This window comes from Betaproteobacteria bacterium, assembly GCA_016713305.1.
Lineage (GTDB): Bacteria > Pseudomonadota > Gammaproteobacteria > Burkholderiales.
Map to the genome: position 1 here is coordinate 115,343 of JADJPK010000011.1, position 57,671 is coordinate 173,013.

38 protein-coding genes and 16 pseudogenes (1 of these 54 cut by a window edge) are annotated in these 57,671 nt (G+C 66.7%); 13 read left to right on the forward strand and 41 right to left on the reverse strand.

The features are described 5' to 3' along the window. Positions 1-576 precede the first annotated feature (576 nt). Positions 577-1,344 (forward strand): DUF169 domain-containing protein, encoded by a 768-nt coding sequence (locus tag IPK20_15835; GenBank protein MBK8018050.1) that lies wholly within the window; start codon positions 577-579, stop codon positions 1,342-1,344. A gap of 185 nt (positions 1,345-1,529) precedes the next feature. Here the strand turns inward: IPK20_15835 and IPK20_15840 are convergent, their stop codons facing one another. After that, positions 1,530-2,057: a PEP-CTERM sorting domain-containing protein gene (locus IPK20_15840; protein MBK8018051.1), complete on the reverse strand. Its 528-nt coding sequence runs from the start codon at positions 2,055-2,057 to the stop codon at positions 1,530-1,532. A 370-nt stretch (positions 2,058-2,427) separates the two neighbouring features. Here IPK20_15840 and IPK20_15845 point away from each other — a divergent pair, with 370 nt between their 5' ends. The 3 genes and pseudogenes from IPK20_15845 (at position 2,428) to IPK20_15855 (ending at position 5,618) form a co-directional block, all read left to right on the forward strand. After that, positions 2,428-3,240, forward strand: coding sequence for an alpha/beta hydrolase (locus tag IPK20_15845; protein ID MBK8018052.1), 813 nt, complete (start codon positions 2,428-2,430; stop codon positions 3,238-3,240). A 71-nt stretch (positions 3,241-3,311) separates the two neighbouring features. Further along, positions 3,312-3,748, forward strand: a pseudogene (locus IPK20_15850) (DUF305 domain-containing protein). A 556-nt stretch (positions 3,749-4,304) separates the two neighbouring features. Continuing rightward, a complete protein-coding gene (locus IPK20_15855; GenBank protein ID MBK8018053.1) occupies positions 4,305-5,618 on the forward strand; it encodes a hypothetical protein in 1,314 nt (437 codons plus the stop codon). A gap of 79 nt (positions 5,619-5,697) precedes the next feature. On the opposite strand, the gene IPK20_15860 is transcribed toward IPK20_15855, so the two are convergent. From IPK20_15860 to IPK20_15875, 4 genes are all read right to left on the reverse strand, one after another. Next, positions 5,698-6,786 carry a c-type cytochrome gene (locus IPK20_15860; GenBank protein ID MBK8018054.1) on the reverse strand — a complete coding sequence of 363 codons (1,089 nt, stop codon included), beginning with the start codon at positions 6,784-6,786 and terminating at the stop codon, positions 5,698-5,700. A gap of 131 nt (positions 6,787-6,917) precedes the next feature. Continuing rightward, positions 6,918-8,651, reverse strand: a complete 1,734-nt coding sequence (locus tag IPK20_15865; protein ID MBK8018055.1) for a thiamine pyrophosphate-binding protein — start codon at positions 8,649-8,651, stop codon at positions 6,918-6,920. A gap of 27 nt (positions 8,652-8,678) precedes the next feature. Further along, the gene (locus tag IPK20_15870) at positions 8,679-10,310 is read right to left on the reverse strand and encodes an AMP-binding protein (GenBank protein MBK8018056.1); all 1,632 of its coding nucleotides are present in this window, start codon (positions 10,308-10,310) and stop codon (positions 8,679-8,681) included. Positions 10,311-10,343: 33 nt separating this feature from the next. Next, the gene (locus tag IPK20_15875) at positions 10,344-11,060 is read right to left on the reverse strand and encodes a GntR family transcriptional regulator (GenBank protein MBK8018057.1); all 717 of its coding nucleotides are present in this window, start codon (positions 11,058-11,060) and stop codon (positions 10,344-10,346) included. Positions 11,061-11,361: 301 nt separating this feature from the next. Here IPK20_15875 and IPK20_15880 point away from each other — a divergent pair, with 301 nt between their 5' ends. The 4 genes and pseudogenes from IPK20_15880 (at position 11,362) to IPK20_15895 (ending at position 15,584) form a co-directional block, all read left to right on the forward strand. Further along, complete coding sequence (locus IPK20_15880; protein MBK8018058.1) at positions 11,362-12,039, forward strand: RraA family protein; 678 nt, start codon at positions 11,362-11,364, stop codon at positions 12,037-12,039. 43 nt (positions 12,040-12,082) lie between these two features. Next, the gene (locus IPK20_15885; protein ID MBK8018059.1) at positions 12,083-13,012 is read left to right on the forward strand and encodes a 2-dehydropantoate 2-reductase; all 930 of its coding nucleotides are present in this window, start codon (positions 12,083-12,085) and stop codon (positions 13,010-13,012) included. 28 nt (positions 13,013-13,040) lie between these two features. Beyond that, the gene (locus IPK20_15890) at positions 13,041-14,519 is read left to right on the forward strand and encodes an aldehyde dehydrogenase (GenBank protein MBK8018060.1); all 1,479 of its coding nucleotides are present in this window, start codon (positions 13,041-13,043) and stop codon (positions 14,517-14,519) included. Between the two features lie 14 nt (positions 14,520-14,533). Next, positions 14,534-15,584: pseudogene (locus IPK20_15895) on the forward strand (zinc-binding dehydrogenase). On the opposite strand, the gene IPK20_15900 reads toward IPK20_15895, so the two are convergent. The 8 genes from IPK20_15900 to IPK20_15935 form a co-directional block, all read right to left on the reverse strand. Beyond that, on the reverse strand, positions 15,530-16,003 hold the full coding sequence (locus IPK20_15900) for a hypothetical protein (protein ID MBK8018061.1): 474 nt from the start codon (positions 16,001-16,003) through the stop codon (positions 15,530-15,532). The pseudogene IPK20_15895 and the gene IPK20_15900 sit on opposite strands and share 55 nt — an antisense overlap. After that, positions 15,939-16,295: a hypothetical protein gene (locus IPK20_15905; protein MBK8018062.1), complete on the reverse strand. Its 357-nt coding sequence runs from the start codon at positions 16,293-16,295 to the stop codon at positions 15,939-15,941. The genes IPK20_15900 and IPK20_15905 overlap by 65 nt, the downstream gene beginning before the upstream one ends. Beyond that, a complete protein-coding gene (locus IPK20_15910) occupies positions 16,232-16,666 on the reverse strand; it encodes a hypothetical protein (GenBank protein ID MBK8018063.1) in 435 nt (144 codons plus the stop codon). The genes IPK20_15905 and IPK20_15910 overlap by 64 nt, the downstream gene beginning before the upstream one ends. After that, positions 16,663-17,472, reverse strand: a complete 810-nt coding sequence (locus IPK20_15915; protein MBK8018064.1) for a transketolase — start codon at positions 17,470-17,472, stop codon at positions 16,663-16,665. Before IPK20_15915 ends, IPK20_15910 begins: the two co-directional genes overlap by 4 nt. 33 nt (positions 17,473-17,505) lie before the next feature. Continuing rightward, on the reverse strand, positions 17,506-18,411 hold the full coding sequence (locus IPK20_15920; protein MBK8018065.1) for an NAD-binding protein: 906 nt from the start codon (positions 18,409-18,411) through the stop codon (positions 17,506-17,508). Between the two features lie 159 nt (positions 18,412-18,570). Further along, a complete protein-coding gene (locus IPK20_15925; GenBank protein ID MBK8018066.1) occupies positions 18,571-19,449 on the reverse strand; it encodes an HDOD domain-containing protein in 879 nt (292 codons plus the stop codon). A gap of 173 nt (positions 19,450-19,622) precedes the next feature. Next, on the reverse strand, positions 19,623-21,308 hold the full coding sequence (locus tag IPK20_15930) for an NAD(P)/FAD-dependent oxidoreductase (GenBank protein ID MBK8018067.1): 1,686 nt from the start codon (positions 21,306-21,308) through the stop codon (positions 19,623-19,625). A 72-nt stretch (positions 21,309-21,380) separates the two neighbouring features. Continuing rightward, positions 21,381-22,169, reverse strand: coding sequence for an alpha/beta hydrolase (locus IPK20_15935; GenBank protein MBK8018068.1), 789 nt, complete (start codon positions 22,167-22,169; stop codon positions 21,381-21,383). Positions 22,170-22,307: 138 nt separating this feature from the next. Between IPK20_15935 and IPK20_15940 the strand changes: the two are divergent. From IPK20_15940 to IPK20_15950, 3 genes and pseudogenes are all read left to right on the forward strand, one after another. Then, positions 22,308-23,329 (forward strand): annotated as a pseudogene (locus tag IPK20_15940) (MBL fold metallo-hydrolase). Positions 23,330-23,556: 227 nt separating this feature from the next. After that, a complete protein-coding gene (locus IPK20_15945) occupies positions 23,557-24,702 on the forward strand; it encodes an acyl-CoA dehydrogenase family protein (protein ID MBK8018069.1) in 1,146 nt (381 codons plus the stop codon). A 445-nt stretch (positions 24,703-25,147) separates the two neighbouring features. Next, entirely contained in the window at positions 25,148-26,260 is a 1,113-nt protein-coding gene (locus IPK20_15950; GenBank protein ID MBK8018070.1) for an MFS transporter, read from the forward strand. Between the two features lie 32 nt (positions 26,261-26,292). On the opposite strand, the gene IPK20_15955 is transcribed toward IPK20_15950, so the two are convergent. Then, the gene (locus tag IPK20_15955; GenBank protein MBK8018071.1) at positions 26,293-26,556 is read right to left on the reverse strand and encodes a type II toxin-antitoxin system RelE/ParE family toxin; all 264 of its coding nucleotides are present in this window, start codon (positions 26,554-26,556) and stop codon (positions 26,293-26,295) included. A 118-nt stretch (positions 26,557-26,674) separates the two neighbouring features. On the opposite strand from IPK20_15955, the gene IPK20_15960 reads away from it, so the two are divergent. Continuing rightward, positions 26,675-26,824: a hypothetical protein gene (locus IPK20_15960; protein MBK8018072.1), complete on the forward strand. Its 150-nt coding sequence runs from the start codon at positions 26,675-26,677 to the stop codon at positions 26,822-26,824. Positions 26,825-27,097: 273 nt separating this feature from the next. On the opposite strand, the pseudogene IPK20_15965 reads toward IPK20_15960, so the two are convergent. The 21 genes and pseudogenes from IPK20_15965 to IPK20_16065 all read right to left on the reverse strand — a co-directional run bounded on the left by IPK20_15965 (position 27,098) and on the right by IPK20_16065 (position 47,610). Then, positions 27,098-27,935 (reverse strand): annotated as a pseudogene (locus IPK20_15965) (phytanoyl-CoA dioxygenase family protein). Positions 27,936-27,969: 34 nt separating this feature from the next. Next, positions 27,970-28,707: a FadR family transcriptional regulator gene (locus IPK20_15970; GenBank protein ID MBK8018073.1), complete on the reverse strand. Its 738-nt coding sequence runs from the start codon at positions 28,705-28,707 to the stop codon at positions 27,970-27,972. A 90-nt stretch (positions 28,708-28,797) separates the two neighbouring features. Beyond that, the gene (locus IPK20_15975; GenBank protein ID MBK8018074.1) at positions 28,798-29,523 is read right to left on the reverse strand and encodes an ABC transporter ATP-binding protein; all 726 of its coding nucleotides are present in this window, start codon (positions 29,521-29,523) and stop codon (positions 28,798-28,800) included. Next, positions 29,516-31,338, reverse strand: a pseudogene (locus IPK20_15980) (branched-chain amino acid ABC transporter ATP-binding protein/permease). The gene IPK20_15975 and the pseudogene IPK20_15980 overlap by 8 nt, the downstream one beginning before the upstream one ends. Before the next feature lie 2 nt (positions 31,339-31,340). Continuing rightward, positions 31,341-32,258 carry a branched-chain amino acid ABC transporter permease gene (locus tag IPK20_15985; protein MBK8018075.1) on the reverse strand — a complete coding sequence of 306 codons (918 nt, stop codon included), beginning with the start codon at positions 32,256-32,258 and terminating at the stop codon, positions 31,341-31,343. A gap of 61 nt (positions 32,259-32,319) precedes the next feature. After that, a pseudogene (locus tag IPK20_15990) lies at positions 32,320-33,509 on the reverse strand (ABC transporter substrate-binding protein). Positions 33,510-33,594: 85 nt separating this feature from the next. Beyond that, positions 33,595-35,115: pseudogene (locus IPK20_15995) on the reverse strand (GMC family oxidoreductase N-terminal domain-containing protein). 20 nt (positions 35,116-35,135) lie between these two features. Next, positions 35,136-36,196 (reverse strand): annotated as a pseudogene (locus IPK20_16000) (hydroxymethylglutaryl-CoA lyase). After that, positions 36,193-37,421 (reverse strand): annotated as a pseudogene (locus IPK20_16005) (CoA transferase). The pseudogenes IPK20_16000 and IPK20_16005 overlap by 4 nt, the downstream one beginning before the upstream one ends. Positions 37,422-37,703: 282 nt before the next feature. Continuing rightward, on the reverse strand, positions 37,704-37,859 hold the full coding sequence (locus IPK20_16010) for a hypothetical protein (protein ID MBK8018076.1): 156 nt from the start codon (positions 37,857-37,859) through the stop codon (positions 37,704-37,706). After that, on the reverse strand, positions 37,822-38,184 hold the full coding sequence (locus tag IPK20_16015; protein ID MBK8018077.1) for an iron-containing alcohol dehydrogenase: 363 nt from the start codon (positions 38,182-38,184) through the stop codon (positions 37,822-37,824). Before IPK20_16015 ends, IPK20_16010 begins: the two co-directional genes overlap by 38 nt. Then, complete coding sequence (locus IPK20_16020) at positions 38,141-38,368, reverse strand: iron-containing alcohol dehydrogenase (GenBank protein ID MBK8018078.1); 228 nt, start codon at positions 38,366-38,368, stop codon at positions 38,141-38,143. Before IPK20_16020 ends, IPK20_16015 begins: the two co-directional genes overlap by 44 nt. Beyond that, positions 38,368-38,802: an iron-containing alcohol dehydrogenase gene (locus IPK20_16025; GenBank protein ID MBK8018079.1), complete on the reverse strand. Its 435-nt coding sequence runs from the start codon at positions 38,800-38,802 to the stop codon at positions 38,368-38,370. Before IPK20_16025 ends, IPK20_16020 begins: the two co-directional genes overlap by 1 nt. Positions 38,803-38,944: 142 nt before the next feature. After that, a pseudogene (locus IPK20_16030) lies at positions 38,945-40,226 on the reverse strand (ABC transporter substrate-binding protein). 657 nt (positions 40,227-40,883) lie between these two features. Beyond that, a pseudogene (locus tag IPK20_16035) lies at positions 40,884-41,554 on the reverse strand (ATP-binding cassette domain-containing protein). A gap of 1 nt (position 41,555) precedes the next feature. Beyond that, positions 41,556-42,298 (reverse strand): annotated as a pseudogene (locus IPK20_16040) (ATP-binding cassette domain-containing protein). Further along, positions 42,295-43,241, reverse strand: a pseudogene (locus IPK20_16045) (branched-chain amino acid ABC transporter permease). The pseudogenes IPK20_16040 and IPK20_16045 overlap by 4 nt, the downstream one beginning before the upstream one ends. After that, entirely contained in the window at positions 43,241-44,152 is a 912-nt protein-coding gene (locus IPK20_16050) for a branched-chain amino acid ABC transporter permease (protein ID MBK8018080.1), read from the reverse strand. The pseudogene IPK20_16045 and the gene IPK20_16050 overlap by 1 nt, the downstream one beginning before the upstream one ends. 27 nt (positions 44,153-44,179) lie before the next feature. After that, positions 44,180-45,494, reverse strand: a pseudogene (locus IPK20_16055) (ABC transporter substrate-binding protein). Between the two features lie 383 nt (positions 45,495-45,877). Continuing rightward, positions 45,878-46,654 carry an SDR family oxidoreductase gene (locus IPK20_16060; protein ID MBK8018081.1) on the reverse strand — a complete coding sequence of 259 codons (777 nt, stop codon included), beginning with the start codon at positions 46,652-46,654 and terminating at the stop codon, positions 45,878-45,880. A 68-nt stretch (positions 46,655-46,722) separates the two neighbouring features. Beyond that, a complete protein-coding gene (locus tag IPK20_16065; protein ID MBK8018082.1) occupies positions 46,723-47,610 on the reverse strand; it encodes a GntR family transcriptional regulator in 888 nt (295 codons plus the stop codon). A 269-nt stretch (positions 47,611-47,879) separates the two neighbouring features. Between IPK20_16065 and IPK20_16070 the strand changes: the two are divergent. Then, a pseudogene (locus IPK20_16070) lies at positions 47,880-48,251 on the forward strand (carboxymuconolactone decarboxylase family protein). Positions 48,252-48,284: 33 nt separating this feature from the next. Here IPK20_16070 and IPK20_16075 read toward each other — a convergent pair. The 6 genes and pseudogenes from IPK20_16075 to IPK20_16100 all read right to left on the reverse strand — a co-directional run. Next, positions 48,285-49,475: an efflux RND transporter periplasmic adaptor subunit gene (locus tag IPK20_16075; protein ID MBK8018083.1), complete on the reverse strand. Its 1,191-nt coding sequence runs from the start codon at positions 49,473-49,475 to the stop codon at positions 48,285-48,287. 45 nt (positions 49,476-49,520) lie between these two features. Then, positions 49,521-52,685, reverse strand: coding sequence for an efflux RND transporter permease subunit (locus tag IPK20_16080; protein MBK8018084.1), 3,165 nt, complete (start codon positions 52,683-52,685; stop codon positions 49,521-49,523). A 199-nt stretch (positions 52,686-52,884) separates the two neighbouring features. Beyond that, positions 52,885-54,141 (reverse strand): TolC family protein, encoded by a 1,257-nt coding sequence (locus IPK20_16085; GenBank protein MBK8018085.1) that lies wholly within the window; start codon positions 54,139-54,141, stop codon positions 52,885-52,887. Beyond that, positions 54,138-57,234, reverse strand: a pseudogene (locus IPK20_16090) (efflux RND transporter permease subunit). Before IPK20_16090 ends, IPK20_16085 begins: the two are co-directional and overlap by 4 nt. A 10-nt stretch (positions 57,235-57,244) precedes the next feature. Further along, positions 57,245-57,421, reverse strand: a complete 177-nt coding sequence (locus IPK20_16095) for a hypothetical protein (GenBank protein ID MBK8018086.1) — start codon at positions 57,419-57,421, stop codon at positions 57,245-57,247. Continuing rightward, a protein-coding gene (locus IPK20_16100; GenBank protein ID MBK8018087.1) for an efflux RND transporter periplasmic adaptor subunit crosses the window boundary here: on the reverse strand, positions 57,418-57,671 show its 3' end. Its footprint extends 664 nt past the window's final position; 254 of the gene's 918 nt are visible here — the last part of the coding sequence; its start codon lies off the right edge, out of view — the gene reads right to left on this strand; its stop codon occupies positions 57,418-57,420. The genes IPK20_16095 and IPK20_16100 overlap by 4 nt, the downstream gene beginning before the upstream one ends.

The window sequence follows — 57,671 nt, forward strand, 5'->3', positions numbered from 1 at the left end:
CTTCGTTAGATGCGTCGCACTGCATGGAACTGGTTCCCAAAGGTTTCAAGTGTGATGGTTCGTACAAGAGATTCCTGGTGAACAACTGCAACGTGAAGCTGTACGTTTGGTTCAAGTCTGGCGGGCCAAGCGGCAGTGAGGGTTTGGACAGTTGGGCGCCAAAGCAGTGCCGGCCAATCCCGGCGGACTTCTTCGATGGAGCGGACACGAGGGTCGAATGGAAGGCGTGCAGTTGGGACCCTCAGGCCACGTATGGTCCGAGTAAGGATCCTTGCCGCTACTAACAGATCGCCTCCGGGTTCGGGAGAAAGCGCCGGGTTCTAGTCGGACTGGTCTAGCTGATTCCTGGCGTTTCCGATCGTACGACCGCTCCCGGTCCCCCGACGGAATGTCACCGATTGGTTGCAGAGGACGGCGGTCGGTGAAACAGCCTCACCTATACCAGGCTGGCGTACTCGACGTCGTCGACGCTTCGCCATGGGCATCGCGGGTGAGTGTCTTGGGTCCTGAGGGGCTCAAGTATGCAGTCCGGTAAAGTCACAGGTTCTCGTCCAGAACCCACTCGCCCGGTGCCCCATGTCCTCCGATTTCCCCGCCCTGGTCCGCTCCCTCGAATCTCTCCTGCGCCTGCGTTCGCACGTCTTCGGCATGAAGTTGTTCGAAGATCGTGCAGCGATGGAAGCCATTCCCAAGATCCGCAGACCGCAGGCCGTCCACACGCTCGATCAACTCGTGGGGCAATGCGCCCGGCTCGGGTGGACCGTGGGCGTGACGGCCGACGATCTCGTGGGTGCGCAATGCAGGTCGGTCGTGGGTTTGGGCAAGGCAAAGACCGACGAGTGGCGTTCGGGCCAGCACATGACCGGTGTCTGGTTCGCGACGCAGCCCGATGCGCAGGCGCATCAGGAAGCGATGCATTGCATTCCAGACGGACGGTACGAGGCGCTCGTGCTGTCGCCGCTATCCAGCGGTCGGCTCGACCCGCCGGACATCGCGCTCTTCTATGCCACCCCTGGCGCGATGATGTATTTCATCAACGGCCTGCAGTGGTCGGGCTACAAGCGGTTCGACTGGAGCGTGGTAGGCGAGTCAGCCTGTGCCGATTCGTGGGGCCGTGCTCTGGCGACACGCGAACCGAGTCTGTCGATTCCTTGCTTCGCCGAACGCCGCTATGGCGGGGTGCTGGATGACGAGATGCTCATGGCGCTGCCGCCTGAGTTGCTCGCCAAGGCGGTGGCAGGCATGGAGGCGCTCGCGAAGAATGGTCTGCGCTACCCCGTGCCCCAGTATGGACTCCAGCAGGATGTGCGCGCGGGGATGGCGGCGAGTTACCCGTCGAAATGAGTGCCGTCGTTCCGCATGTTCCGGTGAGGCGGGGTCGAACTGACGCGAAACGCGTCGTCAAGGAAACGGGGGGCGCCCGCAAGTGGTGACGCCACGTCCTTGATCGTGATGCGGCGAACGACCGCCGGGACGAACCCGCGGAGCGTGCAGTCCCGCAGGCAAATGTCCCGGGCGTGATCCGTCGGTCAGGCGGCGCGCTTTCTTCCCCGCGCGGCTACACCCAGCAGACCCAGCGCCACGAGGGCCCAGGTTTCGGGTTCCGGCACGGGTGCCGCGGCGATCGACCAGGCGGAGGCCTCGTAGAACTCCTGATGGCTACCGTAGGCCGGTTCGCTGTAAAAAAGCGGAAATCCGACTGCGCCACCTTCGGAATCAATGGCGAAACCTTCATCGCAGTTCGAGTCCGTGCATGCGACGATGTCCATCAGGCTGCCATCGAGCGAGACGACGGGCAGATTGCCAGGCGCGGCGCCGAGAAGGTCGAGAATGGACTGGACGTGGGTCAGAGGAAGCACGGGAATGCCGTCCATGGTCGGCGTACCGACGATGGAATCGACGACGATGGTGTTGTTGTCCGCCTGCAGGGTTCCTGACAGTTGCCCGGCAAGCAACTGTGTCGTGGTCTGATAGGAAAAGTCGTACAGCGTGGCCGCCTGGGTGGCGCCTGCGCAGGACAAGGCGATTCCGACGCAAAGATGGGTGAAGCGATTCATTGTGTGTCTCCCTGATTCATCGAGAGGTGCCAAGCACGTCGTGCGGACTCGTTGGCACCGATGGCCCTCTGCCCCGTGGCCGGTGATTCCTGGTCACGCACGGAAACCCGGCAGGGAAGGCGCAACAAGGCTACCTGCGCAATGTGTCGCCACCGATGACGGTGCGATGGTCGTTTCAGCCTATGCTGCACTTGCACGCCGTGCATCGAGACGTCGCTTCGAGAGGGGGTCTCTTGCCACGAGGTACGCGGGCTTGGCGAGACCGCGTCTCCTGCTGCAACCGGACCGGCACCGCAAACCGGTATGCGATGATTCCTCGAGATGCTTCTTCTGTTGAGTCGCCCTTGCCGACGGTTGGATACCCACTTCGATGACAGATCCCCATCCCTGTTCCTGGCAGATCCACGGCACCGCAGGCGCGGCCGAGTGGCTCACGCTCGTTCACGGCTTCACGCAGAACAGCGACCTCTTCAGCGCGCAGATCCGGCACTTCGGAGATCGCTACAGGATTCTGTCGATCGATCTTCCCGGCCATGGCCAATCGGCCGGCGTGCCGGGCCCCTACGGTCAGGCGGAGTACGCGGAGGCGGTCGGCGCGGCGCTCGATGCGGCCGGTGTCACGCGCACGCACTTCTGGGGTACGCATACCGGTGCCGCAGTTGCCCTGATCCTTGCGCGACGCCGGCCTGATGTGATTGCGTCGATGGTGCTCGACGGCGCCGTGATTCCGGGGGCCCCCACACCTTATGTGGCGGCGTCCATCCGGCAGGCACGCGAAACCGCACGCGCGAGAGGCATCGCCGCCGCTCGCCACGAGTGGTTCCACGAATCCGAATGGTTCCGCGTCATCCGGGAGAATCCGGTCGAGTGCCGGGCGGAAGAGCATTGGCGCATCCTCTGCGATTTCGCGGGCGTGCCGTGGATGGACGAAGCGGCACCGGCTGTGGTCTCAGACATGACGCCCGAGCTGTCGAACATTCATCAGCCCGTGCTGCTCGTCAACGGCGAACACGACGTCGAGGAATTCGTCGGGATGGCGGATGTGCTGGAAAGCCGCCTGCCGCGCGTGGAACGGTGCGTGATCGAACGAGGGGGAGGTTTCCCGCTGTGGGAATTTCCGGCGGCCGTGAATGCTCGCGTGGACAGGTTTCTGGATGGGGTGCTGACAGTCAGTCCGCACTAGAGCCTTGTCTCGATCGGCCTGGGAAGGCCGATTGCCGCGCTGGAGCGCTCGTTCCATCGGAGGCCTGGCCCATGAAACCCTACGCGAAGTTGCTGGCGATGACCGCCGTGTCGACGGTCGTCATGTTCGGTCTCATGTACCTCAACACGTTCCGCGCCGAGCACATCTTCTTCAGCGAGACCCGCAGCTACTGGCCCTGGTGATGGGCGCCACCATGGCCGTTCTAATGTTCGGCTTCATGCGGTCCATGTACCCAAAGCGGGGAGCGAATGCCGCAGTGGTGGCCGGCGCAATCGCGCTGTTCGCCGGCGCGCTGTGGCTCGTGCGTAGCCAGACGACGGTGGACGACGTGTCCTACATGCGCGCCATGATTCCGCACCACTCCATCGCCATCCTCACCAGCGAGCGTGCGCACCTTGCCGATCCTCGAGTCCAGGAACTGGCCGAGCGGATCAGCGCCACGCAGAAGCTGGAGATCGAGGAGATGAAGACGCTGATCGCGGAGTAGGGGCGGCGGTGAACGATCGCAGGTGGAGGCCTCCATACGCGTTGCGCCGCAAACTGCGAGGGGAGATCTCCGGACGATAGGCGCATTCCTTCCCTCAGGCCTCCTCACGTGTGTGGATCACCATGTCCGAAGATACCCAACAAGAGTCCGACTTCCCTCGTCGTGATGACTGAGGGTGAAAGGTGCTTCTCCACGGGCGTTCTTCTGAACAGCATCAGGCCCTGAAACATACTGAATGTCTTTTCGTTCCCCATGGGTGCGGCAGTTGATTTCTTTTGCGTCTTCGCATCCACCGATCAATTCCGTAAGCGATCTGTAGGAAGCCCTGCATTACGCTGACCTATCGACTCGATGCTCCGGACCTGGCGCGTCCAGGTTGCCGGTCGTGCGAGCCACGAAGCCACGGGCCGCGTGAAGCATCAAGGGGGCGGCATTCTGCGTCGAGCTACTGATCCCCCTCTAGAGTGATGAGAGTCGCGGTGGTACAGCGGCATGCAGTTGTCGGAACCCAGGAGCAGACACGCCGTCGTCACCCATCAACGGAAAGGAGGGGGACATGAGAGGCGCATTGTTCCATGTGGCGGCCGCGCTGGCGGCCTTCGTGTTCGGTGTCGGGAATCCCTTCACTGCGGTCGCAGCGTCGAAGTGGAAGGCTGGTGACAGGATCGTCCTGACGAAGGACGTGTCGTTGAAGGACGCTGCGGCAGCGACATTGCAGGCCCCAACGGGGTCCATTCTTTTTGTTCAGCAGGCGCCGGGGACGACGTACACGTTGAAGGCCAAGCGAGTAGGGACCGCAACCGTCGGTGGCCTGAATCCTATCGTCTCCGAGCAGGTCTACACCGGCGACGCCGCCGCTGTGGACGGTGCGTCCGACAAGACTGCCTCGCCCCATCTGCAGAAGGGCGACCTGGTGGAACTGGGGGGAACGCTCGATGGCCTGAAGGCGGGCGGGGCCCCTGCCGCCACGTCCCTCAAGGTACCGCCTCGTGCGCGCCTCGAGATTCTCGAGCGCGATGCGGATGTGATGACCTACACGGTGAGGCTCGATGGATCTCTGCCCAAGGGCCATGGCATCGCGGACGACGACGTTCCCAAGGACAAGGTCGAGTACACCGTGGATGTGACTGCGCTGGAAAGCAAGGCGGTCGTGATCTCGGCAAAGGCGGGAGACGCGCCACCGCCAGTCGTGGAGCAGGGCAGTTTGCGCACCGCCCGGCTGGAAACCATCGCGAACTACCGTCCGCTGCTGGAGATCCGGACAAACCTTGAAAGGACCGCGTGCGCCGGCACGGGCCTGCGCGTGGAAATGGACGACGGGCAGTATCTCTTTCTCACGCCCAGACCTGATCGCGGCTGGCTTGGCCTGGAAAAGGACAAGCCGATTCCGACCTGTCTCGAGAGCAACGACAAGACCGGCGGCGAGGTGAGACTGGGAGAGATGTACCGGGTGGTCAAGTCCGATTTCGACCAGCGCTACTGGCGTCGTGCCGGGTGGGCTTACGGTCCGCTCTTCGTCCCGTTCAAGATGCGCTTCAAGGACAAGAGCATCACGGGGGAATCGTCGCTCGGAGGCTATCTGGGATGGCAGTGGGAGGTGTCGAGAGTCCCTCTCATCCTGGGCGCCCACGCGGGCCTCAGCGTGGTCTCCACCGGCAACGACGTCAACACGACGGTTCCCAACATCAACGACACCACCACCAGATCGGCCTTCACCTGGGGTTTCGCGGTCATTATGAAACCGGACGACAAGTTCCAGGCGGGCATCGTCCTCGGCAAGGACCGCATCGGCGGCTCCGCCGGCAGCCAGTGGAAATACGAGGGTACCTGGTGGCTCGCGATCGCGATCGGGTACAACTTCGCCCGGTAAGGATGGCCGGGCGGACCCGGCTCGGCAGGATGGATGTCACGAAGCCGGCTCGAGCAGCAGCCGGCTTCGTGGCGACGGCTTATTTCGTGGCGACCCTGTGCGGCCCCACCGGCAACGCCGGCACCGACGAGAACTGCTCCGGGATGTCACCGGTAAGCGTTTCGAGGAACGCGACGATGTCGGAGACGTCGGCGTCCGTCAGATCGCGCCCGAGCTGCAGCTTCGCCATCACTCGCACCGCGTCCGGAAGCGTGGCCACGGAACCATCGTGGAAGTACGGCGGTGTCACGGCCACGTTGCGCAGTTGCTGCACCTTGAACATGAAGGCGTCGGCGTCGTTCTTCGTGTCGTGGAAGCGGCCCTTGTCGCGGCCCTTGAGGAGTTCCTTCTCCGTGCTGCCGGTGGCCGTCCAGTAGTCCGCAGTCAAACCGAACTTCTGGAACATCTGCCCGCCCACCGTCACGCCGCTGTGGCAGCCGGCACAGCCGTAGCTCATGAATTTCTCGAGCCCCTGCTTGGCTTGCGTACCGAGGGCGGCAGCGTCGCCCTGGAGGTATTTGTCGAAAGGCGCCGGTGTGATCAGCGTGCGCTCGTAGGCGCCGATCGCGAGGCTCCAGTTCTTGGCCGTGATCGGCTCGGCGTCGCCGGGGAAGGCCTTCTCGAACAGCGGCCGGTAGCCGGGAATCGCCCGCAACCTGGCTTCGGCCGCAGCGAAATCGGCGTTGCCGTAGGCGAGAGGACTCACCAAGGCCTTCAGGGCCTGTTCCTCGACGTCCACCCGGTTGCCGCCGTAGTGCTGCAGGAACTGCAGCGCCGTGTTGAACACCGTCGGCACATTGCGGGGCAGTTGACGTCCCTTGTTGCCCACGGATTCGGCCAGTGCGTCCGTGCCGTAGAACATCGGCTGGTGGCATTCGGCGCAGCTTTGCTTGCCGTCCGAGGAGACGCGGGGTTCGAAGAACAGGACGCGTCCCAGTGAAACGCGTTCGGGCGTGAGCGGCCGGTCCGGCGCTTCGGCCGCCGCGGGCAGCGGCTTGAAGATCGCCTGGGCGCGGGACAGCAGGCTTGCCTCGCCGTCCTCGGACGACACGCCGGAGACGGTGGAGAGGAGGGCGGCCGTGGCCAGAGAAGCGCCGGCCAGGGCGGTGAAGAGTGTTGTTCTGTTCATCGTGTTCTCCGTGTTCAGGGGCAGGGAGTGGGCATCCGGAATTCGGGTCGGAGCGTGGCTATTGTGCGCCCGGACCGGGGTCTGCGGTACGGGCGCGCAGCACTTGCGAGGGTCGTTCGGGCGGCCGCGCATCAACGGTGGACGCTTCCGGCGCGCCACTGGCGCTCCAGATCGTCCCACGCGGCCAGCGGCTGCAGGTCGGGCACCCAGGCGAGTCCGGTCTTGCTGTCGGAGGATCGAGCCTCGGGAGTGACGATGACGTCGAGCAGGGCCGGCCGGTTCGCGAGCGCACGTTCGATGGCACCGTCGAGATCCTCGACCCGCTCGACCCGTTCTGCATGCATGCCGAATGCGCGGGCCATCGCTGCGTGATCGGAGAACTGCAGGCGGGTGCCAACGACCTTGCCGTGGGTTTCGGTCTGGTCGTGCACCTCGATCTGCCAGGCGCCGTTGTTGGCCACGACGATCAGCAGCGGCGCGCGGTGCCGCACGGCGGTGTCGATCTCCATGGCGTTGAAGCCGAAGGCGCCATCGCCGGTGGCGACCACGACCTGCCGGCCGGGGCAGGCCAGGCTCGCCGCCACGCCGAACGGCGTGCCGATGCCGATGCATCCGAGGGAACCGGGGTCGAGGTAGGTCGACGAGTTGAGTCCCACCCGGGCGAAACTCAGGAAGTCGCCACCATCGGCGATCACGATCGCGTCCGGATCGAGCTGCTGTTGCAGCGCAGCCAGCACGCGGTTCGGATGCAGGCGTCCATCGCTGCCATTGGCCGCGCCGCTCATGCTGGTGCGAAGCTTCGCGGCGCGTTCCTCGTGCTTCTTGCGCAGTCCCGCAGCCCACTCGCGGTCGACGGAGGAAGGCCGCGTTCCCGCTGCCTCCACGATCGCCTTCAACGAGGCGGCGCACTGAGCGAAAAGTTCGACGGCGCCACGACGGTTGTCACGCAGATCGCCGGGGGCATCGCCGATGCGCACGAACTTCGCGGGACCGAACACGGCGGGCGATCCGTACGCCAGCTGGAAGTCGAGCCGCCTGCCGACGGTCAGCACCACATCGGCCTCCGTCATCACGGCGCCGCGCATGGCCGCGACGACGGACGGATGGCTGTCGGGCACCAGGCCCTTGCTTTCGCCCGTGTCGAGGTAGACCGCACCAAGACGATCAAGCAGCCCGACCAGTTCGGCACTCGCACCGCGCGCTCCGCGTCCGCTGATGACCAGAGGACGTTTCGCGGACCACAGGATGTCCACGGCGTCGCGAACCGCTGCCGGGTCGGGCAGCATCGCGGGCCGCGGCTTCGGCCGGTAGTGCTCTTCCATCTGCACGGGCTTCGGAACCTCGCCCCGCAGCGTGTCTGCCGGGAAATCCAGATAGACAGGCCCGGGGTCGCCGCCCTGCCCGAAAGCCCGCGAGACCGCTTCGTCCAGTTCCTGCAGGACCAGCGCGGGTTCGCGGACAGTCCGCGCATAGCGCGTGATGGACCGCACGAGGTCCGTGTGTACGATGTCCTGCAGCGCGCCCCGGTTTTCCTGCGGACCGGGAGGCAAGCCGGACAGCACCAGCACCGGCGCTCGCGCCACGTGAGCGTTCGCGATGCCGGTCATGGCGTTGGTGACGCCCGGACCGGCGGTGACGAGCGCGACGCCCAGGCCGCCGGTGAGTTCGGCATGGGCGTGGGCCATGTAGACGGCCGCGCGTTCGTCGCGCACGTCGACGATGCGGATGCCTTCGGCGTCCAGGCGCATCCAGATGGGCATGATGTGGCCGCCGCACAGGGCGAACACGCGATCCACGCCGCGGGCCTTGAGGAATCGCGCGATGACGGACGACGCGCAATCGGGAGTCAGTGGGGGAGGTGTCATGGCAGTCGGTTCCGTAGGGGGCGGCGGTCAGGAGTCGGCGCGCTTCTTCTTCAGCGGGCGCAGGTCGATGGCACCGGGAAGCTTCCGTGGGTCGGTGCCGGAGGGGAAGATGTGGATCTTCTGCACCTTCTGCGACGTTCCCGTGGGCAGGCTGTCGACGAACAGGAACCAGCCCGGCACCTTGAAGTAGGCGATGCGCTCGTAGCTCCACTCGAACAGTTCCCGCGCCAGCGCCTCGCCGGCCTGCGCCGGCGGTTTGGCCACGATGCAGGCCATCACCTCTTCCTCGCGCAGGTCGTCCGGCACGGCGAGCACCGCGACCTGCTTCACGCTGTCGTGGAACGTGAGGCACGCCTCCACTTCCGCCGCGGCGATGTTCTCGCCCGAACGGCGGATGATGTTCTTCTTGCGGTCCATGAAGTAGAACGTGCCGTCCGCATCGCGCATCGCGACGTCGCCGGTGTGGAACCAGCCGCCTGTCCAGGCTTCATCCGTGGCTTCCGCGTTCTTGAGGTAGCCGGAGAAGAAGCCCTTGCGCGGTGTCGCGGCGCTGTGGCGCACCACCAGCTCGCCCGGCGTACCCGCCGGCACTTCGCGGCACTGGTCGTCCCAGATGGCGGCTTCCGTGCCTTCCGACGGACGGCCGAACGAACGCGTGTGGATCTTGCGCGGCTCGTGGCAGTCACTGATGAGGCGCCCGGTCTCGGACATCGCCCACATCTCGACCAGCGCCATGCCATAGCGCTTCTCGAACACCTCGTGCTGACTCGGGTCGACGCCGGCGCACAGCGCGAAGCGCACGGTGTGCGATTTCTCCTCCGGCACCTCGGCCAGCTTGAGCAGGACGTTGGGAATGATCCCCTGGAAGTGCACGCACGTGATGCGGCATGCGACCAGATCCTTCCACCACGTGCTGGCGTGGAACCGGTCAGGAAACACCACGCATCCTCCCAGCAGCAGCATGGCGGGCACCGAGATCGACAGACAGTTGGCGTGGTGCAGCGGCAGCGGGTTGTACATCCGCTCCACGCCCTCCTGCATCGTCAGCCGTCCGCCCAGCTTCACGTAGCACAGGCCGAAATTGTGGAAGTACTCGTTGGTGAGAATGCAACCCTTGGGGCGCCCCGTGGTACCGGACGTGTAGAGCAGGGCGGCTTCCGTGGTTCCGTCGGGCATGCCGGGCGCGGCCGGGGTGCGCGGAGCGGGCAGTGTGTCGGGAAAGTTCTCGAACGACACGACGGCCAAGCCATTGTTCAGCGCGGTCGCGATGGCGTGAAAGTCGCCTATCCGCTTGTCGACGGAGATGGCCAGGCTGGACTCGGAGTGCTCGACGACGTACTGGATCTCTTCCTTCCGGTAGTCCGGATTGATGGGCACCACGCTGCAGCCGAGCGAGTTGAGCGCGTAGTAGTGGAAGAAGAATTCCGGCCGCTGGTCGAAGAGGATGGCGACGCGGTGGCCCATGCCGAATCCTGCACGGGCGTAGATCGTGCGCATCTTCTCCACGCCCTGGGCGACCTCGTTCCACGAGTACTCCTTGCCGTCGGGGTGATAGGCACGGCCCGCCATCGGCGGCACGGCGTACGCGGGCCGATCGCCCCAGCGGGAGACGGTGCGTCTGAGGGAATCGTAGAGGGTTCCGAGGGGCAGGGCGTCCATGATGTCGGGTGTCAGTGTGAGTGGGGTGGAGTGTCAGCGTGCCGCGACGGCGCGCCGGCGCCGCGGGGCAGGAACCGGGTCAGGCGCCCGTGTTGCGAGTTCGGCGAGGCGCGAGGCCAGAACGTCGGAGGCCTCCGAGATGTGATCGCGGGCGATTCTTTCGGCGAGCGCCGCGTCGCCGCGCGACACGCATTCGAGAATGGCCTCGTGCTGGTCCCAGATGTCCTTGGGCGTTTCTCCGCGCAGCAGGACTTCGCCCATCACGCGGCGCAGATAACTCCAGTGCGCGCCGCTCATCTCGGCCACCAGCGGATTGCCGGACAGCCCGTAGAGGAAGAAGTGGAAGTCCATGTCCGCGGCGATCATGCGCGCGATGGAACCGCTCTTGACGGCAGCGCGGCCGCGGGTGATGTAGGCCGCCCCTTCCTCCGCGGCGGTCTCGCGGTTGCGTTCGGCCGCTTTCGCGCTGGCGAGACCGTCGAGCACGGCCCTCACCTCATACAGGTTGCGCACCCTGTCCGCTTCGAGCGGGGCGACCATCAGTCCGCGTCCCGGCGCATCAACCAGCAGCCCGTGGCTGCGCAACAGCAAGAGCGCCTGCTGCACCGGCTGGCGCGAGACGCCGAGAGATTCGGCCATCTGCTCCTGGATGAGCCGGCTGTCGGGACCGTATTTCCCCTCGGTAATCTCGGAGAGGATCGCGTCGTAGACCTGATCGACCAGCGTGGGCTGGGGGGTGAGTGCGCGCATGGGGGTTTGCACGAGGACCGTTTGCCGGAACGGGCGTGAATATAGCATTCTGAATTCAGAATGCAACTATCGGTTGCGTCTCGCCGCGTCGCCGGGCATCGTCCTACGGTGGGGTGCGCGGATTGCCCGGACCACGATGGAGTGGGAACTCGGCCACGGGACGCCGAGCGGCATTTTCCTGCCGCTCGGCTGCTACCGGACGGGCACGACGCTGTAACATTCGGGTCCCCGCCGCACCAGCGGTCCTGACCCTGGATCCCGTTTCTCGTGCGATCCGGGTCGTTTCTTACCGAGAAACCCCATGGCCATTGCCTTCCGTATCCTGCCGTCGGCGCCGCCGCCGGCCGCCGGTCTCGTCGCAGCATTGAGCGAGCAGGCGTCTTCGCACCTCACCGACAGCCAGTCCCGCGCCCGCGCCATCCAGGGCGCCATCCGCGCCATGCATCGGGGCGGCCGCCTCTGCGGACCGGCCCTGACAGTACGCACCACTCCCGGAGACAATCTGCTGGTCCACAAGGCCATCGACCTCGCACGCCCCGGCGACGTGATCGTCGTCGATGCTGGCGGCACGCTGGACTGCGCAATCATCGGCGACCTCGTCACCAGTTACGCCAAGACGCGTGGCGTGGCGGGGTTCGTGATCGACGGGGCCATCCGGGACTCCGAGGAGATTGCCGGGCGGGACCTGCCCGTCTACGCCCGCGGCGTGACACCTCGCGGTCCCTCCAAGGAAGGTCCCGGTGAAATCAACACGCCGGTCACGGTCGGCGGTACGGTGGTGCATCCGGGAGACATCGTGGTCGGCGACGCGGATGGCGTCGTGATCGTCCCCGTCGCGGACGCGCAGGCCGCCCTCGCCGCCGCCCGGGCTCTCAAGGAAAAGGAATCCGTCACGTTGCAGAAGATCGCCTCGGGCACGCTCGACCGCGCCTGGATCGATGCGGCGCTCGAGGCGCGCGGCTGCGAATTCGTGCGCTGAACAGGATTCACCACAACATTCACGACACGGAGGAGGACGCGACATGAAGGTGGCAGTGGTGGGGTGCGGCGCCATGGGCAGCGTTTACGCGGCCTTGCTGGGCGCGGCCGGGCACGAAGTCTGGGCGATCGATTCGTGGCGTGAGCACGTGGATGCCATGCGGGCGAACGGGCTGCGGCTGGAAGGTGCGTCGGGTGACCGGACGGTTCGCGTGAATGCGACGACCGACACCGCCGAGGCCGGACCGTGCGATCTCGTGATCATCGCCACCAAGGCGATGCACGTGGCCAAGGCCGCCGAGGCGTCGAAGGTGCTGCTCAAGCCGGACACCATGGTGCTGTCCATCCAGAACGGGCTGGGCGGCCCCGACACGGCGGCAAAGGTGCTGGGGGGCGAGCGTCTGATGGTGGGTGTGGTGGGAGGCTTCGGCGCCTCCATGCGCGGCCCCGGTCACGCGCACCACAACGGCTGGGAACTCGTGCGGCTGGGCGAGCGTCAGGGCCCGATCACGCCGCGTCTCCAGAAGGTGGCGGAGGTCTGGCAGTCGGGCGGCTTCAAGGTGAAGTGCTTCGACGACATCGACCAGCTCGTCTGGGAAAAGCTTATCTGCAACGTGTGCTTCTCCGGCACCTGCGCGGTGACGGACCGCACGATCGGAGAGGTCATGAACGATCCCGATGCCTGGATCGTCGCCTCCGGCTGCGCGGTGGAGGCCTGCAACGTGGCCCGCAAGCGCAACATCAAGCTCGACATCGACGATCCCGTGCAGTACGTGCGCGACTTCGGCTCGAAGATCCCCAACGCGAGGCCTTCGATGCTGCTCGACCACATGGCCGGCCGCATGTCCGAGATCGAAGCGATCAACGGAGCGATTCCCCCCGCCGCGGCAGCGGCCGGCATCGAAGCGCCTTTCAACACGGTGATCAGCGCACTCGTGCGCGCCAAGGAACGCAGGATGGGCGTGCGCCCGTAGCCCGCACAACGAAACGGAGGAGAAACGCATGGAGAAGTACCCGCTCTACATCGACGGCAAGTTCGTCGACGCAGCGAAAGGCCAGTGGTTCGACAGCTTCAACCCCTACACCGGCAAACCCTGGGCGCAGGTTGCCAAGGGCGACTCCGAGGACGTGGACCGCGCGGTGCAGGCCGCGCACCGCGCCTTCACCACGGGACCGTGGTCCCAGCTCACCGCGAGCCAGCGCGGCGCGCTGATCCACAAGCTGGGCGACCTCGTGGCGCGCGACGCCCGCAAGCTCGCCGAGACCGAGGTGCGCGACAACGGCAAGCTCATTGCCGAGATGCTGGGCCAGCTCAACTACATTCCGCAGTGGTACTACTACTTCGGCGGCCTTGCCGACAAGATCCAGGGCGCGGTCATTCCGCTGGACAAGAAGGGCTACTTCAACTTCACGCGGCATGAGCCCGTGGGCGTGGCGGCGCTCATCACGGCCTGGAACTCGCCGCTGCTGCTGCTCGCCTACAAGCTCGCACCTGCGTTGGCCGCCGGCTGCACCGTGGTCGTCAAGCCGTCCGAATTCACCTCGGCGTCCGCCCTGGAGTTCGTCAAGCTCGTCGAGGAAGCGGGCTTCCCGCCTGGGGTGGTGAACGTGATCACCGGTTTCGGCCAGGACGTCGGTGCGCCGCTGGTGAGCCATCCGCTCGTGCGCAAGGTGTCGTTCACCGGCTCCGAAGCGACGGGCCGCGCCATCAACGAATCCGCGGCGAAGACCTTCAAGCGCGTCACGCTCGAACTGGGCGGCAAGTCGCCCAACATCGTGTTCGCCGACGCCGACCTCGACCAGGCGGTGAACGGCGCCGTGTCCGGCATCTTCGCCGCCACCGGCCAGACCTGCATCGCCGGCTCCCGCCTGCTGCTCCAGGACAGCATCCACGACGAGTTCGTCTCCCGGCTGTTGGAGATCTCCAAGGTGGCGCGCATGGGCGACCCCATGAGCCCCGACACGCAGATCGGTCCCATCGCCACGCAGCCGCAGTACAAGAAAGTGCTGGGCTACATCGACATCGCGAAGCAGGAAGGCGCCAAGCTGCTGATGGGCGGTGGTGCCGCCAAGCGTCCCGAGTGCGGCGACGGCTGGTTCGTGGAACCCACCGTGTTCGCCGACGTGGACAACAAGATGCGCATTGCGCAGGAGGAAGTCTTCGGACCGGTGCTCTCCATCATCCGCTTCAAGGACGAGGAAGAAGCCACGGCCATCGCCAACGACGTGCGCTTCGGTCTCGGCGCGGGCGTGTGGACCGGCGACATCGGCCGCGCCTTCCGCATGTCGGAGCGCATCCAGTCCGGCACCGTGTGGGTGAACACCTACCGTGCAGTGAGCTACATGTCGCCGTTCGGCGGCTTCAAGGACTCCGGCTCGGGCAAGGAGAACGGCATGGACGCCATCCGCGAGTACCTTCAGGTCAAGAGCGTGTGGATCAACACGGGCGCCGCGACCGGCAACCCGTTCGTGATGCGATAAGGGAGAGGACAACGATGAAAGGCGTGACGTTCCCGGGCGACCGCAAGGTCGCCCTGATGGATTTTCCGGATCCGACTCCGGGTCCCGGCGAAGTGGTGCTGGAGATCAAGGCCTCCGGCATGTGCGGCAGCGATCTCAAGTTCTACCGCGCGAAGGACGGCCCCGCGTCGCTGGGGTTCAAGACCGCTGGCGGCCCCGTGGTGGCCGGACACGAGCCCTGCGGCGTGGTCGTGGCGGTCGGCCCCAACGTTCCCGGCAACCAGGCGTGGGTCGGCATGCGCGCGATGCAGCACCACTATCGCGGCTGCGGGGTGTGCCCGCATTGCGCGACGGGCTGGATGCAGATGTGCGTGGAGGGAGTGGCCGGGTCTACGGCATCACCGGCAACGGCGGTCACGCGCGCTACATGAAGGCGCCGGCTCGCACGCTGGTGGAACTGCCCGATCGCTGTCGTTCGAAACCGGCGCGGCCATCGCGTGCGGAACCGGAACCGCGTGGGGCGCCTTGCAGCGCCTCGGCCTGCAGGGCGATCACACGATCGCCGTCTTCGGGCAGGGCCCGGTCGGCCTGTCGGCCACGCAGCTGGCGCATCACATGGGCGCCCGCGTGATCGCGCTCGACACCTCGGATGATCGTCTGGCGCGCGCCAAGGAGTTCGGCGCCGACGAACTCATCAACCCGCTCAAGTGCGACGACGTGGTCAAGGCGATCCGCGACCTCACGCACGGCCGCGGCGCGCACGCGACGCTCGACGCCTCCTCGTCGCCACAGGCCCGTGCGCAGGCGGTGAAGAGCGTGCGGTCGTGGGGCAAGGCGTGCTTCGTGGGCGAGGGTGACACCGTCACGCTGGACGTGTCCAACGACATGCTGCGGCGTCAGGTCACGATCATCGGTTCCTGGACCTTCTCCACCATCGGGCAGGCCGAGTGCGCGCGCTACGTCGCCGACCGCGGCGTGGACGTCGACAAGCTCTTCACGCACCGCTGGAAGATCGAGCAGGCCGAAGAAGCCTACCGGCTGTTCGACCAGCAGACCTCCGGCAAGGGCGTGTTCCTGCCGTCCTGATCTACAGCCGAAAAGAGAACGGGCGCCGGCGGTGTGCGGCGCCCGTTGTCTGCAACCGGCATCAGGTAACCCGCCCAGAATCGGTGGCCTGCCGGGCTCCCGGACCCTGCCTTACGGCACACTACCAGGGAACGACAGACATCCGCCACGCCTTCGGCGCTCATGCCGTACTTCGCGCGCACCTTGCCCGTGGGGCCGATGGTGGCGAAGACGTCCGGCACGCCGACCATGCGCATGCGCGTCGGCCGTTCCAGGGCCAGCAGCTCGGCCACCGCGCCCCCCAGTCCGCCGCACAGGTGATGCTCTTCCGCCGTCACGATGCCGCGCGTTTCTTCGGCAGCCTTAAGGATGGCTTCACGGTCCAGCGGCTTGATCGTGTGCATGTTGACGACCCGCGCGTGGATGCCCTGGCGCGCCAGCGCGTCGGCGGCGCGGAGACATCTCCACGAGCGCGCCGCAGGCGATGATCGCGATGTCGTTGCCTTCGCGCAGAGTGCTCGCCTTGCCCACGACGAAGGGCGACCCCGGAGGACTCACCGGCGGCTCTTCCACGCGTCCGCCCAGGCGCAGGTACACCGGGCCGTCGATGTCGAGCGTGGCGAGCGTCGCGTTGTAGGCTTCGTCCACGTCGGCCGGCACGATCACCGTCATGTTGGGGAAGCTTCGCAGCATCGCGAGGTCTTCCAGCGCGTGGTGCGTGCCCCCTGCCACCCCCAGCGAGACACCGCTCGCCGCCGCCGCGTCGCGACACGCTGACGCGCGTGGGCGACGTCGTTGCGCAACTGCTCCATGCTGCGCGCCGTCAGGAACGGTGCGTATCCGCACACGTACGGGCGCATGCCCGTGGTCGCGAGTCCTGCCGCCGTACCGATGGCGTTCTGCTCCGCGATGCCCAGCTCCACGAAGCGGTCCGGATGGCGCTGGATGAAGGGACGCACCCCCAGCAGATCCTGCGTGTCGGCGGACACGACCACGGTGCGCGATTCACGCGCCGCCACTTCGAGGATCGCCTGGCCGAAAGCGAGGCGCGTCTGGTTGGCGGCCTTGGCGCGCCAGTCGGAGTTCTGTGCGGGCGCGTTCATTGTCCTAACTCCGCGAGAGCACGCTCGTAGACGTCGTCGGTGACGTTGTTGCTGTGCCAAAGGTAGGTGTTCTCGGCGAAGCTCACGCCCTTGCCCTTGACGGTGTGGGCGACGAGCGCCGAAGGACGGTCGCCGCTGAAGGGAACCGAGTCGAGCGCATCGACCACCGCGCCCATGTCGTGTCCGTCGATCTCGCGCACTTCCCAGCCGAAGGCACGCCACTTGTCCGCGAGCGGATGCACGTCCACCAGTTCCGCGATCGGGCCGCTCTGCGCGATCTTGTTGTAGTCGACGATCACGGTGAGATTCGACAGGCGGTGATGCGAGGCCGCCATCGCGGCTTCCCAGTTCGATCCTTCGTGCAGTTCGCCGTCACCCACCATCACGAAGGTGTGGAAGCTCCGGCCCTGCATGCGCGCGCCCATCGCCATGCCCATGCCGATCGCGAGCCCGTGTCCGAGTGCGCCGGTGCACATCTCGATGCCGTCGACCTTGATGTCCGGGTGCATGCCGAAGGGAGACTCGAAGCCGTAGAAGCGGTCGAGCACGGCGTCCTCGATGAATCCGGCCCGCGCGAGCACCGCACCCAGCGCGGCATTGGCGTGACCCTTCGAGAGCACGAAGCGGTCGCGGTCGGCCCAGTCGGGCTCGGAGACGCGCAGTTTCATGCGGTGAAAGTACAGTGCGGACAGGATGTCGGCGGCGGAGCAGGAACCGCCGGCGTGTCCGCTGCCGCCCGCGCGCAGGGCGCGCCAGACGTCCGCCGCACCTGGCGGGCGTGTTTCGAGGCGCGAGCAGCGCCTCACGGGTTTCGGTCATCGTGGCCTCCGTGGCGCGGGTCAGTCTTTCTTCGCGGGCAGTTCGAGACCGGCCAGCGTGGCGAACACCTTCACGACCGCCGAGTCGTCCTCGTATCCGTGGCCGTGAGCCGCCGCGGCGAGATAGAGCTGATGGGCGGAGGCGGTGATGGGCAGCGGGAAGGTCATCTTGCGCGCGGAGTCGAGGACGATGCCGAGATCCTTCACGAAGATGTTCACGGCCGACAGCGGCGTGTAGTCGCCGTCGAGGATGTGCGGCACGCGGTTCTGGAACATCCACGAACTGCCGGCGCTGTTGGAGATCACCTCGTACAGGACCTTCGGATCCACGCCGGCTTTCATGCCGAGCGCCATCGCCTCGCAGGCGGCGGCGATGTGCACGCCGGCCAGGAGCTGGTTGATCATCTTGACCTTGGAGCCGGGGCCCGCCACGTCGCCGAGCCGGTAGACCTTCACGGCGATGGCTTCGAGCACGGCCTTCGCCTTGTCGAACGCTTCCGGCACGCCGGACCCCATGATCGTCATCTCGCCCTTGGCAGCGCGCGCGGCACCGCCTGATACGGGAGCGTCGATCATGAGGAGCCCCTTGTCCACCAGGCGCTTGCCCAGGCCGATGGCGTATTCGGGGGCGACCGTGCTGGAAGCGATCACGACGGAGCCGGGGGCCATGCGCTCGACCGCACCCTCCGGCCCGAACAGCACCTGCTCGGTCTGATCGGCGTTGACCACCAGCACGATGGCAATGGGCACGGCCGCGCCCAGATCGCCGGGGGTCGCCGCTGCGATCCCGCCATCCTTCACGAATCCGGCGACCACCTCGGGGCGCACGTCGCACGCGTGCACTTCGAACCCCTTTGAAACGAGCGTCTTCGCGACGCCCATGCCCATCGAACCGAGCCCGATGACCCCGACCTTCTGCTTTGCCATGACCGCTCCTCCGACTGCGTTGTAGTGAGCGGATTATTGCAGACGGGCGGATGCGTAACGCCAGGGGAGGGAAATGGCCCGCCGGTGCGGCACGGCAGGTGGCGCACCGGTCCCGAACATCGTGAAGCGGAGGCCGCGGTGACGGCCCCCAGCGTCAGGTCAGTGCTTGGACTCGTTCATGGCCGCGACGATGTCCTCGCGCAGCTGCTCCATGTCTTCCTGTGCGATGCCCAGGTGCGCGATGCCGCGCTCGTACAGGTGGTCGCCCACCTCGTAGTCCTTCTCGCCGAGCAGTTCGCTGATCATGTGCTCGGCGACGTGCACGCATGCGATGAGCGAGAGCGAACCACCGGGCAGTGTCGTGTCGGGAAGATCGTAGACGTCGGCTTCGTGATGAAGACGGATGGCCTGGATGAGATTGGCCGGCAGCCCCCAGTTGCGCACGAGCAGGGAACCGATCACCGGATGGGTGCAGGGGAAGTAAGAGTCTTCCGCGCCGATCAGCAGCTTGCCGGAGGCCTGGCAGCCTTCCAGCACTCGCTCGTATTCCGGAAACCGCCGCAACATGAGCGGAATGCCCGCATCGTGGAACAGTGCATACGTGTACGCGGCGTCTGGCGAAATGCCGTAGTGACGTCGTGCAATCATGCCGGCGGCCAGGGCCAATGCGGAATTCTTGCTCCAGAAGCGGTCGATGTAGGACGACGAAGGCCCTTTCATGCTGGAGCGCAGCGCCGAGGCCACGACCACACAGACGACGTTCATCGTGCCCAGACGTTCCAGAGCCTTGCGCACATTGGTCACCGCGGCGCCGGCGCGGAACAGCGACGAGTTCGCGAGCTTGATCGTGATGGCGGACATGCCCACGTCCGCCGAGATCGTCTTGGCCAGACGGACGATGTCGGGCACGTCCTTCTGCGCTTCCTTCATCGCCTCGACCACGATGGCCGGACAGGCCGGAATCTCCACGGTCTTGAAGACTTTTTCGATCTCTTCGGTGGACAGTTCACGCGGCGGCGGATTCTTCATGTCGTTCATGGTGCTAAGGCTTCCTTGAGAGACTTTCGGGCGGTGCGGCGGGCTTGCCGGCCCGCGGAGGTGAAGAGTCGGTGCGTGCCGCGAGCGAAGGAGGCACCGGTACAGGCGCCGGATCGCTCGATGTCGTGGACTGCGGAGGCGGACATGTCGGAACTCAACTCGCCTGCCGCCGCTCAGTCCGGCAGCGCCAGCGGCGCGAGATCGCGGAACCGGTCGCCGGGTCCGGGATTGGCGGGATCGGTCGTGCCACCCAGGTGATGGACGACGCCCCACACGGCATTGAGCGCGGTCTGGACGGCGCCCTCGACCCAGCCGGGAATCCAGCCGATGTCATCGCCGGCGAGGAATATCCCCTTCTCGTCCGGGGGCAGGGCATCCTGGATGAAGTGACAGAACATGCGACGGTCGTATCGGTAGTGTCCCGGCAGGGCGCCCTTGAAGGCGCCGAGAAAATTGGGATCGTCTTCCCAGGACACGGTGATCGGGTCACCGATGATGTGGCGGGCGATATCCACGCCGGGATATATCCGCTGCAATGCCTGCAGAGCGAGCCGTACCCGCTTATCGACCGGCAGGGGCAGCATCTTGAGGGCGTCGCTCATCCAGGAATACGAAAGACAGATCACGCCCGGCTTGTCGTCTCCAAGATCAAAGAGATACGTGCCGCGAGTGATGCGGTCCGTGAGAGTCATGCTCATCAGGTCGCGGCCGGTGAGGGGGTCCTTGTCCTTCCAGAACGGCCGGTCGACCATCACGAAGGTCTTGGCCGACTGCATGTAGCGGGTGCGGTCCAGCGCCATCCAGAGCTTGTGCGAGAACAGCCGCTCGTCGCAGTCGATGTGGGTGGTGAGCAGCCAGCTCTGGCAGGTGACGACGGCCGCCTGGAACCACCGGCGGTCGCCCCAGACGTCGGTGACGGCGATGCGCCCGTCGGGGCTGCGCTCCAGGCGTGCCACGCCCGGTCGTGGCGCGCCGTTGTGCAGGTCGATGAGCCGGGTCCCTTCTGGCCAGTACGCCGAGGCTGGCGGCGCGTGTTTCCACAGGCTGCGCGGGACCTGTTCCACGCCGCCCGTCACGAAGAACTGGTCCTCGTCGAGATTGGCATAGACGACCCGCAGGATCTCGAGCATGGAGTTGGGAAAGTCGGTGTCCCAGCCGCCGGTCCCGAAGCCCACCTGGCCGAAGACCTCGACGTGCCGGAAGGAGTGGCGGCGGAACGCTGCCGAGTTCGCAATGAAGCCGTAGAACGAGCGGTCGTCCCACACCGGCACCAACGCGTTCCAGATCGACTTGATGGCGGCAACGTCGCGGCGGCGGATGGCGGACTGCATGCGCGAGAAATGAGCGTCCTGTTCCAGGGCTTCCTGCCACGCCGCGCCCACTTCGCGCAGCAGCGGCGGCAGCTCGGCAGGGTTCTCCACATACATCGGCACACCTTCGAGATCGATGACCGTACTGGGTGTCTGCGGCGAGAGCGGATTGGGAAAGGGGCGGGTCTCGAGTCCGAACAGGTTCAGGTAGTGGAGGAATGCGCGGCCCGAGGCCGGAAAGCGCATTCCGCCCAGTTCCGCCACGATGCCTTCGGCCCCCTTGAACGGTTCGGAATGCAATCTGCCGCCCAGGCGGCGCGATTCGTACACGACCGGCTTCAGGCCCAACTTCATCAGTTCGAAGGCGGTCACCATGCCGGCCATCCCTGCGCCGACGACTGCCACTTCGGTTCCGTGATGCATCGGGGGAATGCGGCCCAGCCCGGCGGGATGGGCGAGCCAGTCCTCGTACGCGAACGGAAAGTCCGGGCCGAAGACGGTGATCGGGCGGTCGTCCTCGCCCGTCACGGGCGTGTGGGGTGCGGTCATCCGGAAGCCTCCGTCGATTCGCGGTCGATGTCACGGCAGGTCGGCACAGCAGGCAGCGGTCGCGCCACGGGTTCAGGACGGCAACGAGAGCTGCGCGAACATTCTCAGCACGGCGTGGGCCGCCTGCTCGGGAAACTGGAAGGGAAACAGGTGACCGCCGGGCGCGTGGGCCACGCGCATCCAGCGGCGGGACAGCCCGAGCCCTACCCGGCGGCTGATCTCCGACTCTTCGCCCACGATGAGGCCGGCGGGCATGGAAAGCGATCTTCCCTCGCGTGCAAGGCCGTGCGGCAGCGTGCGGTAGATGCGGTATTCCACCGCGGGGTCGAAGGTGAGCCGTGTCGTTCCGCCCTGGGTCACGGTACCGTGCCGCACGTAGTCGTCCAGTGCCTCGGGATCGAAGCGCCGGAAGACCGGCTTGCCGCGAAAGTGTTCCGTCGCTGCTTCGGGCGATACCCATTCGCGCCGCCGGCGCTGCGTGCCCGGGGCCGGCGTGAAGCGATCCACCAGGCCCAGTCGCTTGGTGACGGCGAGCGCACCGCCCTTGAACCGGGACAGCAGCGGGGCATCCAGCATCACCACGCCTTGCACCAGATCGGGCCGCTTCAATGCAACACGGAACGAGAGATAACCACCCAGAGAATGTCCCAGCAACACGGCGGGCCTGCCGTGGCTTTCCAGCGCGCCGATCAGTTCGTCGGTCAGCGCATGCCATCCTTCGGTGACCGGGTGACGGGGGTCGTGTCCGAACCGATCCACGTGACGGATGTCGAACCGCCCGGCCAGATGCGCCAGAAAGGCGCGATAGCAGGGTGCGGGAAATCCGTTGGCGTGGGAGAACTGCAGCAGCGGTTTCGACATGCGTTACCCTCGTGGCCGAAGAATACCAACTCGAAACACCCGGCGATGCCCCTGAAACTTCCTTTCCCGGACGGCCGCGTGACGCTCGTCTGTGCCGGGCTCATGACTGCACTCACGGCCTGTGCCACCCCCGTCTCCATGGATACCGACAAACCGCATCACACCGAGCACGGCTTTCGCAACAACTACCCCAGCGGCTGGATTCGCGGTTCGTTCTGGAAGTGGCAGAGGGAACGCTGGCAGAAAGGACTGCCGAAGATTCCCGAGGGCGGCTGGCACTTCCCGGCGGTTCATCCGGACTCCGCTTGGCTCAAGGCCAATCGCACCGTTCCCGCTCTGACCTGGATCGGACATGCCACGTTCCTCGTCCAGGCCGGCGGTCTCAACATACTCACCGATCCCCACCTGACCGAGCGCGCCTCGCCGCTGTCGTTTGCCGGACCGAAGCGCGTGATGCCGCCGGCGCTGGACTTCCACTCCCTGCCGCACATCGATGCCGTGGTCGTGTCGCACAACCACTACGACCATCTGGACGAGGAGACGGTCAAGCGCCTGTCACGGCAGCCGGGCGGGTCCCCGATGTTCTTCGTGCCTCTGGGCTTGCGTGCCTGGTTTGCGGGCAGAGGCGTGCACAACGTGACGGAACTCGACTGGTGGGGGCAGTGCCGACGCGGGCGGAGTCAAGTTCACGCTCGCGCCAGTGCAGCACTGGAGCGCGCGGTCGCTGTGGGACAGGAACGAGACGCTGTGGGGAGGTGGCGCATCGACAGCAGCCAGGGCAGTTTCTTCTTCGCCGGCGACACGGGGTACTCGGAGGACTTCCGCGACATCCGCCGCCGTCTCGGTCGGTGGACTACGCGCTGCTCCCGATCGGCGCCTACGAGCCGCGGTGGTTCATGAGCGTGATGCATGTGAATCCGGACGAAGCCGTGAAGATCCACCGCGACCTCGAAGCCGGGCACTCCGTCGCGATGCACTGGGGTACCTTCGTTCTCACGGACGAACCCATGGACGAGCCGCCGAGAAAGCTGGCGCACGCGCTGCGCGAAGCGGGCATTCCTCACGAGCGCTTTCGAGTGCCGAAGCACGGAGAGACATGGAAGCTCCCTCTGCCCGAGGTCGTGCGGACCGGCCCGGGGCATCAGGGCAGCGCTGATTGAGGCCCCAGTGTCGTTGCACGGGAGGAAGGCAGTGATGGCCTCCGCGGCGATGTCGCCCTCCTGTGTCGGGATCGCCCGCATTCACGTGCCTGCGGCGGACATGCGCACGCGGTGACGCTCCGCGCCGGCATCGCCGGGGGTGGCGGCTGACTTACAATCGCCTGGCCAGTTTCTCGCAGTGTCACGCCGTGCCGTGGCGCATCCCGCACCTCATCGAAGAGCTCTCCATGAACGATCCCGTTTACTTCACCGACGAGCACCGCATGTTTCGCGACAGCATTCGCCGGTTCGTCGCCGAAGAGATCGCACCGAACGCGAACGCCTGGGAAGAAGCCGGCTTCGTACCGCGCAACGTGCTTCGCCGCATGGGCGAGCTGGGTTTTCTGGGGATCCGCTATCCGGCGAAGTACGGCGGCTCCGAACTCGACACCGTCTACAGCATCGTGCTCGCCGAGGAACTCGGGCGCTCCACGTTCGGCGGCTTCGCCATCACCGTGCTGGTCCACACCGACATGGCGTCGCCGCACCTCGTCAACGCCGGCCGGGCAGACCAGCTCGAGCGCTGGCTGCCGGGCGTGGTCAGCGGCGACACGATCACGGCGGTCGCGGTCACGGAACCGGACGCGGGTTCCGACGTGAAGGCCATTCGCACGCGGGCGGTGCGCGACGGTGACGACTATGTGCTGAACGGTTCCAAGATCTTCATCACCAACGGCGTGCACGCCAATCTCGTGTTCGTCGCGGCGAAGACGGACCCCGAAGCGAAGGGCTCGCGCGGCATCACCATCTTTGCCGTGGAGAAGGGCACCCCGGGGTTCACCGTGGGCCGCGCCCTGGACAAGATGGGCTGGCTTTCCTCCGATACCGCCGAACTGGTGTTCGAGGACTGCCGCGTGCCGGCCTCGCACATCCTCGGCGAGGAGAACCTGGGCTTCTACTCGATCATGCGCAACTTCCAGAACGAGCGCGTCGTGCTCGGCGCCCAGGCACTCGGCGAAGCGCAGAAGGCCATCGAGATCACCACGAGCTACGTGCGGGAACGCCGCGCGTTCGGTCATGCGCTGTGGGACAAGCAGGCCATCCGCCAGCGGCTCGCGATGCTCGCTTCCAAGGTGGAAGCCGGACGTCACCTCGTCTACCACTGTGCCTGGCTGGATTCCCAGGGCAAGGACTGCGTCAAGGAAGTGTCGATGGTCAAGGCCTACTGCGGCGAGCTGGTGAACGAGGTGATGTACACCTGCCAGCAGTTCCACGGCGGCATGGGCTACATGCGCGAGTCGCCCATCGAACGCATGGTGCGCGACGCCCGCGTCCAGACCATCGGCGGCGGTGCGACGGAAGTGATGCTGGAGGAAGTGGCGAAGAGGATGTAAGGAGCCGGACGGGGGGTCTTCCGTTTGCAGGCCGCCTTCCGGGCGCTCCAGCAGGCCCTAGGAGGGGGGGGGGGGGGGGGGGGGGGCCGGGGCCGGGGGGGGGGGGGGGGGGGGGGGGGCCATCTCCCTCGTTGCGCCGGAGCGCTCCACAGCAGGTTCCTTCTCCTTCAAGGAGCGGGACAGGATGAGGACGGGGTTCCTGGGGCCCGGACCCAGGTAGGAGGCGTCGTGCTTGCGTGCCATCCTGCAAGTCCGCTCGTTGTGCCGGAGCGCTCCACAGCAGGCTCCCTCTCCTTCAAGGAGCGGGACAGGGTGAGGATGGGGTTCCCTGGGGGCCTGGTTCTGAATCCCGCCCATCGACTTCCGACGGGGACTCGAGTTGACTACAGAGACAAGACCGCCGGCAAGGATTCCCGCCGGAATCTGGGTACTGGGCTTCGTCAGCATGCTGATGGACATCTCCTCGGAGATGATCCACAGCCTGCTGCCTCTGTTCATGACCGTCACCCTGGGCGCCAGTGCGCTCGCCGTGGGTGTGATCGAGGGCCTGGCCGAGGCCACGGCGCTGATCGTCAAGGTCTTTTCCGGGGTGCTGAGCGACTACCTCGGAAGGCGCAAGGCGCTGGCCGTTTTCGGCTATGCCCTGGGCGCGCTGACCAAGCCTCTCTTCGCGGTCGCTTCCTCCACCGGCATCGTGCTGACCGCGCGCCTGCTGGATCGGGTCGGCAAGGGCGTACGCGGCGCACCTCGGGATGCGCTCGTGGCCGACATCGCACCGCCCGCCATGCGAGGTGCGGCGTTCGGTCTCCGCCAGTCGCTGGACACCGTGGGCGCCTTTCTCGGGCCGCTGCTCGCGGCAGGTCTCATGCTGCTGTGGGCCAACGACTTCCGAGCCGTGTTCTGGGTCGCGGTCGTGCCGGGGCTCCTCGCCGTGGCTCTACTGATGTTCGGTGTACACGAGCCGAACAGCGCTGCGGGCGAAAGGCGGATCAATCCCATCCGCCGCGAGAATCTGAAGCGCCTGGGCGGCGACTACTGGTGGGTGGTGGGCATCGGTGCGGTCTTCACCCTGGCGCGGTTCAGCGAAGCCTTTCTGGTCCTGAGGGCGCAGCAGGGTGGGATCGCCATCGCGCTGGTGCCACTCGTGATGGTCGCGATGAATGTCGTCTACGCGGCGTCGGCCTACCCGTTCGGCAAGTTGTCGGACCGGATGAGCCACAGGACGCTCCTGGCGCTGGGCCTGGCTGTTCTGATCTGCGCCGACCTCGTGCTGGCCGCGGATGACCACTGGTCGACCGTTCTCGCGGGCGTCGCGCTGTGGGGCGTGCACATGGGGATGACGCAAGGACTGCTGGCCACCATGGTCGCGCATGCCGCCCCGCCGGATCTGCGGGGCACGGCTTTCGGAGTCTTCAATCTGGTGAGCGGCGTGGCGATGCTGTTCGCGAGCCTCGTGGCCGGGCTCCTGTGGGATCTGTATGGCGCCTCGTTCACGTTCTACGCGGGGGCTGTGTTCTGTGCGGTTGCGTTGTCGGGACTGGCGAGAAGACTCGCGTGACGGGATCGAACCGACGCAGGGGCGTGGCCGGCTTACGTCCGGAAGCCCGTCTCTCGAAGATGCCGCAGCGCCAGCACCTCGATGCGGTTTCGGATCAGGGCAAGACGATACAGCGCCACGTCACCGGATCGACCATGAGAGATGACGAGTTCACGCAGTTCGCCTCTCACGGGTCGACCGATGAAAGGATGGCGACCGAGGATCGTGACGGCGTCCACGATCACCGCAGCCGCACGCCCGGCGGCGGCCGGATTCTCAGGGGCCAGAAAGTCGAGCAGCCGCTCCCGATCGGCCAGCGCGCGGGGCTGTAGAAGATCGGGGCCGGTGTCGGCAGGGACACTAACGCCCGGGCTTTTTCGTTGCGGGACGGGGACGTGCCACTTTGCGCCCGGAGGCGCGACCTACGATGTAGGCATGCACATCCTCAGCGGCGTACAAGGGTCCGCCGGTATCGATTTCTGCCGCCGCGGCCTCGGCTTCAGCGACAAAGGATTCCCAAGTCTCGGCCCGCGCCACTTGAATTTCCAGCGCTTCGACCATCCACGCGTGAGGCGTCTTGCCTGACGCTTCAGCGAGCGGACCGATGCGTTCCTTGAGCGATTCCGGAAGCTTGAGCGTCGTTGATGACCCCATGACACACCCCAGGACGTGGTTTTGCCACGGTATCGCCCGTGGGGCGGATGCGTCAGTTGCCACCGGCTACTTGCGGGCGTCCTGTCCACCGACCCTCCTGCTCCACTGTGGTGTTCGGCCGCCAGGGCCGGCCCCAGGAAACATTCGACGACCCGAGCGACGGCAGCGACCCAGCGCCGCCGCCCGGCCCGCATCCGTTCGTTGCTACGCGATCTTCCGCGTCAGCTCCGGCGGGTTCGCGGACTTCTGGCGGAATTCCTCGGCCGACGCCGCGAACGTCACGCCCGCGCGCTTGATCGCCTCGTCGTCCACCTTCTCCAGCGGCGTGTAGAAGGGGTGGTGGTGTTCGAGATAGGGGTTGTTGCGCGCGGCGTTGTAGCAGTGGATCACCGTCCAGCGGCGGTTCTGCGAGCGGTTCTGGTCCGACCGGTGCAGCACGTTGCTGTGGAAGAAGATGCCGTCGCCCGGTTCCAGCTCCGCGTACTCGATGGGCATGATCTTGAGGATCTGTTCCACGCGGCTTCGGGTCCGCTCCCACCTGTTCACCCGGCAGCACGCCGTGCTCGATGCGGCCGCAGTGATGCGAACCCTTCACCACCTGCAGGCAGCCGTTCTCGCGGTTGCTGCGGTCCAGCGCCACCATCACGCTCGCCATGTAGGGAAACACGCAGCCGTTGTGGTACCAGTAGCCGTAGTCCTGATGCCATTCCCACGCGCCGCCTTCGAGCGGCTCCTTGGCGGTGAGCTTGGAGTGGTAGTGGTAGACCTCACCGCCGAGCAGTTCTTCCATCGTGTCCACGATGCGGTGTGACCGTGCGGCCAGTCCGTAGACGCTGTCGCCGGGATGATTCCACGTGGCCATGCGGGTGGCCTTGCCGGAGGCATCGTTGCGATCGTAGAAGCGGCTGCGCAATGCGGGGTCCTGCTCGATCGCGGTGCGCAGGATGGCGATCTCCTCCGCGTCGAACAGCTTGCGCACCATCACGTATCCGTCGCGTTCGTAGTCGGCGCGTTGGCGTGCGGTGAGGATGGATCCGGGCATGGGGTTCTCCTTGGTCGGTCGGTTCAGGAAACGATCAGTGGGCGCGAGCCGCGCTCGCGAGCCGCGCGGCGGCGCCCTCCAGATGGGAAAGCACGGCGGTCCGCGCATCGCCGGGCTGCCGCAGGCGGATCGCTTCGGCGATGGCCGCGTGTTCGTCACGCACGGCGGCCTCGAAGGCGGGCGAGCGCGATTCGTTCGTATGGGTGATGCGGATGGCGCCGCGCAGATACTGGCCCAGGAACGCCCAGGTCGAGCGGAGCAGCTGATTGCCGCAGGCGTCGGCGATGGCCTGGTGAAATGCCAGATCTTCCTCGACGCCATCGGACCCTGTGGCCGCCGCCGATTCGACGGCTGCGAGGGCACTCAGGATGGTTTTCATCTGCGCCTGCGTGCGGCGCAGCGCCGCCAGCGCGGCGATCTCCGTCTCCACGGCGCGGCGCAATTCGTACAGTTCCTCCAGCGTCGAACTGGATTCATGCAGGCGCGGGTCGAGCCGCAGCGCGGTGTGCGGCCGCTCCTCCGGGACGAAGAGCCCGGAACCCTGATGCGATTCCACCAGACCTTCCGACGCCAGCCGGGAAACGGCCTCGCGCACCACGGCGCGGCTCACGCCGAAACTCTTGGAGAGTGCCGCCTCCGTGGGCAACCGGCTGCCCGCCGCAAAGCGCCGTTCCGTGATGGCAGAACGGAGTTCGTCCGCGACGCGGTCCGACAGGCGTTGCCTGCGGCCCACGAAAGGCAGCTCAGGGGAGGCCGGATCCAGTGGTTTCATGACGTGAAGACTATCCGGACGTCAGTTGTCTGACAACTTCGGCGTTTGGCAGGGATGCCGGTCACGGACTTCCCGGGGATCCAGTGCTCTTCAGCCCTCTCCCAGATACGCCGCGCGGACCTTCGGATCGCGGCGCAACTCCGCGCCCGTGCCTTGCAGCGTGATGCTCCCTGTCTCGAGCACGTAGGCGCGGTCGGCCACGGCCAGCGCCTGGGTGGCCATCTGTTCCACCAGGAGAATCGTCACGCCTCGCGCCTTGAGCGCACGGATGACGGCGAAGATTTCCTTCACCACCAGCGGTGCGAGACCGAGCGAGGGTTCGTCGAGCAGAAGCAGCCGCGGGCGCGACATCAGCGCCCGGGCGATGGCCAGCATCTGCTGTTCGCCGCCGGACAGCGAGCCGGCGAGCTGGTCGCGGCGCTCCCGCAGGCGGGGAAAGACGTCGAACTGCGTCTCGATGTCCGCCGCGATCTCCGCGTTCTGGCCCTTTCGCAGGAAGGCCCCGAGCATGAGGTTGTCGCGGATGGTCTGGTCCGCGAACACCTGGCGCCCCTCGGGCGACTGCGCGATGCCCAGGGATACGCGCTTGTGACCGGGCAGCGCGGTGATGTCCTGCCCGTCGTACTCGATGCGGCCGGCGGCCGCTGGCTCGAGACCGGACACCGCCTTCATCAGCGTGCTCTTGCCGGCACCGTTGCCGCCGATGAGGGTGACCACCTCGCCGGCGTGCACCTCCAGCGAGATGCCCCGGAGCGCTTCGATGGCGCCGTAGCGGACTTGCAGCCGCTCGATCGACAGCAGCGCGCGATCAGCCATGGGCGGCTCCTGTCACCGCGCCGGCCGGTGCGGTTTCTTCCGACTCGTCGTCTTCTCCCAGATAGGCCTTGATCACGCGCGGATTGCGCTGCACCTCCGCGGGTGGGCCTTCCGCGATCTTCTCGCCGTAGTCCAGCACGATGACGTGATCGGAGATGGCCATCACCAGATCCATGTGGTGTTCGATGAGCAGGATCGTGATCCCGCGGTCGCGGATGCGGGCGATGACGTCCACGAGGTCGCGGGTCTCCTGCGGGTTGAGGCCCGCGGCCGGCTCGTCGAGCAGCAGGAGCCGGGGGTGTGTGGCCAGCGCGCGGACAATTTCGACGCGGCGTTGCAGGCCATAGGGCAGGCCGCCGGCGAGTTCGTATGCCTTGTCGCGCAGGCCGAGGAAATCCAGGATGCGCAGGGCCTCGTCGCGCGCCTCGCGTTCCTCGCGGCCCGCCGTGCGCGTGCTCCACACGCTGTGCCCCAGGCCGGCATCCAGGTGTCCGTGCAAGCCGACCTGCACGTTCTCCAGCACCGGCATGTCGGTGAACAGTTTCAGATTCTGGAAGGTGCGGCCCAGACCGAGCCGGCACACCCGGTTCGGCGCGAGGCCGGTGACCGACCGGCCGTCGAAGACGATGCTGCCTTCGTCCGGCGGGACGATCCCGGAGAGCAGGTTGAGCACCGTCGTCTTGCCCGCGCCGTTGGGGCCGATGAGCGAATGGATGTGGCCGGTCTTCAGGTCCAGATCCACGCGGTTGACCGGCACCACGCCGCCGTAGGCCTTGCGCAGGCCGCGCGCTTCCAGCAGCGGTCTTTCCGCCGTGAGGACTTCGCTCGTGCGCAGTTGCCAGTCACCTACGGCCGTGGGCAGCGGCGGCCGCGCGCCCAGTGCCGGAAACAATCGCCTTGCGGCGGAACCCAGCGCGCCCGAGAGCCCATCGCGCATCGCGTATAGCGCGAACAACAGCAAGAGGCCGTAGGTGAAATGCTGCACGTGCGGCCAGCGGGCCAGGAAGGCGTCGAGCAATGTGAGGACCACAGCGCCCAGCAGCGGCCCGACTGGCGAACTGCCGCCGAACAGCACGATGAGCAGGAAGAAAAGATCGACAGGCCGAAGGTGATGAAGTCGGAGTTGATGTACTGGTTCTGCTGCGCGACCAGCGCTCCGGCGAAGCCGCAGGTGATGGCGCTCACGACGAACGCCAGCACCTTCACCCGGTAGACACTGACACCCACGCACTCCGCCGCGATCTCCGCGTGGCTCACCGCCCGGAAGGCGCGCCCGTGCTTGCCCTTCAGCAGCGAACGGATGGCCAGATGAGCCAGGAGGCAAAGTGCGCCGGTGAACCATACCCACTCGCGCGGGCCGAAGTCGGTTCCGTTGAATGAAAGGGACAGCACGCCGTAGATCCCCGCCTGCCCGCCGAAGACGTCCTGCCACTCGGAGACGACCTTCTCCGCCACGATGCCGAAACCGATGGTCACCATGGCCAGCGCCGGACCGGCCACGCGCAGCGCGGGCAGGGCGACCACCGCACCGAAGACTCCCGCGGTCACTCCGCTCGCCACGAACGCGAACCAGGGGTTCCACTCGAACCGCGTGGTGAGCAGCGCTGCCGTGTAGGCACCCACCGCAAACAGGCCGGCGTGGCCCAGGGACTTCTGCCCCGTGTGGTTGACCAGCACGTTCAATCCCACGGCCGCGAGGTAGTTCACGCCGATCATGAACAGCACTTTCAGGTGGAATCCGTTCGCGGTGACGAGCGGGGCGGCCGCGACGAAGGCGGCGGCGATCAGGACGCCGGCGAGATGGAGACGTTTCATGATCAGACCTTCTCCACGCGCCTGCGTCCCAGCAGCCCCTCGGGCTTCACCGCCAGCACCACGATGATGAGCAGGAAGATCGCGATCTCCCGCAGTTCGGCGTGCCACAGTCCGACGAGCGCTTCCAGCAGCCCCATCAGGAATCCGCCCAGCATGCAGCCGCGCGGATTGTCCAGGCCGCCGACGATGGCGGCGGAGAAGGCCTTGAGCGCGAGCGTGAGGCCCATGTAGACCGAGGCCGTGGTGATCGGTGCTACCAGCAGGCCGGCCAGCCCGGCGAACGCCGAACTCAGCACGAACGCGCCGATCACGACGGCGGACACGTCGATGCCCATCAGCGTGGCCGCGTTGCGGTTCTCGGCGACGGCCCGCATGGCCTTGCCGATCCGGGTGCGCCGCATGACCACATCCAGTCCGAACAGCACGGCCACGCTCACGCCGAGCACGAGAATCTCCTGCGGGACGAAGCCGGCACCGGCCACGCGGATGACCTCGCCGCCCAGGGGCGACGGCATGGGCACGGGCGAGGGCCCCCAGATGGCCAGTGCCGTGTTCTGCACCAGGATGCCGAAACCGATGGTGCTCATGACCCACGCGAGGCCGGTGCGGCCGGCGAAGGGTCGCACGGCGGTGAAGTACAGCAGCACGCCCAGCACGGCCGTCACGAGCGTTCCTGCCACCATGCTTGCCGCGTAGACGAGCGGCGTGACGTCGGCGGGATCGAGCGGGTCGTTCAGGCCCTTGCCGGCGATGAGCAGCAGGGCCGAGACCGCGACGAACGCGCCGGCCACCAGGAACTCGCCCTGCCCGAAGTTGAACGTGCGCGTGGTGCCGTGGGTGATGTTGAAGCCGACGGCGATGAGCGAGTAGATGCCGCCGAGGGCGAGACCGCTGAACAGGGCCTGGAGCAGGACGACCATGGCAATTCCGGAAACGATCGGGGCAGCCGACGGCTGCCCCGCTGGTCACGACGCGATCACCTCACTTCTTGAAGTCGGCGGCCGTGAGGGTCCTGGTGATCGGGTCTTCGTATCGGCCCACGATGCTGCCTTTCCAGCGCGCCAGGTAGAAGTCGGCGACCGTGAGGCCTTCGTGGTCGGTCTTGGAGAACGGCCTGTCGTAAGTCTTGACGATGCCCTGCACGCCGGTCACGCCTTCCAGCGCGGCTGCGACCTTCTCGCCGTCGGTGGTGCCGGCCGCCTTGAACGCGGCCGCCAGCAGCATCACCGAGTCGTACGCCTGGGCGGCGCACGCGAACGTGGTCATCGTGGGGTAGTTCTTGCGGATGCGCTCGCCCAGCGACTTCGCGCGCGGGTTGCTGTCCTCGGTGGTGGACGCGGTGAGGATGAGCTGCTCCGCCAGCTTCTGGCCCGCCGTGCGCGGCAACACGGAACTCTGGTTGCCCCAGCTGCTCAGCGTGATCGGCCGCCAGCCCATCTTGTCCATGCTCTTCAGCGTGTGCGCCGTCGCATCCGCCAGCGCGCCGATGATCACCACGTCGGCACCGGAATCGCGCACTTTGGCGAGCTGGGACGTCATGTCCGTGTCCTGGGGCCGAACTTCTCCACGGCCGCGGGCTGCAGGCCGTGCAGCGCCAGCAGTTCGGTCGTGTCCTTGATCGCGCCCTGGCCGTAGCCGGTGGTGTCCCCCATCACGGCGATCTTCTTCGCCTTCGTCGCCTTCACGGCGTAGGCCACGATCAGGGAATACTGCTCGCGGTCCACCATGGAGATGCGGAAGAGGTAGTTCTGCGGCTGCTTGGCGTAGCGGGCCGTGACTTCCGTGGCCGTCGCGATGGGGACGATGGTGGGGATCTTCTTCTGTTGCGGAATGTGCATGAACGCCAGCGCGTTGCCGGAATTGGTCGGCCCCACGATGGCGGCGACGCCTTCGCTGTCGATGAGCTCCGTCACGTTCTGGATGGACTTGGGCGGCGTGCCCAGATCGTCGCGGATCACCCCCACCAGCTTGCGGCCCAGCACGCCGCCGGCCTTGTTGATGTCCTCGATCGCCATCTCGAAACCCCAGCGGCCGGCCGTGCCGAGCTCGGCCACGGCGGTCGCGGACTGGTCGCCGTTGAATCCGATCTTGATGTCCTGGGCCATGCCGTTCTGGCCGATCAGGCCGGTGGCGAGGGCTGCCGCCACGACGATGCTGCGCAGACACTTCATCTGTTTCCTCCTCCTTTTCGTTGTCGCACAAGGCCTCTTGAGCCCGGCGCGGGATCATCCGTTCCCGGTCCGATTGTGCCTGTTGTCACGCTTGCCCGGGGACGGGTGCGGGCGGCGAATGGCCCAGGATCAAGTCCGAGGCCTTCTCGGCAATCATCATCGTCGGCGCGCCGGTGTTGCCGGACGTCATGGTCGGCATGATGGACGCGTCGACCACGCGCAGGCCCTCAAGGCCGTGCACTCGCAGCTGGGCGTCGACCACCGCCATGGGATCGGCAGCGGGTCCCATGCGGCAGGTCCCCATGTAGTGCCACGCCGTTCCGCCCCGCTGACGGGCGCAGTCGAGCAGCTCCTCGTCGGATTGCGCCGAGGCGGGCGGGAATTCGTCGTTCACGAGAAAGCCCGCGAGCGCGCCGGTGTGCAGGATGCGGCGGGCCAACCGCAAGCCGGCGACGGCCGTCGCGCGATCCACATCGTCCGCGAGATAGTGCGGCTGGACGGTGGGCAGCTCGAACGGATCGGTGGAGCGCGCGCGGACGAACCCCCGCGACTCGGGACGCAACTGATAGAACCCGAGCGTCATGCCGGGAAAGTCGTCCAGCTTGCCGGCGATGCCCGAGGCGTAGCTGCCCGGCGAGAAGTGCAGTTGCAGATCGTTGGCCGGTGCGTCCGGACGCGACCTGGTGAACCCGAAGGCCACCGAGGGGCTGATCGCCAGGACGCTGGGCCGGCCCAGCAGCCACTTGAGCCCCTCGACCCACAGACGCCACCCGCGGGCCGTGCTGTTCAGCGTGGCCACGTTCTTCACCCGCATGATCGACCGCACCATGTAGTGATCGCGGAAGTTCTCACCCACGCCGGGGAGCGCGTGCACCACGGGCACGCCGAGCGACTGCAGCAGCGGAGCCGGACCCACGCCCGACAACTGGAGCACCTTCGGGGGTGTTTCCCGCGCCTGCGGCCAATATCACCTCGCGGCGCGCCTTCACCGTGCGGACCGGTCCGCCCCGGCCCGCCATCCATCTGACCCCGGTGGCACGCCGGCCCTCGAACTCGACCGCAGTCACGTGCGCGTCGCTTCGCACCTGCAGATTGGGCCGCTTCGATGCGGGACGCAGGAACGCCTTGGCGGCGCTCACGCGCCAGCCGTCCACGATCCAGCGCTGGTAGTACCCCGCGCCGGTCTGGTCCGCGGCGTTGTAGTCCACGTGCGACGGCATGCCGAATTCGCGCGCGCTCTCGATGTAGGCATCGCAAAGCGGATGGCGCCAGTCGCAGTCGGTGATCGGCAGCAGACCGTCGCTCCCGCGCCAGTGCGGATCGTGCGATCCGATGCGGCGCTCGGTGCGCTTGAAGTACGGCAGGACGTCGGCGAACGACCAGCCGGGATTGCCCTGCGCCGCCCACGTGTCGTAGTCGAGCGGCAGGCCGCGCGTGTGCCCAGCGTGCGGCCCATGTAGGCCTTCACGCCGCGGCCCGCGGTGTCGGGCGTGGGTTCGCTCGTGAAACCCCACGTGAGCCTCGGGTGGTAGCCCACGCGGATGAAGCCGGCGGGGATGTGCAGCCACGGGTGCCGGTCGGGCGGGCCGGATTCCAGCACGCACACGGTGTGGCGGCCATCCTCGGTCAACCGGTGGGCGAGCAGGCAACCCGCGGCGCGCCGGCACCCACGATGACGAAATCGAAGGTGTCCTCCGCACTCACTGGCGGGGTTCCCGCCCGGCCGCACGTGCAGCCACCTCCGCGAACCACTCCGGGCACCGGGTGGCGTGTGTGGGCATGCCCGGCCTTGACGAGGGGGCTGGGCGTCTCGTGCCCGATGAGCGCCGGCAGGCGGCGCGCCGCCGCGAGCAGCGCGTCGAGATCGACGCCCGTGTCGTATCCCATGAGTTCCAGCGCGTGGACGATCGTCTCGGTGCACGCGTTCCCGCTTGCACCCGGCGCATAGGGGCAGCCGCCGAGCCCGCCCAGCGAGGAATCAAGCGGTCCACGCCGGCATCGATGGAGGCGAGCACATTGGCGACCGCCAGTCCCCGCGTGTCGTGGAAGTGCATGGTGAGTTCGCATCCGGGCCAGCGATCGCGGAACGCGCGCGCCAGCGCGTGGACCTGTCCCGGATGCGCCATGCCGGTCGTGTCTGCCAGCGTGATGCCGCGCGCGCCGAGATCGATCAGGCGCGAGCACCAGTCCAGCACCACCGAAGCCGGAACGTCACCCTCCATCGGACAGCCGAAGCTGCAGGAGAGCGAGATGTTCACCGGAATGCGCGCCTCGTGGCCCAGCTTCGCGACGGCGGCCAGCGAGGCGAACGACTGCTCGCGGGTCATGCGCAGATTGGTGAGGTTGTGCGTCTCGGAGGCCGACATCACGAGGTTGAGTTCGTCGGCCATGGCGTCGATCGCGCGTTCCGCGCCGCGCACGTTGGGCACCAGCACCGTGTATTCGACGCCGGCCACGCGCTCGATGCCGCGCATCACCTCGTCCGCATCGCGCAGGGCGGGAATGGCCTTGGGCGACACGAACGATGTGGCTTCCACCTTGGCGAGTCCGGCCCGGGACAGGGCGTTCACGAGAGCGATCTTGTCTTCCGTGGGTACCCAGCAGGATTCCATCTGCAGTCCGTCGCGCGGCCCCACGTCCTGGATGTGGATCCGCCCGCCCGCGCCGTTCCAGACGTTTGCGCTCATCCGATGATGTTCCTGGTCTTGAGTTCGGCGATCTGCGCGGCCGTGAGACCCATGTCCCGCAGCACCGCGACGGTGTCGTCTCCAAGCCGCGGTGCGGCGGAGCGCACCGCACCGGGCGTCGCGGAAAGTTTGGGGACGATGCCCGGCACCTTGATGGTCCGGCCGTCGCGGGTCTGCTGCTCGAGGATCATGTCTCTCGCCCGGTAGTGTGGATCCTCGGTGATGTCCTTCACGGAGTAGATGCGTCCGGCAGGAACCTTCGCCCGCGCCATCGCGGCGAGCACCTCGGAGACGTCACGCTCGCGCGTCCAGGCCTCGATGGCGCCGTCCAGTTCCTGCACGCGCGCGACCCGGCCGGCGTTGGTCGCCAGTCCCGGATCGCCGGCGAGGTCGGATCGCCCGATGGCCTCCATGAGCCGCTTGAAGATGCCGTCGCCGTTGCCCGCCACCAGCACGAAGCCATCCGCGCAGCGATAGGCATTGGTGGGCGCGATGCCGGGCAGTGACGACCCCGCGGGTTCACGCAGCACGCCCAGTTCGGTGTACTCCGGCAACAGCGACTCCATCACGTTGAAGACGGCCTCGTGCAGGGCGACGTCGATCACCTGACCCGGACCACCATGCACCTTGCGGTGGTAGAGCGCCATCAGGATGCCGATGGTGCCGTGCAGGGCCGCGAGCGTGTCCCCGATGGACACGCCTGTGCGTACCGGCACGCGGCCGGGTTCAGCCGTCAGGTAGCGCAAGCCGCCCATGGCCTCGGCGATCACGCCAAAGCCGGGCTGGTCGCGGTACGGCCCCGTCTGCCCGTAGCCGGACACACGCAGCATCACCAGCCCCGGATTGATCGCGCTCAGCGCCTCCCAGCCCAGGCCCCATCCCTCCAGGGTCCCGGGGCGGAAGTTCTCCACCACCACATCGGCCTCGGCCACGAGCTTGCGCACGATGTCCTGGGCTTCCGCCTGGCGCAGGTCCAGCACGACCGAGCGCTTGTTTCGGGACTGCACCTGCCACCAGAGCGACGTGCCGTCCTGCACCAGGCGCCAAGTCCGCAAGGGATCGCCACCCGGGGCGGTTCGATCTTGATGATCTCGGCAGCCGAATTCGCCGAGGTCTTGGTGACGAAGGGGCCGGCGATGAGCTGGCCGAGTTCGATGACGCGCAGGCCAGCGAGAGGGCCTGTGGCGGCGTCCCGAGGGGAAGAGGGTGAGGCGGTTCCGGTCATGTCTGGAAATGGACCGCTGCGGTGCGGTCCCGATGTAGGAGTGCCGAGAATACCGCTTAAGTCACCTTCGCATGTTTCCGACCGGTCCACCGCGATCTTGTGCGGCGGGCTCTTCGCAGCCGCGAAGGGGCAGGCGGGTAGGCGGCTCCCGCTTCCGAGGGCAACCGTACCCAGGATGCAGCGTTCGTTCATCCCGAAGCGGAACGACAGGCTGCGCCGATAACGCGAGGGTTCGCATCGGGCGAGATGGGTGGGCGTCCGTCTCCGCAGGCACATGGGTCGTCAGAACGCTGCTTCGTACAGACGCAGGGCGTCCGAGCGTGTCACTTCCCGAGGGTTGTTGACGAGCAGGCGCTGGACGTTCATCGCATCGTCCGCCAAGGCAGGGAGGAAATCCCGTTCAACGCCGGCCGAGCGGAGATTCTGGGCGTAGGGCATGGACGACACGAGGTGCCCCGGGCTTCGACGAAGCGTTCCGCGACTGCGTGATCCGGCATGGATCGGAATCGCCGAGGATAGCGCGCCCCAGTTGCGCGTATACCCGTGGCCGCGGGCAGATTGAAGTTCGCACCGGCACCAGCATGAGCGAGTTCGTCAGGCCGTGCGGCAGGTGATAGTGCCCGCCGAGTGGATAGGCAAGCGCGTGCACGGCTGCGCAGGGCGAATTGGCGAAGGCCATGCCTGCCATCAGCGACCCCAGGAGCATCCGTTCCCGGGCGTCACGGTCCCGGCCATCGGCAATGACCTGGGGCAGGGTCCGGATAAAGAAGCTTCAATGCTTGCAGTGCGAAGGTATCCGAGACCGGATTCTTCCTGTGTCTGTTGGTGTACGCCTCGATGGCGTGAACGATGGCATCCACGCCGGTCATGGCCGTCGGCGCGGACGGCAGCCCCAGAGTAAGCGTGCTGTCGAGCAGGGCAGCGTCGGGATACAGCACGGACGACACTACGCCCTTCTTCTCGTTGGAGGCCGTCGTGACGATGGCGATGGGAGTGACTTGCGGAACCTGTGCCGGCCGTGGTGGGCACCTGGATGAGCGGCAGTCGGTCCACGAGCCCGGTCGATGCCGTAGACGTTGTCGAGCGGTTGCGGCGTCCGAGCCAGTAGAGCGGCCAGTTTTGCGGTATCCATGGAACTTCCACCGCCGAGACCCACGATCACCTCTGCGGCGCACGCCGTCGCCGCCTGGACAGCGCCAGCCACCACCGACTCCGGCGGATCGGCACGGACATCGGAGAAGACCTCCACTCCTATGCCCGCGCCTTCGAGCGAACGTCGCGCGGGGGTGATAACGCCTGCGGACGCGAGTCCGGGATCGGTTACGACGAGGACGCGGTGGCCGCCGAGCGACTTTACGTACTGGCAAGGGTGTCCGCGCACCCCTGCGCGCAGACGATGCGAGGTGCGGTTTCGAATGTGAATGGATTCATGTTTGCCCCGAGAAGAGTGAAGTGGAGAAGCGGTGTCCGCGTGCTCCAGGGGGCGCGTCGTGCAAAGTCGCCGCGCGTGCCCCAGCACCGGGTCAGCGCCCGAGGCCGGACCTTATCCAGTCCTCGCCCTTGACGCCCTCGGGAGGATTCACCTCCTCAGGTGCGTAACGCAGGACGTGCACCATCGTCACTTTGCCCCCGACGGTCCGGGTCGTCCCATAGGCCGTGCCGTGTATCGCCTGGTGACCCTTGCCCAGAGCCATCCGCGTCGGCCCGCTCGGGGTGTCGAACGACGAACCCTCGAAGGCTGCCACGATGCTTTCGATGTCCGGTCTGGCTCCTCCCCTGGATTTCATGGCCTTCCCGTACGCGGCCTTCGTTCCCAGGATCGCCTGCATCATCTGGTACGCGGTATAGGTGGGCGAGCTGGAGTAGCGGGCCGCTATGGCGTTCTGGCGAACCAGCGGTTGAGGGCATTGTCCGGAGCGAAGATGCCATGCGGGCCGCGTGCGCCGATCACCGTGCCGTCGGGAATCCTGCCGGCGAGCTTCTGCAGTTCCGTCTCCCCCTGCCGTCAGCACAAGGTGCTCCTCGTGGAGATTCCGCGCGGCGCCGCCCTGGGCACGAACGCCTCGAGGTCACCCCCCCAGAAGCTCGAATGGACGATGTCGGGCTGTGACGCGAGGATGGCGGAGATCTCCGCGCCGTATTGCCCCGCGAAGAGCTTGGGCATCTGCGAGGTGACCACCGTCGTCGAGGGCGTCAGGGCCTTGAGAGAACCAAGGAAGTCGCGCCAGGAACTCTGGCCCCAGGCGTAGTTCTGGTTGATGCCGGCAACGCGCACCCGCTGCGGAGAGCGCTCGCGCAGATACCTGGCGGCACCCACGGCGTCCATGGTGGCGTGGGCACAGGTGCGGAACACGTAGCGATAGGCATTCTCCTCGAAGATGCGCGCTGTCCCGCAGTCGAAGAACACCGTGAGCCGCTTGAGCGACTCGGCTACCGGTGCCACTGCCAGACAGCTTCCGCTCGAGATGTAGCCGATCACCATGTCGACGTCCCGCTGCTGAACGAGCTGGCGATACTGGGAGACGACGTTGCTGGTCGTCCCGGTCTCGTCCTGGAGGATCATCTCGACAGGGGTGCCTCCGAAACCCCGGGAGTTGTAGGGGCCGGGACACTGCCGGAATTGAGCGCCTCGAACGCCAGTTCCGCCGCATTCCGCCGGCGCCCCATCGGTCCGGCGCCGGGTCCGGAGAGAAACGTGACGATCCCGATCCTGAGCGGCTTCGGGTCTCCTGCACCCGCCTCGGTCGACGCGGCCAATGTCAGGGCGAGCAACAGCCGGAATACGCCGGATACAAGTGTTCCCATCAAAGTCTGTCCTCTTGTCCGCACGATCTACGATGCACAGGTGCTTCCGGGAGATGCTTCACGCTCCACACCCGTTGAAAGTGGTACGGGACGCCGGCGGACTTGCACGAACGCTGCCGCGTGCGTGTCCGGACCCGTCGACATGACCCGCATTCCCGCATCCCATGACGTGCAATGGTGCCGGCAGGTACCCGCGAAGCTTGTTCCGCGTATTCGTGGACTGCGAACCGGCTTTCGTCCTCGCAGAATCCGCAGAGGTGGACACGGTCTTCGCACGTCTGCCCGGCTTCCGGGTTCCATCGAAACGCGATCCCGGAAGGGCGAAGGGTTTGAACGCGTTTCTTCCGGAGTTCACCGCACGACCGGACGCCGGCATGGCGTGTTCCTCCAACTCATGCGCGCCCGAGAAAAGGGGGCGCCCATGTGGGACGCCCGTACAAAGGTGTTTCGCCGGCAGACCGGCGAGGAGGAGGATTCTTCGCTCGTGCGACCGGCAGGCGAAGCATAGGAACCACGGCTCGATGCGGAATTCGCGATCCGTCAATGCACGTTCGCGGCATGCGAAGGGGCGACACGCGCTCTGGTGATCCCATTTTGGAACGCGCGGACCCGAAACAGTTGCGTAGAGGGCACTGGCCACTCGCCATGCGATACGCGTCAATGGGGGACCGGCTCGCACCCCAGCAGAGTGCCGCGTTCCAGAGTCAGGGTGCGGGGCCGGATGTCCCGCAGGAGACTGGCATTCGACTCGGTGATCACTACGCACACTTCCGGCCGCTGCTCACGCAGGCGAGACAGGGCATCCGCATATTGAGAGGCCAGTGCCGGGGCCAGTCCCTGGAACGGCTCGTCGAGGAGCACGAGCCGCGTGCCGATCATCAGCGCACGGCCCAGGCTCACCATCTTGCCTTGACCTCCCGACAGTGCGGCGCCCGAGCGGCCCAGCATGTCTTCCAGCTGCGGAACGATCCGCAGTGTGATTTCAAGACGGTCGGTGGTCTCGCGCGGATCCAGGCGCTGCACCTCGCACGGCAGGCGCAGGTTCTCCTCGACGCTGAGCGTCGGAAAGATGACACGGTCTTCGGGCGCATAGCCGATGCCACGCCGCGCTCGCCGATGCGCAGGGCAGATGCAGTTCCTCACCGTCCCAGATCAGCTGGCCGCTGCGGAGGGGAACGAGGCCCATGATGGAGCGCAAGAGCGTCGTCTTGCCGGCACCGTTGCGTCCCCACGACGGCTACGGTGCTGCCGGCATGCAGGGTCGTCGACACCGAGCGCAACACGGTCGCGCCAGCCAGTTCCACGGTAAGGTCCCGAAGTTCGAGCATGTCAGGCGATGCCCAGCACTTCGCGCTTCACGTCGGGATGCGCGAGCACGTCCTCCGGTGCGCCGTCGGCGGCGATCCGGCCGCCGATCCACGCAGCGATCCGGGTCGCATAGCGGGACACGATGTCCACGTCGTGTTCCACGAACCAGCTCGTGACCCGGCGTTCACCCAGGGCCGCATCAGCGTTTGCATCACAGCATGCTTGTCTTCCGATGCGACCCCGCTGGTCGGTTCGTCCAGGATGAGCAGACGCGGACGCAGCATGAGGGCCATGGCAACGTCGAGCAGTTTGCGCTGTCCTTCCGAAAGGGTGGAGGCCAGATCACCGGCGCGTTGCGTGAGGCCCATCAGTTCGAGCGTGTGGTCGATCTCGGGCTGGTCGACGACAGCCGACATGCGTCTGAACAAGGACGGCCGGCCAGGTGCGCCCCACCGCGGCGAGCTCCAGACACTGGCGCACGGTATGTTCGAGGAATAGCTGGGGCAGCTGGAAAGAGCGGGCGAGCCCCATGTGGACGAGGCGACGAGGCGGTTGGCTGGTGATGTCCTGGTCACCCAGGTACACCTTGCCCGAAGTGGGGCGCAGGAATCGGTGCAGATGTTGATGAAAGTGGTCTTGCCGCGCCGTTATGCCGATGATGACGGCGGGCGTTCGCCCTCGTGCAGGGTGAAGTCGATGTTGTCGGCCACGACGATGCTGCCGAACGCCAGGCACAGTCCTTCGGTGCGGATCAGCGTGCTCATGCGGCGCCTCCCGCGCCGGTCTCCCGGGTGCGCCGCCCGAACAGGCCCACGATCCCCGCGGGCGCTGCGATGATGATGAGAATGAGCGTGGCACCAACGAGCAGTTGCCAGATACCTGCGAGGTACGCGGACGCGAAAAGCTTCACCGACTCGAAGACGATCGCTCCCATGAAGGCGCCCAGCGCGTGGCCCACGCCCCCCAGGATCGTGATGAAGACGAACTCGCCCGACCGCGTCCAGTAGCCGAGCTCGGGAGTGACCAGCCCCTGGAGGAGCACCAGGATCGCGCCTGCCAGACCGACCATTCCGGCGGACAGCACGTAGCCGGTCCAGAGCAGCCGCCGGGCAGACAGGCCGAGGTATTCGAGGCGGTTTCGTTGGTCTTGATGCCGGCCAGAGCCTCGCCCGCGGGGGAGCGGAAGAAACGCTGAGTGGCGACGCCCAGCAACACGGCCACGGCCACGGTGGCCAGGAGCAGTGCGGTCTCGTAGGCGGATCGCTCCATGGCGACGCCGAGGAGCAGCGGGCGGTCGATCCGCAGTCCGTCAGTGCCGCCGGTGATCTCGTACAGCTTGCCCAGAGCCGAGTAGAGCACCATGGAGATCGCGAGATTGAGCATGCCGAAGAAGATCTCGCGGTAGCGCACGACGAACACGCCCACGAACGCGCCCGCGACAACGCTCGCGCCGGTGCCCGCCGCGGCGAGCACGACACCGTCGAGCGCGGGATAGGCCCGCGCGAGGAATGCGACGGTGTAGCCGGCGATGCAACCGTACATCGCGTGGCCGAAGGAAATCTGGCCTGCGCGCAGAAGAATCCCGACGCCGAGCGCGGCGATGCCGTAGCAGAGTCCGTTCACCACCGAGGTCTTCGAGGACGGCAGCCACAGGCCCAGACCCACGAGCCCGAGAGCCCCTATGACAATGCCTGCGCGCAGGAACATCAGATTCTCCTCGCCCGGGCCACGACGAACAGGCCGCTGGGCCGCACGAGAAGCACGCCGACCATGATCAGGTAAGGAACCACCACTTCAAGTTCCGGAACGGTGTAGACCGCCACGGACCGTGCCAGGCCGATCAGCACCGCCGTGACGAGCGCGCCGGTGATCTGACCAAGACCGGCGGTGGCAACGACGCAGAACGACAGCACGATCATCTCGGTGCCTGCCCCGGGAACTAGCGAAGTCGTCGGTGCCGCCAGCGCGCCGCCGAGTGCGCCCAGAGTGGCGCCGAGCACGAACGTGAGAAGACCGATTCGCTTTGCGTCGATCCCCAGGGCCGTGGCCACCTCGCGGTGGTGGGTGACGGCGACGATCTGCTTGCCGAGAGAGGTCCGGCGCAGGAAGTACTGCAGGCCGCCGTAGGCGGAGAGCGCGATGCCCGGGACGAGCAGCAACTGATAGCGCGTGTAGGTGATGTCGAAGAGCTGGAGATTGCCGACGCGGCCCACGACTTCGCTCGCGGACCACGGGCTGCTGCCCCACACGAGCCGCTGCACATCCTCCAGGATCATGAACGCGCCGAACGTGACGAGCAGTTGCAGGATCGGATCCTTGTCGCGGACGCGCGCCAGCAGGAAAGTGTCGAGGCCCACGCCGAGGACGATTCCGACCACGAGCGCCGCGGCCAGCAGGCACCCGAGCAGAAGCAGCAGGGGAGGGGCTCCGCCCCCCTGCAAGGCCCACCCCACGAAGGTGGCCGCCGTGTAGCCACCGAAGGCATACAGGCTGCCGTGGGCCACGTTGACGATGCCCATCACACCGAAGATCAGCGTGAGGCCCAGCGCGACGAGGAACAGCAGTCCGGCGTAGGCGAGGCCGTCGACAACGGCAAGCAGCAGGATGTCCGCGCTCACGGCACACGTCTCCTGTGAGGTGCCTCGTTACCGCACCGGCACCCTGGCAGCGCCCACCGCCTTGATACGGTCGCTCGTCACGATGCCGGGAGACAGCGTCTTCACCCACTGGGGAGACTTCTGTCCGACCGGGGCGATGGTCAGTTCGGCAGGGATGTAGATGAGCTGGTCGATCACCGGGAAGTTCTGCTGGGCGGTCATCTTGGTTACCCCGAACAGCAGGCCCTGCAGGCTCTGACCATCCTCGCGCAGCTTGATGGGACGGGACTGAGACTTGAATTCCATTCCGCGCAGCGCCTCGGCCAACTGCTCGCTCGTCGGCCACTGGCCCTTGCCGGCCTTGATCGCCTTCGCGTAGCCGTCGGCCACCGCCTGCAGTGCCTGGACAATGTGGCCCACGGGATAGATCGGCTGCCCGCCGGTCTTCTGGGCGAACTTCTGGTTGAAGCGTTTCACCTTTGGATCGCCACCGAACTCCGGGTCCGCGAAGTAGACGTCCCCGTTCATTCCCGCCAGCACGCCATCCGGCGTCGCCTTGCCCAAGCGTTCCAGCGAGCTCTCGAGAAGCGGCATGACGAACAGGGAGGTGTTCATCAGCCCGCGCTGGGATGCCTGCCGCACCAGCGTGTCGAGGTCACCGCCCCAGGCCGTGGACAGGATGACGTCCGGCTTCAGCGCCTGAAGACGCGTGATCTCGGTCGAATAGTCGGTCGCGCCGAACTTTGGGAATAACTCGGCCACGATCTTCACGTCCGGCTTGAGCGCCAGCAGGGTGTTTCGCGCGATCTCCCACGAGTCGCGGCCCCACGCATAGTCCTGGTTGATGACGGCGATGGACTTGAACCCAGGCTTCACGCGCAGCAGGTGGATCATCGCCCCCGCGACTTCGGTGCCGGCGTGGGGCCCGGTCCGGAAGACGTACTTGTAGCGACGGTCCTCCAGCACCTTTCCGTGCTGCAGTCCCACATGATGTTGACGACCTTCAGGTCCTCGGCGACCGGTGCGATGACGTTGCAGTTGCCGCTCGAGATGGCCGCCAGCATCACCTTGTCACCGGGCTCTTGCGCGACGCGGCGGTACTCGAAAGCAGCTTGTCGCCGCCAAGGCCCTCGTCAATGAAGGTCGGGACGATCTTCACTCCGTTGATCCCGCCTGCCGCGTTGAATTCCTCGATCCACAATTCGGCAGCTGCCTTGGCGGGAACGCCGAAGACGGAGGCTGGTCCAGTCAGGAACGTGGTGATCCCGATCTTGAGTTCGGCAGGCTTGTTCGCCTGGGCTGCGGCGCCGAGAGCGAAACAGGCGAGCACCGGTGCGGCGAGCCATTCCCGGATTCGTTTCATGTCTGTAATCCTCCTCATTATTCTGAACTTCCGTCGAACGTTCCAGCTTCTGGTCGTCCGGTTGCAGGGAACCGAAGGATGCACTGGGCATACGGGCGCAACCTGAGAGTCTGCGATAGGTACCTTCTCTAGGGAATTGCCGATTCGACAATGGGCCTTCTCCGGAGGCGAACGCTTCGGGTCACGGAGTGGCAGGGACCGCCACGGCATAGAAACCACCCAGAGCCCCCACTGCCTCGGATTCCAAGACGAAGGGCGCAGTGAAATAGAAGGCTTCTGCACACCGCTCGGCGCACGAACCCTCCGCGACAGAGCGTGCAAAGGCCGTTCGCTCGTCGGCAAAGGCAATTCGGGGAAGCCGTACCGGGCGTCAAACTTGTCGTTCACGGCCAGTCGCCGCGGATGCCGGGATAGCTCTGCCAGGACGGCATCAGTAGCCATCCGCCCTCAACCGGGAGATTGATGCCCGTGATGCCCGATGCTTCGTCCGACAGCAGAAAGGCCACCGCCCGCGCTGAATCTTCAGGCTCCATGAGCCGCCTAAGCGCGGTGGCCCGCTCGATGGCGGCGACATCGCGCTCGCCGGACGCGATCTTGGCTTCGAGGGCGGGAGAGCGCGAGAACCCTGGCGAGACCGCGTTTACACGGACTCCGCTGGGGCCCCATTCCGCCGCGAGATTCTGAGTGATGGAGACGATCGCCGCCTTGGTCGGTGCGTAGGCGTGAAACGGCATGGACCGGAACGCGTTGATCGAGGCGATGTTCACGATGGCCCCGTGTCCGCGAGCGGCCATCTTCAGCCCGAACGCGAGACAACAGACGTAGGTTCCGCGCTGGTTGATGCGGACCACGCGGTCCCATTCCTCGATAGGGAGCTGTTCGGGCGGGACCGGTGCGGCAAGGATCCCCGCGCAGTTCACGAGGGCCTCGACCGGACCGACCTCTCGCTCGACCCGTGCCGCCGCCTCGTCCACCGCCTGGTCGTCGCCCACGTCCAGCGGAAAGCCGTGTCCGCCCGTGTCCCTGGCCGTCCTGTGCGCGCCGTCGGCGTCGATGTCCAGTGCGACGACCGACCATCCACGAGATGCAAGATCCTCGCAGCACGCGCGGCCGATGCCGCTGGCGCCTCCCGTTACAGCAACGATCCGACTCGATGCCATCGCCACCTCTCCACTCCATTCCGGAAACCTGCATCCGGTCGTTCGGTCCGGCAGTCGAGAAGATCTGTTTACGTGTCCGCTCGGGAGAAGGTGCTAACGCCGGTGCGGGCGGCGAAACAGGGGCGCCCGGCATTGTCCGGCCGCCGATCCCCGGGGACCACTCGCGGAGAAATGTTGAATATTGTCTGACAATAAGTCAAACGATTCGAACGGTGAGGGAGGGCGAAATCTGCCGCGGGGGAACGGATCGCCAGAACGGGCGGCCGGTGGTCCGCCGTCAGCGGCGCATGGACCGGGGCGAGCGGGAAGCGGACCGGCCCGCAGCAGGCGGAACTTCGGTATCCACTTCGCGCCGGGCGAGCACATCCAGTGCCACGCGGGCGGCATTCTCGATGTGGGCCATGGCAGCGTCGCGCGCACCCTCCGGATCCCGCGCAACGATCCGGGCGAGGATTTCCCCGGATCTCCTTGAGGCTCCTGGGCAGCCGGTCCTTCTGCGACATCGACGTCATGCGCAGCACGTTGACCCGATTGTGGAGGCCGGAAAGCACCGACGAGACGATCTCGTTCCGGCATCCCGCGAGGATGGTCTCGTAGAACCGTGCCTTGGCCTCGGAGAGTTCCACGCTCTTGCCGGAACGGGCCGATCTCTCGAGCAGGGACAGCGCCTCCTTGAGCGCCGCGATCTGGTCCTCGGATGCGTAGCGGGCGAATTCCTGCGCTGCGAAGCCTTCGAGGAGCGCGCGCACGGCGTAGATCTGGCGGGCTTCCTCCACGCCGATCGTCGCGACCATGGGGCCGCGGTGCGGCACGATCCAGAGCAGCCCTTCCGCTTCCAGGCGCCTCAGGGCCTCGCGGATCGAGGGGCGGCTCACCCCCATCATCTCGCACAGTTCCCGCTCCACCAGCTTCTCGCCGGGCTTGAAGTGTCCGCTCGCGATGGCCTTCCGCAGCAGGTCCTCTACCTGGTGACGAAGGACGACGACTCGCGGACGACGCGGAGCACGCGGAGCACGCTTCTGTTCGCATTGCCCGTTCTTTGTGTTTTGTCAGACAATCTTTCGACCTCGTTCCGCGGCGCGATTCGTCACTTTAGCGATTGGCGCCACTTTGCCCGATTCGTTTCGGTTTGGCGACCGTCGGCGAGCAACTCGCCCGGGCCGGTGAGGTCTTGCGACCCCCCTCCGGGGGACCATTTCCATGATCTTCCAAGGAGTGCGTTTCGATGAGTGACGATCTGTTCGAGAAAGGCTTGAGAGTGCGACGCAAGTCCTCGGCGCCGAGTATGTGGATAGTGCCATCCGGAGCGCGGATGACTTCAATCGGCCGCTCCAGGAACTGGTGACGAAATACTGCTGGGGCGAAATCTGGAACCGCCCCACGTTCGACCGGCGCACGAGGAGCATCATCAACTTGGCCATGCTGACGGCACTGAACCGGCCCCACGAGGTGAAACTGCATGTGCGGGGTGCGGTCAACAACGGACTCTCCAACGCAGGAGATTCAAGAAGTGCTGCTGCAGGCCATGATCTATTGCGGTGTGCCCGCAGCCATCGACAGTTTCCGGATCGCGCGGGAAGTGTTCAGGAAATGGGAATCTGACGGGTGGCTGGCCTTGCGGCTGCCCGACCTATTTCTCCTTGTTCTTCCTCACCTCCACGACCCGGACCTGAGTGCCGTTGTCGATCGAATCGGCGGGGTTCAGGATCACGCGATCAGTCGCCTCCAGTCCGGCGAGCAGTTCCACCGTCGTGCCGAAATCGCGGCCTATGGTCACGTTCTTCAGCACGGTCTTGTCACTGGGTCCGACCACGGCCACCTGCGGCCCCTCGGCACGGAAGAGCAGCGTGTTGATCGGCACGATGAGCGCGGACACGGTCGCGGGAATCTTCAGACGGACCTGGGCATAGCTGCCGGGCAGCAGTTCCCCCTTGCTGTTGTCCACCTCGATCTCCGCGAGCAGCGTGCGTGTGCCGGCATCGATGGACTTCGCGGTGCGCACGAGCTTGCCGGGAATCTTGCGGCCCGGATACTCGGTGAGCGAGAGTTCGGCGGCGGCACCCGGTACTGCGTGCTTCGCCGCTGCCTGTGGAACGTTCACGAACACACGCAGCTTCTCGGTGGCGGAAAGCCGGAAGAGTTCCCGCCCGGGCCCCGACGCGGCACCCGCGTCGATGAGTCCGCCGGTTTCGGCGTTGCGGGCCGTGATGATTCCGGAAAAGGGCGCATAGATGCGCCGGTAGCCTTGCACGCGCTCCAGCCGTGCCACTTCCTGCTGGGCGGCATCGAGCTCGGACCTGCGCGTGCGCATGGTGTTCTGGGCCAGGTCGGCGTCCTGGGCGGACACCGATCCGGTGCGCACCAGTTCCTGCCAGCGTCCTGCCGTCTTCTGCGCCTGCTCGAACGTGGCCCGTGCCGCAGAGACGTCCGCCCGCGCCTTCTGCAACTGGGCGTCGAGTTCCGGTGCCTCGATCTCCGCGAGCAGTTCGCCCTTCTTCACCGTGCTGCCGATATCCGCCGTCCAGTGCTTGAGATAGCCGCTCGCCCGGGCGTAGATCGGCGTGTCGATGTAGGGTTGCAGGTTGCCCGGCAGGACCAGTTCCGCATTGGCGTCGCCCTGTTTGGGCGTGGTCACCGCCACGGTGGGAACGGCCAGCGCGCGAGTCTCCTTGCTGAGCGCCTCCTGTGCCCGCTGCCGGGGGACGATGCCCAGAAAGTACGCGGCGGCGAAGGCAACGAGCACGATCGCCAGGGCGATGAGTCCGGCGGGGCTTCTGCGTCGTTTCGGCCCTCGAGCCGCGGGATTGCCCACCGTTTCCATCGGGTCCGTCGGGTCCGTCGTCACGACTCTCTCGCTCCCTCGAATTCAGGCGCTGGCATGCGCCGCGTCCGCGCGGCCGGTCCGCCAGCCGTGCACCATCGCGAATACCACCGGCACGAAGAACAGCGTCGCCACGGTGGCGAACAGCAGCCCGCCGATCACCGCGCGGCCCAGCGGCGCGTTCTGTTCGCCGCCTTCGCCCATGCCCATGGCCATGGGGATCATGCCGATGATCATCGCGAGTGCGGTCATCAGCACGGGCCGGAACCGGCCGATGCCGGCCTCGAGGGCCGCTGTGAAGGCCTCGGCGCCGTCGCGCATCTGTTCGCGGGCGAAGCTGACCACCAGGATGCTGTTCGCGGTGGCGATGCCCACCGCCATGATGGCGCCCGTGAGGGCCGGCACGCTGATGGTGGTGCCCGTGACGAACAGCATCCACACGATGCCGGCCAGTGCCGCGGGCAATGCGGAGATGATGATCAGAGGGTCGAGCCACGACTGGAAGTTGACCACCATGAGCAGGTACACGAGGACGATGGCGAAGACCAGCCCGTAGAGCAGGCCGCTGAACGAGCTCTGCATGGTCTCCATCTGCCCGCGGACGATGAGCCGCGAGCCCTTGGGAAGATCCTTTTCCGCGGCCTTGACGATCCGGTCGACGTCGTCGGCCACGCCGCCGAGGTCGCGCCCCTGGATGCCGCCGTAGATGTCCAGCACCGGCTGCACGTTCCAGTGGCTGATCACGGCCCGCTCCGTGTCGCGGCTCACCGAGGCGAGGCTGCCGAGGATGCCGCTCGATCCCTGCTCCGTCGTCCGTACCGGAATGTTGTTCAGCGCGTCGAGGGAATCCATGCGGTACTGCGGGGCCTGGGTGATCACGTTGTACGTGACGCGGTTCTTCGGGTTGAGGAAGAACGTGGGGCTGGTCTGGAAGCTGCCGCTCAGCGTGATGAGCAGGTTGCCTGCGATCTCCCGCTGCGACAGCCCGGCCTGCTGCGCGCGCACGCGGTCGACCACCACGTCCAGCTTGGGCTGGTCGAAGGGCTGGTGGATGCGCAGGTCCGCGATGCCCGTCACTGTCTTCAGCTGCTCGAAAAGCGCCATGGCGAACTTGCGGTTCTCGGCGACCTTGTTGCCGACCACCTGCACGTCGATGGGGGCGGGCAGCCCGAAATTGAGGATCTGGCTCACGATGTCCGCGGGCAGCATGTAGAACATCACGCCGGGGAAGTGCTCTGGCAGTTCCTTGCGCAGCCGGCGGACGTAGTTCTCCGTGGGAGCATGGCCGGGCTTGAGCGAGATGACGATGTCGGCATCGGCAGGGCCCACGGTCCCGGAGTTGTTGTACGTGAGATTGGTTCCGCTGGTGGGCAGGCCGATGTTGTCGAGGATCGCCTCCAGTTCTGCAGGCGGAATGATCTGCCGGATGCGGTTCTCCACCAGGTCGCACAGCCGCGCCGTCTCTTCCAGGCGCGTGCCGGTCTTGGCGCGCAGGTGGAGCTTTATCTGTCCCGCGTCCACCGAGGGGAAGAAGTCCCGGCCCACCCAGGGCACCAGAGCGGCCGTTCCCACGCATACGGCGAGCACGAGAATCGAGAACGCGGCCGGCGCCTCCATGCTGCGTTCCAGCAGCGTCCGATAGCCGTTGCGCATCGAGGCGAAGCCCGACTCGAATCGCCCATGCAGGCTGCGCCACGCGCTGCGCCGGGCGTGGTGGCCATGCACGTCCGTGTGGCCCCGCAACAGGTATTTCGCCAGCGTGGGCACCAGCGTGCGCGAGAAGAAATAGGAGGCCAGCATCGCGAAGACCACGGCCATGGCCATGGGCACGAACAGGTACCGTGCCACACCCGTCAGCAGGAACATGGGCACGAACACGATGCAGATGCACAGCGTCGACACCAGCGTGGGTAGCGCGATCTGACCTGCGCCATCGAGGATGGCACGCTCCAGCGACTTGCCCTGTTCCAGGTGCTGGGTGATGTTCTCGATGGCGACCGTGGCGTCGTCCACGAGAATGCCGACCGCCAGCGCGAGGCCGCCCAGCGTCATGATGTTGATGGTCTCGCCCAGCGCGGAGAGCAGCGAGAGAGACACGAGGATCGAAAGGGGAATGGAAATGGTGATGATCAGCGTGCTGCGCCAGCTGCCGAGGAACAGCAGGATCATGAGCGCCGTGAGGCAGGCCGCGAGGATGGCTTCGTGCACGACGCCGTCCACCGCTGCCTGGACGAAGAGCGACTGATCGAGCGCGGTCTGGATGTCCAGTTCGGGTGGCAAGCCGGCACGGATGCGCGGCAGCTCGTCCTTCACGCGCTGCACGATGTCCAGGGTGGAGGCGCTGCCGTACTTGAGAATGGTCAGGAGCACCGCCCGTTGGCCGTCTCTGCGCACGACATTGATCTGCGGCTGGAAGCCGTCGCGCACATGGGCGACGTCGCGGATGAAGATCGTCCCGTTCGGGCCGGAACGGATCGGCAGGTCGTTCAGCTCCTTGACGCTGCGCGGACTGCCGTTCAGGGCCACGTCGTATTCGAGCGCGCCCAGCTTGATGGTGCCGGTAGGCAGGATCAGGTTCTGCTGTCCGAGGGCGTCGACGACCGATTGCGGGGTCAGACCCTTGGCCTGCAGCTGGCGCGGATCGATGTCCACCATGATCTGCCGCACCTTGCCGCCGTAGGGAAACGGCAGCACGGCACCCTGCACCGTCGCGAGCTGGGTGCGCATGAAGCTGTTGGCGAGATCGTTCATCTCGTGCTCGGCGAGCGTGTTGCTCGACAGCGCGAGCTGCAGGATGGGCACCGTGGAGGCGCTGTACTGCAGGATGAGGGGGGCCGTGGCGCCCGGCGGGAAATTGTTGATGACCGTCTGCGAAATGGCGACGATCTGGGACAGGCCCGTCTGGATCTCGGTGCCCTGATGGAAGAACACCTTGACCACTGCCACGCCGTTCACGATCTGCGACTCGATGTGCTCGATGTCGTTCACCGTGGCCGTCATCGCGCGCTCGAACTGGGACACCATCCTGCCTTCCATCTCCTCGGAGGCCAGGCCCGTGTAGCGCCAGATGACGCTGATCACCGGAATGTTGATGGACGGGAAGATGTCGCTGGGCGTGCGCAGGATCATCAGCGGTCCGATGATCAGCGTGAGCAGCGCCACCACGATGAACGTGTAGGGGCGGCGCAGGGCGAGCTGGACGATCCACATGGCGGAAGGCGCTTACCGGAAGCGAGCGCCAGGCGTGCCGCAGCGCCGGCCGTGCGGAATGGATGAGCGGAGCGGTGAAAGAAGGACCATGGACCGCGAATGATAGGTCATCGGCAGGGACCGGAGGAGCCCGCGTCGTGGAGCAGCCCGCGTGCCCGCGGATCTCGCCCTTGCGGCCGGCCGGGCCGTGTCGGCCGCGTCAGTCCTTGTGTTCCTCCGCCTCTTCCTCGGGATCGTTCCAGAGGACATGCGCTTCGACCAGCAGGCGGTAACGGGTTTCCTCGGCTTCGATCCTGGCCATCGCCGCCGCGAGCGCCGATTCGAGGGCGAGGCGGCGCGCCACCAGAACCTCGGAGAGCGAGGCCTCCCGTAGCTGCCACGACCGGTTCATGGATTCGGCGTTGCGCTGCATGCCCTCGGCGGCCGAGCGGGCCTTTTCCCACGCATTGAAAGCGCCGCGCGCCTCGCCATGCATGCGCGCCACGTCTGCCGACACTCGCTGGACGACCGCTGCTTCGTGACTTGCCGCCACCGCGGCCTGCGCACGTGCGCCGTCGGCCAGGGCCCGCCGTGCCTCTCCGGGCAGCGGCACGACCACGTACACGCTCGCGATGCGGTCCGATGCGCTCCTGTCGTTGGCGAGCCGCACCCCCACGGCCGGATCCGGCCGCTGCTCCGCATGCGCCCGTTTCGCCACGAGCAGGCCGCGCCGGGAGGCCGCGCGCGCGAGCCGCACCTCGTCGTTGTGGGCCCGTACGCGATCCACGAACCAGTCGAGACTCTGGTCCAGCGGTTGCGGCCGGCCGACCGAGGCGATCCCCGGGACCGGCACCGCGGGGAACGTCCGCTCCAGCGCGGCCCGCGCACCCTGCTCACGGCCACGGTAGTTCTCGACGACGGCCTCGGCCTGCGCCGCCGACGCTTCGGCGAGGTTCGCCTCCACCCGGGGCGCATCGCCCGCCGCGGCCCGCCGTCTCACGATGCTCGCCTGCTCGTTCAGGGCCTGGAGCTGCTGGCTCCACAGCGCGAGCTGGACGTTCTCGCGCGCCCATCCGTACCAGAGCTGCAGCAGATGGCGGGCGCCGTCGCACCAGGCACTGTAGGAGGCGCGCCGGGCAAGCTCGACATTCTGGTCCCCCAGCTCGACGTCGATGCGGGCCTTGTCCGGCAGGCGGATCGGCCGCTCGATGCCGATTTCCACCTCCGAGAAACGGCCCGCCGGAAGCGAGTGATTCTGGTAGCCGCCGCGAATCGCGAATTCGTAGGGCCCCGCCTCGAGACGGCGGCGTCCCGCCAGCTCCAGCACCACGCCTTCGCGCGCGGCACGCACGGGCGGATACGCAGCCAGGGCCTTCTCCACCAGAGCCGTGGGCGGCAGATCTGCCGCGGGATCGGCCTCCGATGCGCCGGCCGCGCTCGCGGCCAGGGTGATCGACAGCATGACGGTCCGGATCATCGCGGCACCTCCAGGGACGCAGCCGAGGAGGCCGCGTGGCGCACTCCGAAGCGCCGGTAGAGCAGGGGAAGAATCAGCAGCGTGAGCGCCGTGGACGTGACCAGGCCGCCGATGACCACCACGGCCAGCGGCCGCTGGATCTCGGCCCCGGGGCCCGTCGCGAACAGCAGCGGCACCAGACCGAAGGCCGCGATGCTGGCGGTCATCAGTACCGGGCGCAGCCTGCGGGACGCACCGTCGCGTACGACCCGGTCGATGGGCAGGCCGGCATCGCGCAGCTGGTTGAACGTGCTCATGAGCACCACGCCGTTCAGCACGGCGATGCCCAGCAGCGCGATGAAACCGACGGAGGCGGGCACGGAGAGGTACTGCCCCGAGGCCCACAGCGCGACGATCCCGCCCACCATCGCGAACGGGATATTGGCGAAGACCAGCGCCGCCTGAGACAGCGAGCCGAAGGTCGCGAACAGCAGCATGAAGATGAGCGCCAGCGCTACCGGCACCACCACGGCCAGGCGCGCGGCGGCTCGTTGCTGGTTCTCGAACTGGCCGCCCCACGCGAGGTGGTAGCCCTGGGGCAACGGCACCTTTGCCGCGAGGGCGGCCTTGGCGTCGTCGACGAAGCCGACGAGATCGCGCCCGCCCACGCTCGACTGCACGACAGCGTAGCGGAAGCCGTTCTCCCGATCGATCTTGACCGGACCATCCACCCGGGCGATACGGGCCACCGTGGAGAGGGGGACTGCCTTGCCGTCCGGCATCACCACGTTCTGGTTCTGGTACAGCGCCCCGGAACTGCGCAGACTGCTCTGGCCGCGAACGATGAGCGGTGTACGGCGGCCTTCCTCGATCACGGTGCCGACGCGGCGTCCTTCGAGCTGGATGCGCAGATCCGTCTCGATCTCGTCCACCGTGAGCTTCTGGTGCCCGGTGGCGAAGCGGTTGATGTCCACCTTCAGGTACTGCACGCCTTCGTTGGTGAGCGTGAAGACGTCGCGATTGCCTGGCACCGTCTTGAGCTGGGCCTCGACCTGCTGAGCGAGCCGGTTCAGCATCCCCAGGTCCGGGCCGAAGATCTTGATGGCGAGATCGCCCCGCACGCCCGTGAGCATCTCGGAGACGCGCATCTCGATGGGCTAGGTGAAGGTGAAGTTGACGCCCGGAAAGGCCGCCATCACCGCGCGCAGCGAATCGATGATGGAATCCTTGTCCGGCGTGCGCCATTCGGTCCGCGGCTTGAGCACCATGAACATGTCGGTCTGGTTGAGTCCCATGGGGTCCAGACCGATCTCGTCCGCGCCGGTACGGGCCACGATGTTCGTCACCTCCGGTACCTGCGCGAGGATCGCCTTCTGGATGCGCTGGTCCAGCTCGTTGCTCGCGTCGAGCGAGATCGACGGCAGTTTCTCGAGCTGCATGATGAGGTCGCCTTCATCCATGGTGGGCATGAAGGTCTTGCCAGTGGCGAGATACGCGCCGGTGGCGGCGGCCAGAAGGAGCACGGCCACCGCGGCCACCGCCTTGGGACTGTCCAGCGCGCGTTCGAGCAGCGGGGCATAGAGCCGCTGCGCCTGGCGCACCAGCCAGGGATCCCGATGGGCGGTGCGTCCCAGCAGCACCGAACCGGCCACGGGAATCACCGTCAGGGCGAGCACCAGCGAACCGGACAGGGCGAACACGATGGAAAGCGCCACGGGCTTGAAGAGCTTCCCCTCCAGCCCTTCGAGTGTCAGCAGCGGCAGGAACACGATGACGATGATCACGATGCCCGAGGTCACAGGCCGCGCGACTTCGCGTACCGCATCGAACACGATCTGCAGCTTCGAACGCTCGGGCGGCGCGTGCGCGAGATGGCTCACGACGTTCTCGACGACCACGACGGACGCGTCGACGAGCATGCCGATGGCGATGGCCAGCCCCCCCAGGCTCATCAGGTTGGCGCTCATGCCTGCCTGGTCCATCAGGATGAAGGTCGCCAGGGCCGACAGGGGGCAGGGTGAGCGCCACGACGATGGAAGCGCGCAGATCGCCCAGGAACAGGAACAGCAGTACCAGCACGAGGACGATGGCCTCGAGCAGCGCGCGCGAGACGGTGTCCACCGCGCGCTCCACGAGATTGCCGCGGTCGTAGAACACCTTGGTGGTGACCCCGGCCGGAAGCTGGGGCGCGATCTCGGCCAGTCGGGCGCGCACGCCGTCCACCACCTGCCGTGCATTGGCGCCGCGCAGTCCCAGCACCAGACCCTGTACGGCTTCGCCTTCTCCGTTCTTGGTGACGGCGCCGTATCGCGTGACCGACCCGATCCGCACCTCGGCGACCTCCGCGACCCGGACGGGAATGGCATTGCGCTCGGCCACCACGATGGCGCGCACGTCGTCGAGCGTGCGGATGCTGCCTTCGGCGCGGACGAGCAGCGCCTCCTCCGATTCGGTCAGGCGGCCGGCGCCGTCGTTGCGGTTGTTCGATTCCAGCGCGTGCTGCAGATCGGAGACGGGGATGCCGCGCGCCGCCAGCGCGGCGATGTCCGGCACCACCTCGAAGGCGCGCACGTGCCCGCCGAGCGAGTTGACGTCCGCCACGCCCGGCACCGTCCGCAGGCGCGGCCGGATCACCCAGTCGAGCAGGGTGCGCCGCTCGTCGAGGGAAAGTCCGCCCCCTTCGATGGTGAACATGAACATCTCGCCCAGCGGAGTGGTGATGGGGGCGAGGCCACCGCTCACCCCTGCAGGCAGTTCGGACATGACGCCCGCCAGGCGCTCGTTCACCTGCTGGCGTGCCCAGTAGATGTCCGTGCCTTCCTGGAAATCGATGGTCACGTCGGCGATGGCGTACTTCGACATGGACCGCAGCAGCCGCTGCCGGGGGATGCCCAGCATCTCGATCTCGATGGGGGCGACGATGCGAGTCTCGATCTCCTCGGGCGTCATGCCCGGCGCCTTGACGATGATCTTGACCTGGGTGGTGGAAACGTCGGGGAACGCGTCGATGGGCAGCGTGAGGAATGCCCGCACGCCGAACAGGACGAGCAGCAGGGTCGCCGCGAGCACCAGCAGACGCTGCTGCAGGGAAAAGCCGATGAGGCGGGTCAGCATGGTGGCCTCTTCAGCGGGTTTCCATGAGGCGAGCCTTCAGTGCGGACACGCCGGCCACCGCGATCTGCGCCTGGACGGGCAGATCTGCGGTCACGATGGAACTGGTGGCGCCTTCGTTGACGAGGGTCACGGCGCGTGCGCGGAATCCCGCCCCCGTCCGCTCGAACACGTAGACGTGATCCTTCACCCGCGCCAGGGCCGCACTGGGAATGCGCCATTGCGCCGCGCCGCCCGCGGCCGCCGCGACGGAGGCCTCGACGTACTGACCTGGCCGAAGGCGCTGGGCGTTGGTCGAGATGAGCGCCCGGAGCATGACGGTCTGGCTTTCGGGGTCACGCTCTTGCCGACGGAAATGATCTTGCCGGCGGCGTCTGCCGAGGGCACGCGCACCTTGGCTCCTTCACGCACGCCTGCAGCGCGCGCGAGCGGCACCTGGA

Coding starts and splice junctions, on each gene's coding strand:
- IPK20_15925 (MBK8018066.1), bottom strand. CDS start 19,449: ATGAACGACATGAAGAATCCGCCGCCGCGTGAACTGTCCACCGAAGAG.
- IPK20_16080 (MBK8018084.1), bottom strand. CDS start 52,685: ATGTGGATCGTCCAGCTCGCCCTGCGCCGCCCCTACACGTTCATCGTG.
- IPK20_15855 (MBK8018053.1), top strand. CDS start 4,305: ATGAGAGGCGCATTGTTCCATGTGGCGGCCGCGCTGGCGGCCTTCGTG.
- IPK20_15920 (MBK8018065.1), bottom strand. CDS start 18,411: ATGGCAAAGCAGAAGGTCGGGGTCATCGGGCTCGGTTCGATGGGCATG.
- IPK20_15845 (MBK8018052.1), top strand. CDS start 2,428: ATGACAGATCCCCATCCCTGTTCCTGGCAGATCCACGGCACCGCAGGC.
- IPK20_16085 (MBK8018085.1), bottom strand. CDS start 54,141: ATGATCCGGACCGTCATGCTGTCGATCACCCTGGCCGCGAGCGCGGCC.
- IPK20_15960 (MBK8018072.1), top strand. CDS start 26,675: ATGCACATCCTCAGCGGCGTACAAGGGTCCGCCGGTATCGATTTCTGC.
- IPK20_15885 (MBK8018059.1), top strand. CDS start 12,083: ATGAAGGTGGCAGTGGTGGGGTGCGGCGCCATGGGCAGCGTTTACGCG.
- IPK20_15945 (MBK8018069.1), top strand. CDS start 23,557: ATGAACGATCCCGTTTACTTCACCGACGAGCACCGCATGTTTCGCGAC.
- IPK20_15860 (MBK8018054.1), bottom strand. CDS start 6,786: ATGAACAGAACAACACTCTTCACCGCCCTGGCCGGCGCTTCTCTGGCC.
- IPK20_15970 (MBK8018073.1), bottom strand. CDS start 28,707: ATGAAACCACTGGATCCGGCCTCCCCTGAGCTGCCTTTCGTGGGCCGC.
- IPK20_16060 (MBK8018081.1), bottom strand. CDS start 46,654: ATGGCATCGAGTCGGATCGTTGCTGTAACGGGAGGCGCCAGCGGCATC.
- IPK20_15840 (MBK8018051.1), bottom strand. CDS start 2,057: ATGAATCGCTTCACCCATCTTTGCGTCGGAATCGCCTTGTCCTGCGCA.
- IPK20_15835 (MBK8018050.1), top strand. CDS start 577: ATGTCCTCCGATTTCCCCGCCCTGGTCCGCTCCCTCGAATCTCTCCTG.
- IPK20_15875 (MBK8018057.1), bottom strand. CDS start 11,060: ATGCGCGCACTCACCCCCCAGCCCACGCTGGTCGATCAGGTCTACGAC.
- IPK20_15865 (MBK8018055.1), bottom strand. CDS start 8,651: ATGACACCTCCCCCACTGACTCCCGATTGCGCGTCGTCCGTCATCGCG.
- IPK20_15935 (MBK8018068.1), bottom strand. CDS start 22,169: ATGTCGAAACCGCTGCTGCAGTTCTCCCACGCCAACGGATTTCCCGCA.
- IPK20_15950 (MBK8018070.1), top strand. CDS start 25,148: ATGCTGATGGACATCTCCTCGGAGATGATCCACAGCCTGCTGCCTCTG.
- IPK20_15880 (MBK8018058.1), top strand. CDS start 11,362: ATGGCCATTGCCTTCCGTATCCTGCCGTCGGCGCCGCCGCCGGCCGCC.
- IPK20_16075 (MBK8018083.1), bottom strand. CDS start 49,475: ATGGAAACGGTGGGCAATCCCGCGGCTCGAGGGCCGAAACGACGCAGA.
- IPK20_15890 (MBK8018060.1), top strand. CDS start 13,041: ATGGAGAAGTACCCGCTCTACATCGACGGCAAGTTCGTCGACGCAGCG.
- IPK20_16010 (MBK8018076.1), bottom strand. CDS start 37,859: ATGCCCTACGCCCAGAATCTCCGCTCGGCCGGCGTTGAACGGGATTTC.
- IPK20_15930 (MBK8018067.1), bottom strand. CDS start 21,308: ATGACCGCACCCCACACGCCCGTGACGGGCGAGGACGACCGCCCGATC.
- IPK20_15985 (MBK8018075.1), bottom strand. CDS start 32,258: ATGGTCGTCCTGCTCCAGGCCCTGTTCAGCGGTCTCGCCCTCGGCGGC.
- IPK20_15870 (MBK8018056.1), bottom strand. CDS start 10,310: ATGGACGCCCTGCCCCTCGGAACCCTCTACGATTCCCTCAGACGCACC.
- IPK20_15975 (MBK8018074.1), bottom strand. CDS start 29,523: ATGGCTGATCGCGCGCTGCTGTCGATCGAGCGGCTGCAAGTCCGCTAC.
- IPK20_15910 (MBK8018063.1), bottom strand. CDS start 16,666: ATGAACGCGCCCGCACAGAACTCCGACTGGCGCGCCAAGGCCGCCAAC.